We start from the raw sequence: 57,671 nt of genomic DNA on the forward strand, positions 1-57,671 counted from the left end.
GCTTTAGAATATCTGTATGCTCAAAAGAAAATTAGGGCAATAGGAGTAAGTAATTTTCTAAAACATCACTTAGAAGATCTGATGAGCGAATGTAAGGTGGTGCCTATGGTCAACCAAATGGAGTTTCATCCGTACTTGGTGCAGCAAGACCTTATCGATTTTTGTACTTCAAACGGAATTCAATACGAGTCTTGGTCTCCTTTTATGCAGGGTAAGGTGTTTGAATTAGATATTTGTGCGGACTTAGCTAAAAAATACAATAAGAGTGTGGCACAGATTATTTTGCGTTATAATCTGCAAAAAGGTATTGTTGCTATTCCAAAATCTGTACATGCCAAACGAATAGCATCTAATGCTGATATTTTTGATTTTGAGTTGTCTGTAGCTGATATTACTTTTCTAGATGGCTTGGAAACAGGAGAACGTTCAGGTCCAGATCCCGATAACTTCAATTTTTAGTAGCTAATTTTATCAATACTATTTTTCTATTATTTAAATAATATGATTTCTTTAATTCTATGTTATCATATTGATTTTCATAGTATTATGTAGGTGCGGGTTGATTAATTTTTCCGAATTTTACTGTATTAATTAGTAAAAAGGAACTATTATGAGCAACACGATCACTTTAAATCCAGAGTCTACTCAAAATCAATTAGAGAAGAATACTAAATCACCAAGTTTTAATTTGAACTGGTCGCTTAAACCAATAGTTGTTTATGTTGCTTTCTTAGCTACATGTTTGACTTTAGCCTACGGCGGACTAGTTGCTTTTTCAATCGCTTTTTTCATAATAGGTAGCATTGGTTTAGCTGTGCTTTATATCTGGAATAATGCAACAAAAATGGAAATGGACCTTTCTTTTAAGGTTGATTTAGAGCAGTCAGAATTGGAAAAGGATTTGTACCGAGAGGTGGTTTAACTGAATTACAAATTAGATTTGCTAAAATATAGACAGAGCTCTTGTCTAACATATTTTAGCAAAAAATAATAATGAGAAATCGATTGGTGTTTTGACAAACTTTTTTACTTCGTAAACAAAGCTTTAAGCTCGGTAGCATTATCAGGCTTCATTTTACCTGCCAAAACAAGACTTAGCTGTTTTCTACGTAATGCACCTTCAAAACGGGTAATTTCTAGAGGAGTTTCAGGCGTTAGTTCAGGAACTTCAGTTGGTGTACCTGTTTCATCAACGGCAACAAAGGTATAGATAGCTTCATTTGCCTTAGTGCTCTTGCCGCTGTAGCGGTCTTCTATCCAAACATCTATATATACCTCCATAGAGGTGTTGTATGCTCTAGAAACGGCTGCTTCGACAGTAACAACACTACCAAGCGGAATTGCTAAATTAAAGGCTACATGATTTACCGATGCGGTAACGGTAATTCTACGGCTATGTCTACCGGCTGCAATACTAGCTGCACGATCCATACGTGCCAATAGTTCGCCACCAAATAAATTTTGAAGTGCGTTGGTCTCACTAGGGAGAACCAAATCGGTCATTGTTGTACGTGATGCTGCAGGAGTCTTTGCTTCCATTAATTAGAAATTTTGCGCAAAGATACGGGCATCAAGGGTACTAATAAAATGTGCGTAGGTTTATTTTTCGGTTAATAACCAAGCATCTTTAGACTGCGTACGTTTAATTTCACGCAATGCTTTTAAAGCATCGTTTGCATTGGTATAACTATCAAAAGTTACCATGTGAAGTCCATAGGCATTCGTGCCATAATAACCGGCATTAAATCCGTTTGCCTTAAGCTGTTCAATTTTTCTATCGGCATTACCTCTAACCCTAAAAGCGCCGGCAACAATAAAGTGCGTTGCTTCATCTTTGTTAATGGCTGGCTTTGCTGTTGAAGTTGTAGTAGCTTCAACGGTAACGGTTGGTAATTCTAATGGCGATAAGTCGAAGAAGGTTGCTTCTTGTATTTGTTTGTTTACAAACTCTTCAGCATCCTGTCTAGCAACTTGCTCGTTGGTATTTTTTTGTTGGTATGCACGATAACCGGTTACGCCTGTAGAAAATGCTAGCATTAGAATAGCAGCATATTTTAAATAAGGTCTAAAGCCTCTAGTTTCTCTACGCTCAGGACTAATAACGAACGGTATTTTTTCTTCTATTTCTACAATCTCTTCTTTTAAAACTTCTCTAGTTACAGGTATAGAGTTAAAATTTGAAAGTCCGAATGAAGAGGTTAAATAGTTTGTTTCGTTTGCAGGTTGAAACAATATTTTATCTTCATGGTTTCTAGCTAAAGAACCAATATTTTTTAGGTGTAAAGAAGTTTCTTGAATTAAGACTTCTTGCCAAGTTTTCACTTGTTTTTCAATTTCAACCAATGCTGTTTCATAAGAAACCTTCTCTGCACTTGATACATAAGAAACCAAAAGCCCATCATTTGAGATCAGCTGTCTATTGAAAACAATAGATTTATTTGGTGCGCTAAACGTATTGGTAACCACGTTTATTTTGGCAGAATTTTTTTGGGTAAGGAATGCTCCAAATCCAGGAACAACAACACAGTTGTACCTATAAAGTAAATCGCTTATATAGTGTTCTAAAACCATCGGATCACAAATATGAAGAAAATAAAGAGGTATAAAAACACCTTCGGTAACTTTTTATTAACATATTTTTTTCGCTTATTTGTGAACAAGAAATGAAAACGACACAACATACTGCTGATGAACTTGTTGCAATACTCCGGTTACAACATGTGCCAAATATTGGAGATATCCTCGCGAAGAAATTAATTTCACATTGTGGGAGCCCATCCGCAATTTTCGAAGATAAAAAACAAAATCTGTTGAAAATTGATGGCATTGGTACGCATACCATCAAGCATTTATTCGACTTAGAACATTTGGAAGCTGCCGAGTCAGAATATAATTATGTACTTAAAAACGATATCAGTTGCACGTATTTTCTAGATAATGATTATCCTCAATATTTAAAACATTGTATTGATGGACCTATACTTTTATTTCAGAAAGGAAATATTGATTTGCAGAATCGTAAATTGATTAGTGTTGTTGGTACCCGTAATATTACAAGCTACGGAATGGCTTTTTGCGAGCAGTTTATTGAGGAAGTAGCTCCTTTAGATCCAGTTATAATTAGTGGTTTTGCTTACGGAGTAGATATTTGTATTCAGCGGGAAGCTATAAAACATGGTTTACAGACCATAGGATGCTTAGCGCACGGACTAAATCAAATCTACCCAAAGGTACATGCAAAGTATCAAGCTGATGTTTTAAAGAATGGCGGATTCTACACTGAATTTTGGAGTACAAGTAACCCAGAACGCGAAAACTTTTTAAAACGAAACCGAATTATTGCTGGTGTAAGTGAAGCTACGGTTGTTGTTGAATCTGCTGAGAAAGGTGGTAGTCTAGTAACAGCTGATATCGCCAATAGCTATAATAGAGATGTTTTTGCAGTGCCAGGTAGAACCACTGATAAATATAGCCTTGGCTGTAACAACCTAATCAAACAGCAAAAAGCACATGTTATGACTTCAGCGGCAGATTTAATTTATTTGCTAGATTGGGATATAGCTGAAAAACAGAATAAGAATATTCAGAGACAGCTTTTTATTGAATTAGATGAGGTTGAACAAAATATTTACACCTACCTGCAGAATAACGGTAAGCAAATTTTAGATAGCATAGCCTTAGATTGTAAACTACCTATTTATAGAACATCTTCTACGTTGTTAAATATGGAAATGAAGGGTGTTATTAGACCTTTACCAGGGAAATTGTTTGAGGCAATCTGAGATTTTACAAACCACACGGTTTGTTTCTAAAATATTCTAAGGCAAGAATGAAATAACTGATCTCTTTATCGATAAAATGCCATTCTAAATCGGGAAATTTGCGGCGGACTCGTTGATAATTAAAACAAAAAACCGACCAATAGGTCGGTTTTTAATATTTGAGGTTTTCTGAGGCTGATAATTAATATCCTAGCTTTTCACGAACTCTTCCTAGTACTCCGTCTGCTACTTTTCTTGCTTTTTCTGCTCCCAAAGCAAGTGCATCGTCAATTTCATTTAGATGGTTCATGTAGTATTCAAACTTCTCACGAGGCTCTTCAAATTTATTTACAATTACTTCATAAAGTGCTTGTTTTGCATGACCGTAGCCATAATTTCCGGCTAAATAGTTAGCGCTCATTTCTTCAATTTGAGGCTGGCTAGCTAGAATTTTATATAAAGCGAATACATTATCATTCGTAGGATCCTTTGGATCTTCCATAGCAGTGCTATCCGTTTGTATTCCCATTATTTGCTTGCGTAATTTTTTATCTGTCTGAAAAAGACTGATTAAATTACCCTTGCTTTTACTCATTTTTGCACCATCGGTACCTGGTATGTACATGGTTTCTTCTTGAACCTTACCGTCAGGTATTACAAAAGTTTCACCTAATTGCGCGTGAAAACGAGAGGCAACATCTCTAGTCATTTCTATATGTTGCATTTGATCTTTGCCTACAGGTACAATATTGGCATCATACATTAATATATCTGCCGCCATTAACATTGGGTAGGTAAAGAGTCCGGCATTTACATCTTCTAACCTGTCTGCCTTGTCTTTAAAAGAATGTGCAAGCGTTAAACGTTGGTACGGAAAAAAACAGCTTAAGTACCAAGCCAATTCTGTGGTTTGTGGTACATCGCTTTGTCTGTAAAAAACAGTATTGTCAATATCCAACCCAAAAGCTAGCCATGTTGCAGCAACAGCATACGTGTTATGACGTAATTCTGCCCCATTTTTAATTTGTGTTAACGAATGCATATCTGCAATAAATAGAAAAGATTCGTTAGAAGGATCATTTGCCATATCTATTGCTGGCTTGATCGCTCCAAGAATATTACCTAAATGCGGAGTTCCTGTACTTTGTATGCCTGTTAAAATTCTTGCCATTTTCTTTATTCTAAAAAAGCAAAGGTAAAACAAATACAAAAAAACTATCCTAAATAACTACTTTTGATTTATGCTTAAATTGGTTAAACAAACCGGTCAAACTATATATCGCATTTGGTTTTATATTCTAGTGGCCATTCCTATTCTACTCTTTTTTCCATTTCTTGTCCTTTTCGCCTCAAGAGAAGCCTGGTATCCACAATTTTTTTGGATGGCCAGAAACTTATGGGCTAGATTTATACTGTATGGTATGTTTTGTTTCCCTAAAGTAACCTATGAGCAACGTTTGGTTAAAAGAAAGAGTTATATGTTGGTTGCGAACCATACTAGTATGCTAGATATTATGTTGATGCTTGTAGTAAGTAGAAACCCTTTTGTTTTTGTTGGCAAGAAAGAATTGGTTAAAATTCCCTTATTCGGATTTTTCTATAAACGGGTATGTATAATGGTGGATAGAGACAATACTCAAAGTAGAACTGGTGTATATAGAAGAGCTCAAAGAAGGTTGCAACAGGGTTTGAGTATCTGTATTTTTCCTGAAGGTGGTGTACCCGAAGAGCATGTATTGTTAGATAAATTTAAAGATGGTGCTTTTAAAATGGCCATTGCCCATAAAATACCAGTCGTACCCATGACATTCTATGACAATAAAAAACGGTTCTCTTTTACATTTTTAAGTGGTGGACCTGGTAAATGCAGGGCTCGAGTTCATTCATTTGTAGAAACGCATTCAATACGACCAGAAGATACAGCAGAGCTCAGAACAAGTGTTAGGGAAACGATACTTAATGATTTAACCAGAAATAGTTAGAACCTGTAACCTAGATTTATTCCTCCTTTACCAATAATTGTAAAATCTCTATCGTTTTTAAATAGATTGCGACCAATACCTGCGTCTATTTCTACGATAAAACCTCGTTTAGTTAGTAGTTTAACTCCGGTACCAATACCTAAGGCAAAATCGACAATATTTTCTTCGTATCCAGAACTTGAATAATAAGAATCTGTTGGTTCATCATAATAAGAACCATAAGTATAATCATCAACAGAATTCAACATACCAAAAGCTTCTACGAAAAAACCAGAAGCATATTTTTTACCAAAATATTGACGGTAGTACGGCGATATATAATAGTTGACATCGAGATTCTCATCATCATAAGTATATAGAACATCAATACCTATGGCAGACTCTTCGTTTAGTAAATATTGATAATCGAGTTCAATTGCACCTAAGATTAAAAAGAGGCCGTTAATTTTTAATTCTTGATGTTCTTCTGAAGTTATATACTCATCGTCTAGGTCTTGAGCGTATATAGAAATGCTCATTAAGCAAAGGCAATACAAGATATAATTCTTCATATATATATATATTAAAATTGAAAAGTGATTCCGCTATAAACTCCAACTGAATACGGTCTAAACGTACCGTTTACATTAGAAAAAGTATTTAATTGATATTTGAAAATCGGTTCTACATTAAATCGCACCTTTTGTGAAAAGTTGTAATTAAGACCAAGCCCCATGTTGGCACTAAAATTTAGGTCGTTAATATTATTAGCCTCTCCTATTTCAGTAGTCAGTTCGCCAGAAGTCAAGGATACTGCATTGTCAATTAGAAATAAAGAGCTAACACCGCCAATAAGGTTAACACCAAATTTCTTATCTATCAACGCATAATTTAATTCAACAGGTAATTCAAGATAACCAAACTGTTGAGACATGTAACCCTCTCTTGATGGGCTTTTTGCTGTAACATCTAGCGCTGAACTCATGGTGCTAAATTTGTCTGAGGTAACTATTTTGCTCGAAATTGTAAGTGTGTTAGATGTTTCTGCATAGTCAATAGTGCTTAATTGGCCAGTATTAGAAGCAAGAATTGAGGAAGATGAAAAAGCAACATCTTCAGTGTTATATCCGTAATCTACTTTGTTGATTCCTGAGCGTATGGTCAACTTTTTGGTAACAGCATATGCTACAGAAACTCCGTAACTCATATTTACATTTCCTGATTTTGCATTAGGACTAAAAATAGAATTTACCGGAGAGCCTTCACCAATGGCATTAAAATATACAGGAGCAACATTTGGACCAGCAGACCATTTATTACTAGCTACTTTTTTCTCTTTTAGATTTTCTTGATTTTCAATTTCCTCAAAAATAGATTTCTTGTTAGATTCAGGTTCTTCAGTTACTTCTTCAATAATACTATTTTCAGCTAATGTGCCTTCTGATTCTGAAAGATTAAAATCTAAATGAGAATTAGAGCCCTTGTTTGTAGTAGTAATAGATTCGTCTGTGCTTGGAGTGTTATTTGATAAGTTTTCTGAATGACTAATTTCAACGGCTTTTGAAGAGTTATTTTGTGCAATTAAAGCCTCGTTAGTAGAATTGCTATTTTCTGAAACATTTTTATTGTTTTCAGCTATAGCATCATTCTTAAGTTCAATATTCTTGTTGTAACTGTTCTTAGTTTTTGGCGCAGCAATTCTATTAGACTCTTGCTGATTGTTCTGTGTGTTGTTTTCTAAACCGTATGCTTCGCTGTCACTTACCATGTTTTGTTCAACAACAGCATTGCTAGTAGGGACTATTGAATCAATAAAAATTTCATTTTCAGTATTCGGTTGAATATCTTTTATGGTTTCAGACTCATTCTCACTGTCCACTAGAATTTCGTTGGTAGTATGTTCTTCTGTAAACGGATTAAAAATTAATAGTCCTACCATTATGGCGGCAGCAATACCACCTAGTGACCACCAAATTGGAATCACTCTTTTCTTTTTCCTTTTGTCCAATGACGCATCAATCGCGCGCCAGACTTTATTATCTGGTGTTTGCTTGAAATCCGATAGCTTATCTCGGAAAAGTTCGTCTATATTCTTCTTCTGCATCTAGTACTGTTTCTGTCTATAATCACTAGGATTATAAAAAGTGTGTTGATATTATAATTAAGATACTGACAATTGATTGCGTGATCTTAGTTTCTATTTTTTCTTTTAATAATGCGCGTGCCCTAGCAAGATTAGATTTTGAGGTGCCTATAGTGGTACCTAAAAGTTCACTAATTTCTTTATGTGTGTAGCCATCCAATACATATAAATTGAACGTAGCGCGGTATTTATTAGGTAATTCTTGAATGTAGCCTAACAACGTTTGTAGGCTGATGTCATCATAAACATTATCTACGGTAACTTCTTCTTCGGTATTATCTGTAACTACATTTAAGTATTCTTGCTTTCTATATTTTTGTAGGGCTGTGTTTACGGTAATTCTTTTCATCCAACCTTCAAAAGAACCTTTGTTTTTAAACTGACCTATTTTATCATATATAGTCATAAAACTATCATGTAGGGTATCTTCTGCCTGCGATTTAGATTTGGAATATTTTAGGCATATACCATAGAGGGTTGTGGCATAGGCTCTATATAGTAGTTCCTGTGCTTTACGGTCTCCTTTTTTGCAATTATGTATGAGTTCTTCTAGACTCACAAATGGTTGGTTGTTTTAAGGGTTGTTTACTGGAACGACAATTTCCATATATTCTGCCTCTCCGTCACTATTATCGCCTTTGTAAAATTTAAATGTATAGGGTTCGGTATAAATTACCTGGAAGTTGAAAGACGCCGTTTCTTGAATTAATTCTTCCATACAATCATCAATATCAGTTCTTACTGCGCCAATGGCAACAACACTTCTAGTGGTCAGGGAATCTTTAACAACGTCAAAACCTTCATAGTATGTACAACTATTTGGTTTTAAATAATTTACAGAAATCTTATACGTCTCATTAAGAATAAAAGATTCTGGTACTTCTGCATCGACAATCTCCAATGCTGTAAAGTGGAAATTGGCGTCATCATCATCAATAGAACAACCATTGCATATAAATGCTATGACCAAGGTCAACAGCATCATCTTATTTCTCATCATATAACTGTTTTGTCTATAGGATGAAAATTAAATACAATGGTTGCGTTAATTCATTTATGTTTACTTAAATAAAACTGAATTTAAGCATTTAAAGCAGCAATGGCTTCTCTAATTTTGCAATCTAATTCCTCAAATAATTCAGGGTTATCTAAAAGTATATTTTTAACAGCATCACGGCCTTGGCCTAGCTTTGTATCGCCATAGCTAAACCATGAACCACTCTTTTTTATAATTTCGTATTCAACACCTAAGTCAATCACTTCGCCAACTTTAGAAATACCTTCACCATACATAATATCAAATTCAGTGGTACGGAAAGGTGGTGCTACTTTATTCTTAACAACTTTAACTCTGGTCTTGTTACCTTGAACATTACCATCGGTATCTTTTATTTGTGTAGATCTTCTAATATCTAAACGAACAGATGCGTAAAATTTAAGCGCATTACCACCAGTAGTAGTTTCTGGGTTACCGAACATTACACCAATTTTTTCACGTAATTGGTTAATGAATATAACCGTACAATTTGTTTTACTGATAGAACCGGTTAATTTTCTAAGTGCCTGAGACATTAAACGTGCGTGAAGTCCCATTTTGGAATCTCCCATTTCACCTTCAATTTCACTTTTAGGTGTCAATGCCGCAACTGAATCTATTACTACAATATCGATTGCTCCAGAACGAATTAAGTTATCTGCAATCTCTAGTCCTTGCTCACCGTTATCTGGTTGAGAAATAATTAGGTTATCTATATCTACACCTAGTTTTTGAGCGTAAAAACGATCAAAAGCATGCTCAGCATCAATAAATGCAGCAATACCTCCTTTTTTTTGTGCTTCCGCTATAGCGTGTAAAGTCAAGGTTGTTTTACCTGAAGATTCTGGACCATATATTTCAACCACACGCCCTCTTGGGTAGCCACCTACGCCTAAGGCAATATCTAAACCTAATGAGCCAGAAGGTATCACTTCAACATCTGCAACAACACTATCTCCCAATTTCATTACAGCGCCCTTACCATAGGTCTTATCCATTTTGTCAAGGGTCAACTTTAATGCTTTTAATTTTGCTTCTTTTTCAGAACTCATTTTCTATTTTTTTGGAAAGCTAAATTACCAAATCTTTTTTGATTTGAATAATATTGAATCGATTACGCAACCATTTTAAGCAATTACTATCTTTTATAAAATAGAAGTTACTTCATTGGTTATAAATCGCTGTTTTTAGTGTCGGCGATTATAGGTGGCTATATCCTTTTTTTATTCTTTTAAGAATGTTATGAAAAAGAAAAGAATGGAATAGTCGATAAAGAGCCTTGTTAGAAGCAAGGCTCTTTTTTATGTGATAAAGTGGTAAACGGTATTAAAATAGGTGCAATTTTCAATATTATAGTTATTTTTGTCCTTCAAAATTTTTCTATAAACCTTCTGCCAAATGGCAGACTTAAATTATTAGTATAGCATGCAACTGTACAATACGTTAAGTGCAATAGAAAGAGCGGCTTTAATTGAAGAAGCGGGTAAGGAACGCCTTACTATCTCTTTTTATACCTATGCACACATTGGTAACACCAACATTTTTAGAAACCACCTTTTTATCAACTGGAATGATATGGACGTTCTTGGGCGAATTTATGTTGCTCACGAGGGTATAAATGCCCAACTTTCCGTTCCGGCTGAAAACTTCAATGTTTTTAAAGAGCATTTAGATAGCATTTCTTTTCTAGAAAATGTGCGACTCAATATTGCCATTGAGCAAGACAACCTTTCCTTTTTAAAGTTAAAAGTGAAAGTCAGAAATAAGATTGTAGCTGACGGATTAGAAGATAATTCTTTTGATGTCACCAATAAAGGTATTCATGTGGGTGCAGAACAGTTCAATGAACTTATTGAGGATCCAGATACAGTTTTGGTAGATATGCGAAACCATTATGAAAGTGAAATAGGGCACTTTAAAAATGCCGTTACACCAGATGTTGATACTTTTAGAGATTCATTAGATATTATTGAACGCGATTTAGCAGATCATAAAAAGGATAAGAAACTGGTAATGTACTGTACTGGTGGAATTCGTTGTGAAAAAGCGAGTGCCTATTATAAACACAAAGGTTTTGAACAGGTATATCAACTAGAAGGCGGAATCATTGAATACACCCGACAAGTAGAGAAAAACAATCTTGAAAATAAATTCAAGGGCAAGAATTTTGTTTTTGATCATAGAAGAGGAGAGCGTATTAGTGATGACGTTATTGCCAATTGCCATCAATGTGGCGAGTCTTGCGATGAGCATGTTAACTGTGCTAATGAAGCTTGCCATTTATTATTTATTCAATGCCCATCTTGTGCAGAAAAAATGAATAATTGCTGTTCAGATGCTTGTAAAGAAGTTCATGAATTGCCTTTTGAAGAACAAAAAGCGCTTCGAAAAGGTAAGGTTGTAAGTAATAAGATATTTAAAAAAGGACGATCAGAAGTGCTGAAGTTTAAAAAGTAGCTTTCTGTTTTAATAAGGCTTAAGTCATTAAACAATACGATACACTATAAAAAGACAGCATTTTTTGCTGTCTTTTCGTGTTTTTGAAAAGGTCTTGAGTTATTGGTAAAGTCACTATTTAAAACCGGCACCGCTAATTTCACTTTTATTTCACATTAAAAAAACTGTATCTTTACCTATAAGTTTTTTATGAACCTTTTTTGGTGAATTTTATAAAATTCGACCAAACCAATATATATAATATGAGTTGTAGTAGTTGTTCTACCGGTAAGGATGGACAACCAAAGGGATGCAAGAATAACGGTACTTGCGGTACAGATGGTTGCAATAAACTGACAGTCTTTGACTGGCTTTCAAATATGTCGCTCCCTAATGGGGAACGACCATTCGATTTTGTTGAAGTTCGATTTAAAAATAGTAGAAAAGAATTTTTTCAGAACACAGAAAATCTTTCACTTTTCATTGGCGATATAGTTGCCACACAAGCACAATCAGGTCATGACATAGGTATGGTTACCTTAACAGGTGAACTTGTGCGTGTGCAAATGAAGCGAAAGAAGGTGTCTTTTACTGAAGAAGATGCTCCAAAAGTTTACAGAAAAGCTAGTCAGAAAGACATAGATATTTGGCAAAAATGTAGAGATCGAGAAGAAGAAATTAAGAAAAGAGCACGTGAAATCGCTATTATTTTAAAGCTTCAGATGAAGATTTCTGATGTAGAATTTCAAGGCGATGGGTCTAAAGCTACGTTTTACTATACAGCCGATGAACGTGTAGATTTTCGTCAGTTGATAAAAGATATGGCAAAGGCGTTCGGTATTCGTATTGAAATGCGTCAAATTGGGTATCGTCAAGAAGCACAAAGGCTTGGTGGTATTGGTTCTTGTGGTAGAGAGTTATGTTGCTCAACATGGTTAACAGATTTTAGGTCTGTAAGTACTTCTGCAGCACGTTACCAACAGCTATCATTAAATCCACAAAAGCTTGCGGGTCAATGTGGTAAGCTGAAGTGTTGTTTAAATTATGAGCTAGACGTCTATGTAGATGCTCTTAAAGATTTTCCTGCTCAAGACACAAAATTGTTTACTGAAAAAGGACTGGCTTTTTGTCAGAAAACCGATATTTTTAAAGAGATGTTATGGTTTTCTTATAGAGAAGATCCTGGTAGTTGGCACGTGCTTTCTAAAGATCAGGTAAACGAAATCTTAGAGAAAAACAAGAAGAAAGAGAAGGTTGCTAGTTTGGAGATGTACGCAATGGAAATTGCTGTTGAAGAAAAAGTTGTTTTCGAAAATGTAGTAGGGCAAGACAGTCTTACTCGTTTTGATAGACCAAAAGGTGGTGGAAACAATAATAAAAATAGAAATAAGAACAAAAATCGCAACCGAAATAAGAACAAGAACAGAAATCGTAATAGAAATCAGAAGAAGGATGCGTAGTATATCTTGTTGTTTTTTAGCACTAGTGCTATTTGCTTCTTGTGACAGCAATATTATTAAGACCGAATACCGAACCTTAGAAGATGGTGTTTGGAACAAAGATAATGTTCTTGAATTTTCACTTTCTAAAATGGATACAATTGCGGCGCATGACATTTTTATCAACGTTCGCAATGATAATACTTTCCCTTATAGCAATCTATTTATAATTGCATCATTGACTACACCTGAGGGAGAAGTAACCAAAGACACTTTAGAGTATGCGATGTCTTTGCCAGATGGCACTTGGCTAGGCAAGGGTAGTGGTAGCATCAAAGAAAATAAATTATGGTATAAAGAAAACATCGTTTTTTCATCTTCTGGCGTATATACTATAGAGGTATCCCAGGCGATGCGTAAAAATGGTAATGTTTCTGGTATAATTGGGCTAGAAGGTATTACCGATGTAGGAATAGAAGTAACAAAAAGCACCCCGTAAACAATGGCAAAAGAGGTAAAGAAAAAAACAACGAATAGTTTTTCAAAATTCATATTATGGTTTTGGATCTTGTTTGGGTCAGGTATTGCTATTGTGGCATTAATTTTCCTATCTGCTTCTTGGGGACTTTTCGGTGAATTGCCTCCTTATGAGTATTTGGAAAATCCGCAGACAAATTTAGCCTCACAAATCATCTCTTCTGATGGTAATTTGTTGGGTAAATTTTATTTAGATGATAACCGTACCGATGTAAACTTTGAAGAACTACCAGAAAATTTGGTAAATACTCTTATGGCGAGTGAGGATATACGTTTTATGGACCATTCTGGTATTGATTCTCGAGGTACACTGAGGGCATTTTTCTATTTAGGAAAAAGGGGTGGAGCCAGTACTATAACCCAGCAATTGGCTCGTCAACTTTTTGTTGGAAGGGCAGCAAGAGGGTGGAAGCGGTATACTCAAAAAATTAAAGAATGGGTTTTAGCTATTAGATTAGAGCGAAGTTATACTAAAGAAGAAATCATAAGTATGTATTTGAATATCTATGATTTTGGTAATAATGCCGATGGTATACGTTCTGCAGCTCGTATCTATTTTGGTAAAGAACCTAAAGACCTTAAAATTGAAGAATCTGCCATGTTGGTAGGTATGTTGCAAAACTCATCTCTTTTTAACCCATTAAGGCGGGAAGAAATTACTTTTAAGAAAAGAAACATTGTTCTCGGACAGTTAGCTAGATATGATTATATCTCTGAAGTCGAGAAAGATTCTTTGCAGGCTATGAAGATGGATATTAATTATAATCCAGAAACACATAGTGTAGGTTTAGCAACTTACTTTAGAATGTATTTGCAGCGTTTTATGAAAGATTGGATATCTAAAAATCCAAAGCCGGCAATAGGTGATGAGTCAGATAAGTATAATTTATATTTAGACGGACTTAAAATCTACACGACCATTGATTCCAAAATGCAGGCAAATGCAGAAGAAGCAGTGAATGAGCACATGACAAAATTACAAGCTGAATTCTTTCACCAAAATACTCCAGATAGAAATAAGACCGCTCCTTTCTTAGATATTACTCCAGAAGAGACAAAGAAAATCATGGAACGTGCCATAAAGAGTTCTGACCGATGGAAAATTATGAAGGCTGCAGGAAAAACTGAAAAGGAAATTCGCGCATCTTTTGATAAGAAAACCGAAATGACTGTTTTTGATTGGAAGAGTCCGACTAAAGAAAAAGATACTATTCTTACACCAAGAGATTCTATTCGTTATTATAAGGCTTTTTTAAGAACAGCAATGATGTCTATGGAACCACAAACAGGTCATGTTAAGGCATGGGTTGGAGGTATCAATTATAAGCATTTTCAGTACGACAATGTTATACAAGGTTCAAGACAAGCTGGTTCTACTTTTAAACCTTTTGTCTATGCTGCAGCAATAGATCAATTACGACTATCACCTTGTGAAACTCGCCCAGATACGCAATACTGTATCGAAGCTGGTAAACATGGTAATGTTGAGCCATGGTGTCCAAGAAATTCTAATCTTAAATATTCAGGTAATAGCTATACTTTAAAAAAGGCATTGGCAAATTCTGTCAATACCGTTACTGCACAATTAATAGATGAGGTAGGTCCAAAATCTGTGGTTAGTATGGTGCGTAACTTAGGCTTGAGCGGAGATATTCTAGAAGTACCCGCAATTGCTTTAGGTACCGTAGATGTTAATGTATATGAAATGGTTGGGGCATATGGAGCCTTTGCTAACCAAGGGGTATATGTAAAACCTGTAATGGTAACTCGTATAGAAAATAAAGATGGTACTGTTTTATATGAATACGTTCCAGAAACTAAAGATGTTTTAAGTAAAGATGTTTCATATGCTATTTTAGATTTAATGAAAGGTGTTACTCAAGGTGGTTCTGGTACGCGTTTACGTACTACAGGTTATAATAAATGGAGAAAAGAGTACGATGAAATTATAACTGGATATCCTTATAAATTAACGAATCCTATTGCGGGTAAAACCGGTACAACACAAAATAATAGTGATGGTTGGTTTATGGGTATGGTGCCTAATTTAGTTACCGGTGTTTGGGTAGGTGGAGAAGAAAGAGCTGTTCACTTTAAAAGCATTACATATGGTCAAGGGGCATCTATGGCACTACCAATTTGGGGCTTGTATATGACGAAGAATTATGCAGACGAAGAGCTGGGTATCTCTAAAGAGGATTTTGAGAGACCAAGTAATATGTCTATCGAAATAAATTGCGATGAGTTCGCAGCTGATATTAAAGAAGATAATGATATTGAAGATGATTTGGAAGATTTGGATTTCTAATCATATTCTGTAGTATAGAAGAAAAGGTCTTGGTGCAAACCAAGGCCTTTTTTTATTTAATCCATTTTAAATGGGTAATTTAGTGATTAGATAATTTAATAAAAATGATACGTAAAACAGTAGCAAACGTAACCGATGCATTAGCAGGAGTAAAAGACGGAATGACCTTTATGTTAGGAGGATTTGGACTTTGTGGTATACCTGAAAATACCATAAGTGAATTGGTCAAGTTAGGTGTAAAAGATATCACTTGTATTTCTAATAATGCAGGAGTTGATGATTTTGGCTTGGGATTATTGTTGCAGCAACATCAAATTAAAAAAATGATCTCTTCTTATGTTGGCGAGAATGATGAATTTGAGCGACAGATGTTAAGTGGAGAGTTAGATGTTGAATTAACACCACAAGGTACACTGGCTGAAAAATGTAGAGCTGCACAAGCCGGTTTTCCTGCTTTTTTTACTCCGGCTGGGTATGGAACCGAAGTGGCAGAAGGAAAAGAAGTTCGGGAATTCAATGGTAAAATGTATATACTAGAAGAAGCTTTTCAGGCAGATTTTGCATTTGTTAAAGCTTGGAAAGGAGATGCCGCCGGTAACTTAATATTTAAGGGAACAGCAAGAAATTTTAATCCGTGTATGTGTGGGGCTGCAACAATTACTGTAGCTGAGGTTGAGGAATTAGTACCTGAAGGAGAGCTAGATCCAAACGAAATACATATTCCGGGAATATTTGTGCAACGCATTTTTCAAGGAAAAGATTACGAAAAAAGAATAGAACAAAGAACGGTACGTCAAAAATAAGAGCATGTTAGATAAAAACGGAATTGCAAAGAGAATTGCACAAGAAGTGGAAGACGGTTATTATGTAAACTTAGGTATAGGTATTCCTACCCTAGTTGCTAATTATGTTCGTGAAGATATTAGTGTAGAGTTTCAAAGTGAGAACGGAATTCTAGGTATGGGTCCATTCCCTTTTGAAGGGGAAGAAGATGCAGATTTAATAAATGCAGGTAAGCAAACCATTACAGCGCTGCCTGGTGCATCTTATTTTGACTCTGCAACGAGTTTTGCTATGATTAGAGGTAAACATGTAGATCTTACTATACTTGGTGCTATGGAAGTTGCTGAGAACGGTGATATAGCCAACTGGAAAATTCCGGGTAAAATGGTTAAGGGTATGGGTGGCGCTATGGATCTTGTAGCATCTGCAGAGAATATCATTGTTGCTATGATGCATACCAATAGAGCAGGAGAGTCTAAACTATTAAAGAAGTGTAGTCTTCCTTTAACAGGGGTTGGTTGTGTAAAAAAGATTGTAACTAATTTGGCAGTACTTGAGGTTGTAGAAGAAGGTTTTTTGTTGTTAGAAAGAGCGCCCGGTGTATCTGTAGATGATATCAAAGCTGCGACTGAGGGCAACTTAATAATTAGAGGTGATGTTATAGAGATGAATGTTTAGTAGGGTTGGGTAAAACATCGATGAAATAAGCTTTTTATATTTTTCACAACAGGTTATATTCAGTACACAACATTTATTGTCATGTTTGAGATCAACAGATGTATCTTTAGACCTCAATGAAACCCATAACCTATTAATTGCTTAACCATCATGAATTCTCAAATTAATCACACTGCAAACGAACATAAAATTCAAGTTTATAGAAATGACTTCTTTAGTGGATTTCTAAGACTTACCAAAAAGTTATTTATGTTATAAATTACTTTAACAAAATTATAAAAGAGCGACTTATTTAGTCGCTCTTTTTTTTTGCCTTTTTTTAGGAAATGAGAGTGTTAATAACCTATAATCATATTTTAAATTTTATGGGTGATGAACTAACTTGTCTAGGTTCACCACAATTTTAAGAAGTTTTACCACAAATACTTTATTGTAAGAAAAAGACTACATATATTTGAAATGTAATAAAAAGTGAGTCCCAAATCGCTTTGAAAAACTTAACCTAAAATGAAGTATGTATTTAGTTGCCTAATCTTGTTGGTACTTGTTGCCTCGTGTTCAAAAATTGAAGAAAATAATGATCCTATTATTGGTATTTGGAACCATACGGTTAAAACCGCTACTAATACGAATAAGATGGTTGTTGATAATGAAGAATGGATTTTTAATGATGTTTATCTAGGTAGATTTCATGGATACAAAGATGGACAAGTGGTTTATCTAACAGATTTCAACTGGAGTGTTAATGGAGATGTTTATATCGTTAGTTATCCAGGAACAGATTTCCCCAATGATTTTGTGAAAATGCAAGAGACAGAAGAAGGAACAATACTTATGAGAACAGAAGGTAAATTATTTGCCGAAAAACAATAAAAGTTCGCAAATGAAAAATGCCTACGAACTATTGTATGTTATAAACATGCATTATTAGAAACAGAAAAGTTACCAAATCAACCATTTTATAAAATTTCCCCCGGTTAGGAGCAAAGTAATTTGCTCCTTTTTTTATTTTAGGGGTATGGTACTTACTTACACTTTATGTTCTCTTGAAGAACTAGATCAATTGAGGTTAATTTCAGAACAAACTTTTGTTACTGCATTTGCTAAAGACAACGACCCTAAAGATTTTGAAATCTACATCAAAAAAGCTTTCGCATTAGAAACTATTAAAGAAGAACTGCTTAATCCTAATAGTGATTTTTACTTCGTATACACTAATAATGAAGTTGTTGGTTACTTTAAGTTAAATGTAAATGATGCACAGTCAGAACTAAAGCAAGAAGATAGTATAGAGTTAGAGCGTATTTATGTATTACAAACACATCAAGGTTTGGGTTTAGGGGAACAATTTCTACATCATATTAAAACCATTGCTCAAGAAAGAATGAAGAAAATGTTATGGTTAGGTGTGTGGCAAGAAAATAAACGTGCGATAAAATTTTATGAAAGACACGGATTTCAAAAATTTGATACGCATCCTTATTTTATAGGTTCGGATGAGCAAACAGATTGGTTAATGCGTTTCAATTTAAGTACCTTGTAGTAACTTCAAACTAACTTTCATGAAATTTCATTTTATCACCTTCGTAGCGCTCCTTGGTTTTTTAAATCTACAGGGGCAAGAATATTACTTTCCAGAACGAAATGCAGACTGGAAAATAAAATCACCAAAAGACTTTAAAATAAAAGACGCTAAGCTAAATGAAGCGGTAGATTTTGCAGAGGCAAATGAGTATTCTGGCTCTAGAGATTTGCGTATTGCTATCGTAAAAGGTTTTGAAAAAGAACCGTTTCATAAGATATTAGGTCCTACCAAAAAACGTGGTGGTCCGGCAGGTATGATTCTTAAAAATGGATATGTAGTTGCTCAATGGGGAGATACCAAAAGGGTTGACATGACTTTCAGTGTCACAAAGAGTTTTTTGAGCACCATGGCTGGTCTTGCTGAAGATGAAAAGCTTATTGCCGATACTAAGAATTTGGTAGGTGATTACATTTGGGACGGTACTTTTGATGGTGCACATAATTCTAAAATTACTTGGGAACACTTACTACAACAAAACTCCGCTTGGACTGGCGAACTTTGGGGCGGTAAAGATTGGGCTGACAGACCACCTAGTGAAGGTGGTATTGATGATTGGAAGTTAGCAAAACCTAAAGAACCTGGTACTTTTATGGAATATAATGATGTTCGTGTAAATGTGCTTGCATATTCGCTTACACATGTATGGCGCAAACCAATGCCTTTAGTCTTAAAAGAGAAAATTATGGATAAAATTGATGCATCTTCTACATGGCGTTGGTTTGGTTATGATGATGCTTGGACAGAAATTGACGGACTTCAAATGAAGTCGGTTACTGGTGGCGGACATTCAGGTGCAGGAATATTCATTAGCGCAGAAGATATGGCGCGTTTTGGTATGTTGTTCTTGAATAATGGTAAATGGAAGAATGACCAATTGATTTCTGAAAATTGGATTCAAAAGGCAACTACGCCTTCAATACCTAATGCGAATTATGGCTACATGTGGTGGTTAAATAAAAAGGGAGATAGACATTGGGAAGGTCTATCAGAAAATATCTACTATGCTGCCGGTTTTGGCGGTAACTTTATTGTTATAGATAAAGAGAATGATGTGGTCGTTGTAACCCGTTGGTTAGAACCTAGTAAAATTGGTGAATTTATGTCTAAAGTAAATGCTGCTTTTTAGTAAGTAGTTTTTATAGCTTACATAGAATTTCTACTGCTTTTTCTAAAGTTTCCTGTTTTTTGGCAAAGCAGAATCTTAACATATGATCATTTCTGTTATCGACATTGAAAGAGGAAATCGGTATAGATGCTATGCCGTTTTCGATAATTAATCGTTCCCCTATTACTTCATCTTCTTCATTTGAAATAGGAGAATAATCTAATAATTGAAAATAAGTGCCTTGGGAAGGTTTAAACTTAAATTTGGATAATTTTATTCCTTCTAGAAAGAAATTACGTTTTTTCTGGTAAAAATTGTTCAAATCTAAGTAATGTGATGGGTTTTTCAAATATTCAGCAAGTGCCCGCTGTACAGGGTGGTCTACACAGAACACGGCAAATTGATGCACCTTTCTAAACTCTTTCATTAATTCTGCCGGTGCTACGCAGTAGCCAACCTTCCATCCCGTTACATGAAATGTTTTTCCGAAAGAAGCACAGACAAAACTTCTGTTGGCTAAATCTGGAAATCTAGAGGCACTTTCATGGACTTGTCCATCAAAAATGATATGCTCATAAACCTCGTCGCTTAAAAGAATAATATTAGTAGGTTTTAATATCTTCTCTAGCTGTTCCATATCCAATTTTGAAAATATGGTTCCACTAGGATTATGAGGGGTATTTAAAATGACCATTTTGGTCTTATCCGTAATTTTTTGTTGAAACACGGTCCAATCAATCTTATAATCTGGAGCGTCTAATTGAACATAAACTGGAATACCACCATTTAAGATTATTGCTGGCTCATAACAATCGTAAGCGGGTTTTATGACAATTACTTCGTCTCCTTTATTAATAAACGCTGTAATAGCCGTAAAAATGGCTTCAGTTGCACCAACGGTAACAGTTATTTCATTCTCGGGGTCATATGTTCGATTATGAAGTGTTTCTATCTTTTCTGATATAACCTCCCTAAGACCAAAATACCCTGGCATAGGTGCGTATTGATTATGACCATTATTCAAAGCATCAGTAACTAGTGATTTTAATTTATCATCGGCTTCAAAATTTGGAAATCCTTGCGAAAGATCAATAGCATTATGTCCTCTTGCAAGATTACCTACTGTTGTAAAAATGGTTGTTTTAACATCGGGTAATTTTGAGGCATTAATAAGTGGTCTATAATCCATAGTAGTAAATGTATGAATTTTGAGAATGATCATAAAAAAAGCCCAACCATTTGGTTGGGCTTTTCAATTCTATTAAAACGAATTATGCATGTTGCATTTCATGTTTTCCTTCTTTTATTTCCTCAATTAATTTGGAATTAAAAGCAGGTAAATCATCAGGGTTTCTACTTGTTACAAAACCTTCATCTACAACAACCTCTTGGTCTACCCAATTGGCGCCTGCATTCACTAAATCATCTTTAATAGAATTAAATGATGTCATTTTTCTTCCTTCTACTACTCCTGCACTAATTAATGTCCACGGTGCATGGCAAATCGCCGCTACTGGTTTCTTTAATTTAAAGAAATCACGAACAAAATTCAATGCAGTTTCTTCTCTTCTAAGTAAATCTGGATTAATTACTCCGCCTGGTAAAACAAGTGCATTATAATCTTCTGCCTTTACTTCACTTAATGTTTTATCTACTTTATAGCTGTTAGACCAATTTCCATCTGCCCAACCTTTTATTTCTCCTTTTTCTAAACTTACTATTTCAACATTGAAGCCTTCTTTTTCCATGGCTTCTTTTGGAGATTTTAATTCACTTTCTTCAAATCCATTTGTAGCTAAAATTGCTATCCTCTTCATATTATATACTTTTAAACGATTAATAATTTGTTTGATACTAAGTTACAAATCAGTTAAGGTGAAAGTCGTTAAGGCTATATTAAATATTGGTTCACAAGGGTTAAACATTTATTAAATGAACTTTATAAAACTCATTTTGTGCTCATTTGCACAGTATATAAATGTTCAATTGTTCTAGTAATACATTCTTCAAGATTTTTTTTAACTTCTGTTTCCCAGAATCTTATTACGGTGTAACCCAATCGAATTAGTTCTTTATTTACTTCAACATCTCGTTGAATGTTTCGCTCAATTTTTGCTATCCAAAATTCTCTATTGGTTTTAACCTTTGGTTTTCGTTCTGCCCAATTTTTGCCATGCCAGTATTCTCCATCAATAAATATGACAGTTTTGTATTTGGGTAAAGCGATGTCTGGTTTGCCTATTAATTTTTTGTAATCTATACGATATCGAAAACCTTTGGCATATAAAGCTTTTCTAAAAGCAAGTTCTGGTTTGGTATTCTTGCCCTTTATCTTACTCATTATTTTTGAGCGCTGTGGGGTAGTGTAGAAACCAGATTCTTCATTGAACCTAGGTACTTTAATTCTTTCTTTAGGATAGTCTTCTGACATATCTTAAAAATAAAAAATCCCGAACCTTTACGGTCGGGATTTTTTAAAACTTTATGATTGTTAAGTCTAACTTTTAACGTTAGCGCTTAAGAACTCGCGGTTCATTCTTGCAATGTTTTCTAAAGAAATTCCTTTCGGGCATTCTACTTCACATGCTCCAGTATTGGTACAGTTACCAAAACCTTCTAGATCCATTTGTGCTACCATGTTTTTAACACGATCTACAGCTTCTACTTGACCTTGTGGTAATAGTGCGTATTGAGATACTTTAGCACCTACAAACAACATTGCTGAAGCGTTTTTACAACTAGCAACACAAGCACCACAACCAATACATGTAGCTGCATCCATAGCCTCATCTGCAGCGTGCTTGGATATTGGAATACCATTAGCGTCTTGAGTGTTACCTGAAGTGTTTACAGAAATGTATCCACCTGCATGTTGTATACGGTCAAAAGAACTTCTGTCAACAACTAAATCTTTAATTACAGGAAACGCTTTTGCTCTAAATGGTTCAATAGTAATTGTGTCACCATCTTTGAACATACGCATGTGCAATTGACATGTTGTTACACCTCTATCTGGACCGTGTGCTTCACCATTAATGAACATTGAACACATACCGCAGATACCTTCTCTACAATCGTGATCAAAAGCTACAGGTTCTTCACCCTTATTAATTAGTTGTTCGTTAAGAACATCCATCATTTCTAAGAACGACATATGTTCAGAAATCTCTGTCACTTTATAATCGACCATTTTACCCTTAGCTTGGGCATTTGATTGTCTCCAAATTTTTAATGTCAGATTCATATTTTAAGTATTGAGTAGTGAGTATTATGTAATGAAGTCAATCATTTGTAATAGCTCAATACTATTTATTTATAACTTCTTTGTTTTAATTCGATTTCGTTGAACTCTAGCTCTTCTTTATGTAAAACGGCATCACCAGGTTCTCCTTTATATTCCCATGCAGAAACGAATGCGAAATCAACATCATTACGTTTAGCTTCACCTTCTTGCTCGCCACCTAATTCTACAGATTCTTCTCTAAAGTGACCTCCACAAGATTCTTCTCTTGCCAAAGCATCTTTAGCGAATAATTCTCCTAATTCTAAGAAATCTGCTACACGACCAGCTTTCTCTAATTCAGCATTAAGTTCGGTTGCAGTACCAGGTACACTAACGTTTTTGTAGAAATCTTCACGTAAAGCCTTAATTTCTGCCATTGCTTCTTTTAAGCCTTCAGCGTTACGAGACATTCCACATTTCTCCCACATAATATTACCTAATTTTTTATGGTAATAATCTACGGAATGAGATCCTTTGTTATTCACAAAGAAATTAATTTTATCAGTTACTTCCTTTTCAGCAGCCTCAAATTCTGGAGTATCGGTTGCTATCTTACCGGTACGAATTTCGTGAGATAGGTAATCGCCAATTGTGTATGGCAATACAAAGTAACCATCAGCCAAACCTTGCATTAAGGCAGAAGCTCCAAGTCTGTTTGCACCGTGATCAGAGAAGTTTGCTTCACCTATACAGTAAAGACCTTCTACAGTAGTCATTAAGTTATAATCTACCCAAACACCACCCATAGTATAATGTACCGCTGGGTAAATCATCATTGGAGTTTTGTATGGATCTTGATCAACGATCTTCTCATACATTTGAAACAGGTTACCGTACTTCGCTTTTACGATAGCGGCACCTAATTCATATATCTTATCTGCAGAAGCGTTGGTTATATTATGAATTTTAGCTTGTTCAATTCCGTAACGTTGAATTGCAGAAGCAAAATCTAAATACACTGCTTCACCAGTTGCATTAACACCATAACCAGCATCGCAACGTTCTTTTGCAGCTCTCGAAGCAACGTCACGTGGAACCAAGTTACCAAATGCAGGGTATCTTCTTTCTAAGTAATAATCTCTTTCATCTTCAGACAAATCGGTTGGCTTTTTCTTGCCTTCACGTATTGCCATTACATCATCCATATTCTTAGGAACCCAAATACGACCATCGTTACGTAAAGATTCAGACATCAATGTAAGTTTAGACTGATAATCTCCTGAACGAGGAATACAAGTTGGGTGAATTTGTGTATAACAAGGGTTTGCAAAAAATGCTCCCTTTTTGTGTATTTTCCAAGCTGCTGTAGCATTAGACCCCATTGCATTGGTTGAAAGGAAATATACGTTTCCGTATCCACCAGAAGCAATAACAACGGCATGTGCAGAGTGGCGTTCTATTTCACCAGTAACTAAGTTACGAGCAATAATACCACGAGCCTTGCCATCAACCTTTACTACATCTAACATTTCATGACGATTGAACGGGGTAATTTTACCACGTGCAATTTGTCTGTTCATTGCTGAGTAAGCTCCTAACAATAATTGTTGGCCTGTTTGTCCTTTTGCATAGAAAGTACGAGAAACTAATACACCACCGAAAGAACGGTTGTCTAAAAGTCCGCCATAATCACGTGCAAATGGTACACCTTGGGCAACACATTGGTCAATGATGTTTGCAGAAACTTCTGCTAATCTATATACGTTTGCTTCTCTTGAACGGTAATCGCCACCTTTTACGGTATCGTAAAATAAACGGTAAGTAGAATCACCATCACCTTGATAGTTTTTTGCAGCATTAATACCACCTTGTGCAGCAATAGAGTGAGCTCTTCTTGGAGAATCTTGGTAGCAAAATGTTTTTACATTATAGCCTAATTCTGCTAAAGTTGCAGCAGCAGAACCACCTGCCAATCCTGTTCCAACAACGATTACATCAATATTACGTTTGTTAGCAGGGTTAACTAAATCTATGTGGTTCTTATAATCGGTCCACTTCGTTTTCAATGGACCTTTAGGTACTTTTGAGTCTAATACAGACATAAGTAATAGGTATTAATGATGATTAAAATGATGAAAAAGTGCAATGAATATAAATCCTAACGGAATTGCAATGGAATACACTTTAGCAAACAATTGTAGTTTTTCTTTTCTCATACTCGATGCACCGGCAGACTGAAATGCAGAACTGAAACCATGCATAAGGTGTAGCGATAAGAAAATGAAGGCAATAACATAAGCACCTACGCGTAATGGGTTTTCAAATTTATGAGCAAGTTCCTCATAGTATCTGAATCCTTCACCATTTGGTAGTAAACCAGTCATGTCTCCATCAATAAACTTGGTGTTGATTTCTGGAATCCAGAAATCGATAAAGTGAAGTACTAAGAAAGCTAAAATAGCTAATCCGCTGTAAATCATATTACGGCTCATCCAAGATGAATTGGCTGCACCATTGTTCTTTGCATATGTTTTCACTCTTGCACTTCTGTTTTTAGCTTCTAAAATGAAACCCATCACAAAGTGATAAATAACACCGAAAATTAAAACAGGCTGCAAAACATATTGTACGGCCCAAAAAGTGCCCATAAAATGCGAAGCTTCATTAAACGCATCGGGACTTATAACCGATAAGATGTTTATTGCAAAATGCTGAAGTAGAAAAAACATTAAAAAGAAAGCAGAAAGCGCCATTGCGTACTTTCTACCAATCGAAGATTTAAAAAATCCGCTCATTAGTCGTTAATTTTATATGCGAATTTACATCACAAGCTAGTTATTAACAAGAATTAAGCAGTTTTAGTATGTCTATTTAGATTGATTTTAAAATGTATTTTTTGGATGTTTAAGAATTTCTTCGAATTATTAGGTTTAAAATGAGAATTCTTGAACAAAACTGATTTAGTAAGTAGCTGGCTTAATTTGCTTTTTTTGAGATTTGTAGCGCCCAAGCTACAGCTTGGTCTAAATCTGTAAAAGTTTTAATTCTTTTTGGAAAAATTAATTGCTTTAGCATTGTGCTAAATATGTTGTTTTTTAATGCACCAACTGAAGCTATATGTTGCATGTCAAAACGATTTTTGTGAAACTTAAACCATTCAAAAGGTGATACACGATATCTGTTCACCCTATTGGCAATATAAATTAATGGAATATCATTATCATAAATTTCTTGCGCTGCGTAGACTGCTTTTTTTGCATTGTTCCACTTGAATTTAGCGCCTTCATTCATTTCGGATATAACGATACCTCCTTTGAAGAAATAGAATACCCCAAATTCGAATTCTCTTATTTCCCTTATCTGGTTTATTAATTCGAGTTCTCGAACTCTTTTCATGCCTTCTTTTTAGCGGACGGCAAAGATATTGATTATTAACTAAATAGCTTATAAAAACATCGATGAACGGTATGCTTATTAGTTAGGATAACCTACATATCAAAAGAGAATTATTTTTCCATATCCTTCAACTGAATTTCTAATGCTTTAGTCGATAATTGAACTTCAATCAATGAAAGTATTAATGAGGTCATAAGTGCAAATAAGCTTATGCTAAATACTAAGTTTGCCCAAAAAGTAAATTCGGCATAAATTAAGGTCATAGTAATAACGGCTAAGAGGAAGCTAACAATAGCAGTTGCCTGCATATTTTTAATAATAGTTAGTCGCTTTCTTAATTTTTGTACTTGTAGCCCAACAGACTGCGATGCCGTTTCTTGATATTTTTGATGCAATTGCCGAATTAAAGCTGCAATGGCTAAATAACGTGCATTATAGGCTAGCATAGTCAATGAAATAGCTGGAAAAAGTAGTGCCGGTATTCCTAAGGTTAATTCCATAATTAATTCTTCTTAATCTGTGGCTATGCCAAAATAGGTCCAAGTAACATCTATTGAAAAAGGATTGCTCTGTCCGTGAATCTCACCTGGCTCTATAGTTATACAATTACCAGGGCCAACTTCATAATCTTTTCCTGAAATTGTAAAAATAGCTTTCCCTGTTTGAATGTGAAATACCTCATACATAGTGTCGTGTTGGTGTAATTCTACTTGCTGACCAGGTTTAAAAACGGCGGTACCGTACATCATTAATTGTGGTATTTCTCCACGATTTATCAATGTTCTTTTTTTAATCTCTGCGTTATGGCTAACTCCTAAATCGGGTAGTTCGTTCCAGTCAACTATTTTCATTAGTCTCTATTCTATTTCAAAAGTGATGTTTTCAGTGGTGCCGTTTCCCTTAATTTCAACAACGTATGATCCTTTAGGCAAATATGTACTTCCGTTATTTGCCTGCTTCAATTCTGTTTTATGTTTTTTAAGGTAATTCAGCTTTCCAATTTTTGAGAATGCTAAATCGTAAGATAAAATATTCAATCCCTTATTGGCTATTACTTCAGTCTCGCTAACTACAATATCATCAGAAGATTTAATTTTAGCTTGGTACACATCATCTCTATCAGAATAAAAAGTAACGTCTAAGCCTGGTGTGCTTGCTTTGGACCATGAGCTCCATGAATTTCCCCAACGACTAGAATGCTTTATGTTTTCTAGTGGATAGGTGTGTAATGCCTTTTTTAATACCTCAGGAGACATCGTTTGTAATGCTGAAATATCTGCTTTGTATATGCTTCTTCCGTGTGTGCCTACTAATAAATGCTTGGCTTCTTTTTGAATTACCAAATCATGTACCGCAACATTGGGCATTCCGTTTTGAAAAGAATTCCATGAAGCCCCACGATCTAAGCTTACGTATAGCCCATTATCGGTACCCACAAATAATACATTTTCATTTTCGGCATCTTCAATTATTACATTTACAGCTGATATAGGTATGTTGCTTGAAATATTTTTCCAAGTAGCACCTTTATCTTCACTAACATATACATAAGGTGTAAAATCATCTGAACGATACCCGTTTAAGGTTGCATAAACTCTATTCTTTTGATGTTTAGATGCGATTACTCTACTTACCCATAAATTCTGAGGTAAGTTTTTAGAAATAACCTCCCAGCTTCCGCCTCCGTTATCTGTTCGTTGTATGAGTCCGTCATCACTACCGGTATACATCAATCCAAACTTAAAAGAAGATTCAGATATAGTAGCTAAGGTTCCAAAGGCGACGTTACCTTTTTTTCCACCTTGGGTTAAATCGCCAGAAATAGTTTCCCAAGTATCACCTTGGTTCAATGAGCGATGCAACTTATTGCTACCCATATATAATATGTCTTGATTATGTGGTGATAGTAAAATTGGAGACTGCCAGTTAAAACGATACGGAGTCTCGCCTAATTCGTGTTTTGGTTGAATGTAATTGCGTTGATCATTTTCTAAATCAATTCTAAAATAATTCCCAAATTGATATCCCGTGTAAACGATATTAGCATTGCGGCTATCTACTTGTACTTGCATGCCATCTCCACCCATGATAGATTTCCAAGGGTATTGACCTGTTTGTTGCCATTTTGTATTCTCTTCGGCATTATTTGGACCCATCCAAACGCCGTTATCTTGTAAACCGCCATATACATTGTACGGTTTTTCATTATCCACTGCAATGGCATAAAATTGACCAACGGTTGGCGAGTTGTTTTTAAACCAATTTTTACCATCATCATAACTAGTATTTACTCCTCCATCATTTCCGTTTATTAAATGTCCCGGTAAATTAGGATTTACCCATACTGCATGGTGATCAGAATGTACATTATCGCCATTAATAGAAACATATGTTTTGCCGCCATCTTTAGAAGAAATAATGGGAACACCAGATAAATAAATAGCATCTATATTATTTGGGTCTACAGTAATTTGGGCAAAATAATACCCATAACTATAGAACAAATCGTCTATATAGTCTTCGTTTTGCTTTGTCCATGTTTTCCCGGCATCATTGCTTCTGTATACTTCAGCACCTATTACAGGTGTATCAAATAACATAGAATTTGCATCTTCTAAATACAGTGCTAAATCTGCAGGTTGTACAGAATTACTACGCACCATTTGCTTTACATTGGCAGCTCTATATTTTTCGTGAAAATTATTGGTCTTTAAAAACTCATTTAGGTCTTTGTCGTTTAGGTCCAAGAATTGTTCTTTTGAGAGCGATTTAAAATCATCTTTGGTCAAGCCAACTTGCTTCTCTTTCTTTTCTTTGGATGTATTTCTTCTAAATTGACTATCATGTACTGCATAAAGTGTATTGTCATCAAAAACAGCTAGACCAATTCTACCTACGCCTTCTCCCGTAGGAAAGCCGCTTGTTGGGGTAGAAATTTTAACCCAAGTGTTGCCTGCATCTATACTTTTATAGATGCCAGACCCTTCGCCGTTTCCAATAAAGTCCCAAGCTTTTCTATCTTTTTGCCAAGCTGCAGCATATTGAATGTTGAAATTATTAGGTGAAACCGCTACGTCTATTATACCCGTTTCTTCATTAATGAACAAAGTGTTTTTCCAAGTTTTACCACCATCTGTGGTTTTATAAATTCCACGTTCCTTATTTGGTGAATACAAATGCCCAGTTACACCAATTGTTACTTCGTTTGGATTGTTGGGGTTAATGACAATTCGCCCAATATGGTGCGAATCGCTCAAGCCCATATGTTGCCAGGTTTTACCTTTGTCGGTAGATTTCAAAATACCGATTCCTGCATATGAAGAACGGGAAGAATTGTTCTCGCCAGTACCTACCCAAATTGTTCCACTTTGCCAATGTACCGCTATGTCTCCAAGATTTTGGGTTTGGGTTTCATCCATTACTGGGGTAAAAGTATTACCGTTGTTATTGGTGTACCACAATCCGCCAGAGGCATATGCGACATAATATTCTGTAGGGTTATTTTTATTGACTGCCAAGTCAACAACACGACCGCTCATAACAGACGGACCAATATTTTTTAGTGGAATATTTTTAACCAGAGAATTGGTTTCCATTACTTTTTTTGCGACTAAAGATTCATCAACTTTTTGCGAAGAAGTGGGTTGAATTTGTGCCGATGCAATAGTAATACTGGCTAGAAATAACAGGAAAGATTGTCTCATTTTTATTTGTTTGGTCATACTGATGGTAAGTTACTGATTACTTATACCCTTGGCAAATTGTACTATGTTGCTAAATGGATTTTTATTTAAGCGCTTCTTTTAACTCATTCGATTTTTGCTGTATTTCATTTTGGGCATTTGAAATAGCGGCTTTAACGGCTAAATTTTTATTGGTATGTATATCATGTATAGAACCAATAGATTTAATATACCAATCTTCCCATGCAGAAATAATTTGCTTTTCTTCGTTGATGGTACTTCCATTTTTAAGTGCTAGTGGACTTAGTTTGGCTTCATCTTCTAATCGTAGAAAGGCTTGTTCTTTTAGATTTTTAACCTGTGCAAGCATAAATACATCTGATGCATTTACCAATTGCAACCCACTCACCAATGCTGCTGTGCCCACATTTTTTAAGGTTTCTTGAGATACCTTGTCAATACGGTCATTATCTGTATGGTAAAATTGATCTGTAAAATGCCACAATAATAATCCGGGAATATCGGCTTCTAAAAACGGAGTATGATCACTGCCGCCTTCAAAAGGATTGGTTTTGACTACCCAATTAGCGTATTCGCCTTGTTCTTTGAATGTAGAAATTATAAAATCGTTCAAGTAGTGCGGTTTCATATCTTCTAATTTCAAAACCTCACCCCCCCATTCGCTGTGTTTATCTTTACCCCGAGTCCAAATGGCACTTGGGTCTGGCATTTTTTCGATTAAAAAAGTACCCCCTGTAACTGCAGTGTTTTCACCCACCATGTCCAAACTAATTCCCCACTTAATGCCTTTAGTCCGTTTAGAGTCTTCTTCAATATACCTACGGGTAGATATAATTTCATCGCCCCATAAAAAGGTCATGGTTCTTTTAAAACTGATTTTATCTTCAGCGAATAATTTTGCAGCTGTTTTAGCCATTTCTAATTGTGTACCAACACCTGTAGCATTGTCATTTGCACCTGGTTCTTGAATATGGGCACTATACACCAAACGCTCATCAGGTAGTTCGCTGCCTTTTATGTTCGCAACTATTGTAAGTTCTTCTGATGGGTATCTTTTGGTCTGAATATTTACCAAAACTTCTGTTTTACCTTTTTGAAGCTGTGTTTTTAGTTTCTCTTTTGCTTCGTAGGATAATGCAATGCCCCAGAAATTACCATTATCTTGAGAAGGAAGACTTCTAAACTGAATTGAGGTTTTGTTTTTCTCTGGTTGTAAATAGTTAGGGTTGTCATAAGTTAAAATGCCTAAGGCACCATTCTTAACTGCTGTTTTGTAAAACTTACGGGCACTCATTTCTGCAAATACCACTTTACCTTTTATAGATTTGGATTGTAAATCATCTACGGATTTTATTTGAACAACTTCTGCCTTTACGCCTTTTTGGGGTGTGGATGCCGAATTTAAATAGGTCATGTTACGGTTGGTTGCAGAAAGTAACAAAGGTGTGTCTTTGCCAGCAATTTGCAATGACGCAGATATGGGTTCCCAAGTTTGGTTGTTCATTGCCCGTTTTTCTATACGATAAGTAAGTCGGTCTTCAGCCTTGGCATTTTCATCCAAAATATAACCGGCAGCCTGTAAACTATCTGCAATTAGGTGGACGGTTTTATTAAAGCCTGTGTTGCCAACAACACGCCAATAATCTTCTACAAAATCTGTGGTCTCGTATGCAAGCTGACCCGTAAATTCTGGACGAACAATTTCAAAATAATCCAGTGGTTTTTCATCAGTATGCTGAGAGCATCCTGTTAAAAAAGAAAGACAGAGTAGTGTGGGTACAATACCCTGCCTTATGATAATCCTTTTAACTGCGGTTATTCCTCCCATTTCCATTCGTTACCAATAATCAATTTCTCCTTTAGGTCATTTTTAATCATGAACTCTTTGGTAGTTTCGCTATCCATTTTTGTTGCTGGTAATTTATCGGCATTTGCAACCGCATATAACATCATAGTACCAAAGCGAGCTGTGTTTTTCATATGGTCTTCGTTTACCAGATTAAAATCATCACAATCAGAATGATAACAACCATAAATAGAGCGGTCTAAATTACTGCTTACAGATAAAATTGGAACACCTTCTAACATAAAAGGTTGGTGATCACTATGTAAACCAGATTTGTTAGAAAAGGTATTTTGGTATATAGTATCCTGTTGCTGAATTGCAGCACCTAAATCGGTAAAAAATTGTTCGTCATCTAGCTTTCCGCCAGCATTCATACCAATTGGGTTACCAGACATATCTAAGTTCATCATGTATTTAATGTTCTCAATAGTCTTGTTCTCAATAGCTTGTTCTACTAAATATTTAGAACCAAGTAATCCTTGTTCTTCTCCCATGAACATTACAAACTTTACCGTACGTTTTGGGTGTAAGTTGTTTGCCTTAAAAGCTCTTGCAATATCTAAAACAGCAAAAGAACCAATACCGTTATCTATGGCGCCAGTTGCTAAATCCCAAGAATCTAAATGACCTCCAAGTACAATTTCTTCTTGCGGTATTTCAGTTCCAGGTAGCGTTGCAACAACATTTCTTGCTTTAATGACATCACTGGTATTAGTCATATCAATTTTGGCAGTGGCTTTTTTAGATTTTAAAGTTTCTTTTAATGCAATACCATCTTCTTTGCCAATACATACAGCAGGAATAGGAATTAACTCTCCTGTTACAGAAGCCGTACCGGTTAGTAAAACACCGTTATCTACTTGATTGATAATAATGATGCCAATTGCACCATATTTAATAGCTAAAGCTGTTTTTTCACTTCGGTGTAAATTGGTAAGTCCCTCTTCACTTTCTGGAAGAATATTAATGTATACCAATGAAATTTTTCCTTTTACTGCATCTGGTTTAGCTGCGTAATCTGCATCTAGGCCATTACCCATATCTACAATTTCGCCGGTAATGTGTGCTTCTACGGGTGCGTGACCTAAAGTCACTACTTTAATATCTTCGTCATTAATCTGTAATGAAACTTCGCCTCTTGCCCATGCTTCTACTTCAAAAGTTTGGTAGGCAACATCTTCAAAACCATATTCCTTGAATTTATTGAACGTGTATTCTTCTGCCTTGGCTCCGTTTGTAGATCCAGTTAATCTATGACCAATGGTTTCTGTAGCCTCTTTTAAGGTGCTATAACCTTTTGAGTTTGCTTTGATTTCTGTATCAATACGCGCAAAAAGTTCAGATTGAGTTTCTTCTTTTTTTGTTTCTGAACATGCCTGTAGACATAGAGCGCCTATTAATAGGTAAGCGATTTTTTTCATGAGTTGTTTGTGTTTGGTTTAGGTATACAAGTTAGCTAATTTGTAGCTAAGAATAAGAAAAGGTGTTCTTGCAAATCTGATAATTCGATGCCGTATTTTCTGAGGAAACAACACATTATGCTTAATTTTATATCAAAATAAGAATTCATGAAATACGATCAAATACCTAACTCCTTATTTATAAAGAACCGTAAGAAGTTTATGGACCGCATGCAGCCTAAAAGTATTGCTGTATTTAACTCTAATGATATTTACCCTATAGGAGCCGATAGTGTTTTGCCTTTTGAGCAACATAGAGATATTTTCTATCTGTCTGGAGCTGATCAAGAGGAAACCATTTTAATACTTTTTCCTGATGCTATTAATAAAAAGCATCGCGAGGTTCTTTTTGTTCGTGAAACCAATGAACATATTGCTATTTGGGAAGGCGAAAAATTAACGAAAGAGAAGGCTACAGAGGTTTCAGGTATTGAAACTGTTTGTTGGTTACAAGATTTCGATAAAATTTTCTTCGACCTAATGACCGAAGCTGAAACTATTTACTTCAATACAAACGAGCATTATAGACAAGCGGTAGAAACACAGACACGCGAAGATAGATTCATAGAGAAATGCAAGCGTGAATATCCTGCACATAAAGTTGCTAAAAGTAATCCTATACTTCAAGAGATTAGAGGAATCAAAGAACCCGAAGAAATTGATATTATGCAAACTGCCTGTAATATCACGGAAAAGGGATTTCGTAGACTTCTTAGTTTTGTGAAACCAGGGGTGATGGAATATGAGATTGAAGCAGAATTATTGCATGAATTTGTGCGAAACAGATCTAAAGGTTTTGCATATCAACCAATTATTGCTTCCGGTAACAATGCAAACGTACTACACTATTTAGAGAATAATAAGCTATGTAATGATGGCGATTTAATTTTGATGGATGTTGCAGCAGAGTATGCTAATTATTCTAGTGACTTAACAAGAACTATTCCTGTGAACGGTAAATTTACGAAGCGCCAGAAAGAGGTGTATTATGCCGTTTTACGCGTTAAAGATGATGCCACTAAAATGTTGGTGCCTGGTACACTTTGGGCAGAGTACCATAAAGAATGTGGTAAACTAATGACTTCTGAACTTTTAGGGTTAGGTTTATTGGATAAATCCGATGTGCAAAATGAAAATCCTGAATGGCCTGCTTATAAAAAATACTTTATGCATGGTACAAGTCATCATATTGGATTAAATACGCATGATTATGGTGCGTTAAAAACTCCTATGAAAGCAAATATGGTATTTACTGTGGAGCCAGGAATTTACATTCCGGCAGAAAATATGGGTATTCGTTTAGAAGATGATGTGGTAATTCAAGAAAAAGGAGAACCTTTTAACCTTATGGCCAATATTCCGATCAAAGCTGAGGAGATTGAAGATTTAATGAACAAATAAGAGTAGATGATGAAATTAGTATCGTGGAACGTTAATGGCATTAGGGCTTCAGTTAAAAAAGGATTTGAGGATATCGTAAAAGATTTTGATGCAGATGTATTTTGTGTTCAAGAAACAAAGGCGCAAGATGATCAGGTTGCCGAAGCATTGAAAGATATTACCGATTACGAGCTTTTTAGTAATAGTGCAGAACGAAAAGGATATTCTGGTACCGGAATTTTATCTAAACAAGCACCTGTGAAGTTTGATAAGGACATGGGTATTGAAGAACATGATTTAGAAGGAAGGATTACACATTCAGAATTTGAACATTTTCATTTAATCAATGTATATATACCTAATAGTGGTAGTGGATTAAAACGTTTGGATTACCGTGCCGGATGGGATAAAGATTTTACTAACTACCTTAAAGAATTGTCAAAAACCAAGCCTTTAATTATTACGGGCGACTTTAATGTAGCGCATACTGCTAACGATTTGGCGAACCCAAAAAGTAATTACAACAAAACATCAGGATTTACACAAGTTGAGATTGATGGATTTGACCATATGCTAAAGGAATTGAACTTGGTAGATAGTTTTAGAAAATTACACCCTACTACGTTCGATAAATATACCTTTTGGAGTGCGAGAGGTGGTGCAAGAGGTAGAAATGTAGGTTGGCGTTTAGATTATTTTTTGGTAAGTGAATCTATTTGGGATAAAGTAACATCGGCTGAGATACACGATCAAATAATGGGTAGTGATCATTGCCCAATTAGTTTAGAAATAGAATTTTAGAATATGGGGTTGTTTTTATTAATACAAGATGCTTCTGAGATTGAAGAGAAAATTCAGGAAGCACCCAATAGTGCTTATGAGATAGGTGTCGTTATTGGCACCTATCTACCTTTTGTGGTTATGGTCTTAATAGCCTATGCTTTCTATTATTACTCTAAGAAGAGAAAAAACAAAGACTAATTTTTTACTCTGAAGTACCAAGTTTTATTAGGTTCGTGACTACAAACACAATCAAAGCAGGCAATACCCAGCCCAAACTATATTGCTGAAGTGGAATCCATGAAAATGTATCTGCAGCAGGTGACAATGCACTTATGCTTCCTAAGAAATCTGGAATACTAAAAAGTATAGTGGTAATCGTTACCGCTTTAAAAACTATAGATGATGCATATTTATTTGGTACTACATTCAATAGTATTAGAATAATGGTTATTGGGTAAATAAACATTAATGAGGGTATAGCTACTGCAATAATATAAGCTACATTGAATTGCCCTACTAAAACACCAAGTATACTTCCTAGAATTGCTGTTATCGTATAAATAGATTTGGAGTCATTAAATCTAGATGCTACAAAATCTGCGGTCCCCGTCACAATACCTACGGCAGTTGTAAAGCAAGCCAAACCCACTAGAATGCTCAAAAATAAATTACCAATATTACCTAAACTTTGTATGGCCAAGCCAGATAAAATTTCAGTTCTACTGGTATCTGCATCAAAGACAGAATGTACCAATGCCCCAGAGAGAATTAGTCCCATATAAATTAAAAACAGCGATAAACCTGCAAACCATGCGGCGTTGCGTATCAGTAGTTTTTTATCATCATATGAAGCATGTGTATATTTTAAATTGATCGATATAATAATTACCCCACCAACAACAACGGCACCAATGGCATCGAATGTTTGGTAGCCTTCTAGTATTCCGTTAGTAAAAGGACTAGCTATAGAAGTACTGCCGAAGTCGAATGGGAATGAAAAAATGGTTATTCCAATTATTAAAATCAGGATGACAATGATTGCAGGCGTTAAAATTTTGCCCAATATGTTCAATATTTTAGATCGGTTTAAAGCGAATAGTAAAACCAAGGCAAAATAAATACTGCTAGTAAGCCAAGAAGAGATCTCCCAATACGGCTGTATGGCCATTTCGTGCGTTACAGATGCTGTCCTTGGGCTTGGTAAGGCAATAGCTATAGCGTAAATGAAAAAGGCATAGATTAAACTGAAGGTAGGCGATACTTTATTGCCAAAATCTATTAGTGTTCCCTGTAGTTTTGCATGTGCCAAAATACCAAATACGGGTATTGCCACTGCAGATAGTCCAAAACCTATGGTAACTATGAGCCATTGGTCGCCAGAATTAAAGCCTAATAATGGAGGTAAAATTAGATTGCCGGCTCCAAAAAAAAGAGAGAACAATGCAAAAGCTGTAACGAGGGTTTCCTTCTTTTTAAACATGAATACAAATTAAGTGAAAGATTATTAAATAACAGGTAAGGCAAGGTTTTTCATTTTCTGAAACACCAAAAAAAAGGGCGTTGACAACAGGTTATGTAAAACTCACAACAATTACTGGTACAGGCCTTTAATATGCTGTACTTTAACCAAAGGAAACAAAACGTATGTTAATTTCCTTGAAATTCAATCTAATATATAATCGCATTTTCTCGATTACCCAAATCGAAATTTTTGCATAAAATCCTACAGCATGAAAAAAATATTCTGCAGCATCTTCGGTCATCACTATTCAATATCTAAAAAAGTGACGTCTCACATTAAAGAGTACAAGTGTATTCACTGTCAAAAAGAAGTAACTACCGATGTAAGTGGTAATCTTTCTGCTTTAACACCTGAGTTACAAGATATCAATAGAACTTTAGAGCATATTTATCAAAGAAGACATACAGCTTCGCATGCACAAACACCTGCACAACAGGTAGCATAATTTGTACTGTTTTTAGTTAAATGAATTCCAACCCTGTGCGGTCAATGGAATCTTTGTATTATTCCTTGAAATTAAGAATGCACCTTCGTCTTTTCCTGTGGTATGTCCTATAACGGTCAAGTTTGGATTACCCTTAATTTTCGGGAATTCTTTTTGGTCTATCGTAAACAATAATTCATAGTCCTCACCGCCACTCAATGCAACAAGAGTGCTATCCATTTTAAACTCTTCGCAAGCTGAAATAACGGTAGGGTCTAAAGGAATTTTGTCTTCATACAAGTCAATTCCTAATCCGCTACTCTTGCTTAAATGTAAAATCTCAGATGAAAGTCCGTCACTAATATCGATCATCGATGTTGGGTGAACATCTAATTTTTTCAATAGTTCAGAAATGTCTTTACGAGCCTCTGGCTTTAATTGTCTTTCCACGATATAAGAATACGGCTCTAGATCTGGCTGACTATTAGGGTTTACTTTAAATACTTCGTTTTCACGCTCCAACACTTGAAGTCCCATATATGCAGCACCTAAATCTCCGCTAATTACTAAAAGATCATTTGGTTGAGCACCTGAGCGATAAGCGATATCCTCTTCATTTGCGATACCAATTGCGGTAACACTAATCATTAACCCTGTTTTTGATGAGGTGGTGTCACCACCAACTAAATCAACATTATATGCTTTGCATGCCGTTGACACACCTGCGTAAAACTCTTCAAGGGCTTCTAACGGAAATCTATTAGAAACCGCAATAGAAACTGTTACTTGAGTCGCCGTAGCATTCATGGCGTAAATATCAGAAAGGTTAACCATAATAGATTTGTAACCTAAATGCTTTAGTGGCATGTAGGCAAGGTCAAAATGTACCCCTTCTATTAAAAGATCTGTACTAATAACCGTTTTTTTGTTTTCAAAATTTAAAACGGCAGCATCATCACCAATACCTTTTACAGTAGACTTTTGTTCGATTTTAAAATCTTTAGTCAGGTGTTCTATGAGTCCGAATTCACCTAATTTCTCTAACGATGTTCTTTCTTGTTCTTTATCTTCTAGCATGTTGCAAAAATAAGAAGTAAAACAAGATGAATGGTATAAAAAAATCCGAAGCTTTTCAGCTTCGGATTTACTATTGAAATTGTAAATATATTTTGGTCTTATCCTACAGAATACCCATTTCTGTAGGTACGTTTTATGTATTTGTTTGCAGGTTCAAAATTGGTAACTTTCATATTTGCTGCATCCCACTGTAAACGTTTTCTTCCGTGGTATTGTTTTCCGCCACCCCAGAAACTTTGATTTTCAACAGTTGAATCTACTTCGAAATATGATTTCAATGCCAAGTTTCCGATAAGGATACTTTCTGTGAACGGTCCAGCATAATCAAAAGAAGAACTTGTTTCTGCATTGCCATAACCAGCCATACATGCATTTACCCATTGTAAATAGTGACCTTCTGGTACACGTGCAATAGTTTGTTCTACTTCAAATTGTTCGTTAAGGGTTAATGGTAATAACCTTGGGTTTGCACCGTAGCAATCTGCCATTAATTTTCCTTTTGTACCAATGAATAGTACACCACCATCCCAGTTTCCTAATGCTTCATCATCGCCTAATTCTTCTGGTCTTTCAGGTAGCAATCCGCCATCCATCCAAGTAACTTTTATTTTTCCTTTACCATCTGTTCTTGGGTAGCTTAAGTGTATTTTACTAGAGTTCGGGAAACTTTTTGGGTAGTCTTTGTACTGAAAATTACCGCTGAAAGAATCAGAAACACTACATTCTACCGTGTCAGGATATAGAATTGGTAATATTCTATAAACTGGATCCATGATATGACAAGCCATATCGCCAAGTGCACCTGTTCCAAAATCTGACCAACCTCTCCAGTCAAAAGGTAAATATGCATTATTGTAATCTCGCATCGCTGCAGTGCCTAACCAAAGATCCCAATTTAGTCCTTTTGGTACGCGGTCCTTTTTAGTAGGTGTTTGTAATGCTTGTGGCCAAATAGCTCTATTCGTCCAGCATTTTACAGTGTGTACTTCGCCAATGATGCCTGTATCATAAATTTCTTTCATGGTACGAACCCCGTCACCAGAGCCACCTTGGTTACCCATTTGTGTAACTACTTTGAATTTTTTCGCTGCTTCGGTCAGCATTCTTGCCTCCCAAATATCATGTGTCAATGGTTTTTGAACATATACATGTTTGCCCATAGACATTGCCTGGTAAGCTGCAACGGCATGGTTGTGATCGGGTGTAGATACAGAAACGGCATCAATATTTTTGCCTTCTTTATCTAGCATTTCCCTAAAGTCATTAAAATAACTAGCTTTTGGGAATGCTTCTCTAGATCCAATTGCTTGCCTGTTATCTACATCGGCAAGTGATACGATATTTACATTCGGACTCTCGGCAAAAGAAGCAATATCGCTTTGGCCTTTACCACCGACGCCAATACCGGCAATATTTAATTTATCGCTTGGTGCGACAAACCCTGTTCCCCCTAAAACGTGTCTAGGTACAATCATAAAACCGGCTGCCGCCATACCGGTATTCTTCATAAATTTTCGGCGGGTGTTGTTTTTGTCGTTTGATTTGTTGTGTGACATAATAAGTTGTTGTTTGATTTGGTATTGAAGGTAACTCAATTCTGTTAGATTGAACCCTGTTTAGAGCTGTCTTGAGTTTTAATTCATCTTATATTTTAAGTTTAGTTATTGATAATTAGTTGATTACGGAGTTGATGAGATTTAATTTTTAACACTTTGTTTGCTTTTTATAGCAATGAAATAATGTCGTTTCTGCTTAGATTAATTAAATTTTGTAATCTTCAATTACTATGTATAGGCAGGCGCAAGTATAGTATTGTACAAATAGAAAGATTTTAATTTTACTCGATGCTGAACCCTTATAAAAACCAAGTAATTGTTCTTCCTTAATTTTAACTGTGATGTTCTTTTTAAGTATAGTATTTCTCTATTAATATATACGTTATAATAATGTTAGGTTCTATGGAAAAAACCTACTTATGACGTATATTTGTAAACTATTTAGATTAAATCTAGTTAATTATGATTCAAGTATCAGAAACGGCTAAACAGAAAGTAATCAACCTAATGACAGAAGAGGGTTTTGATGCTACGACGGATTATGTACGTGTTGGGGTAAAGAGTGGTGGATGTAGTGGATTATCATATGAGTTAAACTTTGATGATAAGAAAGACGACGCTGATAAAGTATTCGAAGACAATAATGTACGTATTATCGTAGACAAAAAAAGCTTTTTATATTTAGTAGGAACGGTGTTGGAGTACTCTGGCGGATTAAACGGAAAAGGTTTTGTTTTTAACAATCCTAACGCTCAAAGAACGTGTGGTTGTGGTGAGAGTTTTTCATTGTAAAAAATAAGTTTTGAATACGTAAAATGATATTTGAGTAAGTTTTTAACTCATTTATTTTTTACTTATTACATAAAATATATGGCATATACAGAAGAAGAATTAAAGAAAGAATTGGAAACCAAAGAGTATGAGTATGGTTTCTACACAGATATAGAATCTGATACATTTCCTATTGGGTTAAGCGAAGAAATTGTTATTGCGATTTCAAAGAAAAAAGAAGAGCCTGAGTGGATGACACTTTGGCGTTTAGAAGCTTTTCGTATTTGGGAAAGTATGGAAGAACCTACGTGGGCAAATGTGCATTATGAAAAACCAGATTTTCAGAAAATCAGTTATTATTCCGCACCAAAATCTGCTGATCCAAACAAAACATTAGATGATGTAGATCCAGATTTGTTAGAAATGTATCGTAAGCTTGGTATTTCTGTTGACGAGCAAAAGAAATTACAAAATGTAGCTGTCGATATTGTTGTAGATTCTGTTTCTGTGGCAACGACTTTTAAAAAGACATTGGCAGAAAAGGGAATTATTTTTATGCCTATTTCAGAGGCTATAAAAGAACACCCGGAGTTGGTGAAGAAGTATATGGGTACTGTTGTGCCACAAAAAGATAATTTTTATGCTGCTCTAAATTCTGCGGTATTTACAGATGGTTCTTTTTGTTATATACCAAAAGGGGTAAGATGCCCAATGGAGCTATCTACGTATTTTAGAATTAATCAAGCAGGTACAGGTCAATTTGAGCGTACGTTGCTTATTGCAGATGAAGATAGTTATGTAAGTTATTTAGAAGGTTGTACCGCTCCTTCTAGAGATGAAAATCAATTACACGCAGCTGTAGTAGAGCTAATTGCTCTAGATGGTGCTGAAATAAAATATTCTACCGTTCAAAACTGGTATCCTGGTAATAGCGAGGGTAAAGGTGGTGTATTTAACTTTGTTACGAAAAGAGCTATTTGCGAGAAAAACGCTAAAGTTTCTTGGACACAAGTTGAAACAGGTTCTGCAGTAACATGGAAATATCCTTCTTGTATTTTAAAAGGAGATAACTCTATTGGTGAATTCTATTCTATAGCCGTAACGAACAATTACCAACAAGCAGATACAGGTACCAAAATGATTCATCTTGGTAAAAACACTAAGAGTACCATTATATCAAAAGGTATTTCTGCAGGTAAATCTCAAAATAGTTACCGTGGTTTGGTACAGATCAATAGCCGTGCCGATGGTGCGCGTAACTTCTCTCAATGCGATTCTTTGTTAATGGGTAACGAATGTGGTGCACATACCTTCCCGTATATCGAAGCAAAGAATAAGACGGCAATGATAGAACACGAGGCTACAACTAGTAAAATTGGTGAAGATCAAATTTTCTACTGTAACCAAAGAGGTATACCAACAGAGAAAGCGATTGCATTAATTGTAAATGGCTTTAGTAAAGAAGTATTAAATAAACTACCAATGGAATTTGCTGTTGAGGCACAAAAATTATTGGAAATTAGTTTAGAAGGTTCTGTAGGATAATAAGTAATTAAGATTTTAGTAAAACGCCATAGGCGCCACAATATTTAAAGTAACATATTATGTTGAAAATTAAAGATCTACATGCTAGCGTAGATGATAAGGAGATATTAAGAGGAATAAACCTAGAGATTAAAGCAGGTGAAGTACATGCTATAATGGGACCTAACGGTTCTGGTAAAAGTACATTAGCTTCTGTAATTGCCGGAAACGAGCGTTTTGAGGTTACTCAAGGTTCAATTGAATTAAGTGGTGAAGATTTAGAAGAAGTTTCTCCAGAAGAAAGAGCACACAAGGGTGTTTTTCTTTCTTTTCAATATCCAGTTGAGATCCCGGGTGTTTCTGTAACCAACTTTATGAAAACTGCAATTAACGAAACTCGTAAGGCTAAAGGTCTTGAAGATATGCCTGCCAAGGATATGTTGAAGCTGATTCGTGAAAAATCTGAGTTATTAGAAATTGACCGTAAGTTCTTATCTAGATCATTGAACGAAGGTTTTTCTGGTGGTGAGAAAAAGAGAAACGAGATTTTTCAAATGGCTATGTTAGAGCCAAAGGTTGCAATTTTAGATGAAACCGATTCTGGATTGGATATCGATGCTTTACGTATTGTTGCTAGCGGAGTTAACAAACTAAAAAGTAAGGATAACGCTGTAATATTAATTACGCACTACCAACGTTTATTGGAGTATATCGTACCTGATTTTGTTCACGTTTTACATAATGGTAAAATTGTAAAATCTGGTGGTAAAGAACTTGCTCTAGAGCTTGAAGAAAAAGGATACGACTGGTTAAAGCAAGAAACAGCGGTGTAATTAAGTATACAGTATTCAGTGGCAGTAATTAGAGATTACGAACTGCCAACTGCTACTGCAAACTGGCAACTGAAAAAATATGGATTTAAAAGATAAATTGATTTCCTCTTTTATGGCGTTTGAGAACAACGTGGATGTTGAACATCCGGTACACGACGTTCGTATGGCAGCTATAAAAAACTTTGAGGAAAAAGGGTTTCCCTCTAAAAAGGAAGAAGCTTGGAAATATACTTCATTAAATAGTTTACAAAAAATAGATTTCAGCATCTTCCCAAAAGAAGAAAATGCGCTGGAGTATAAAGATGTAAAGCGTTATTTCATTCACGAAATCGATACCTATAAAATTGTTTTCGTTGATGGTATTTACAGTTCTTACTTATCTGAAACTACACATGATGGTGTAGATATCTGCTTAATGAGTGCAGCGCTTACAAAGCCAATGTACAAGCAGGTTATTGATGTATATTTTAACAAAATTGCATCTAAAGATGAGTCGTTAACCACTTTAAACACTGCGTTTAGTAGAGAAGGGGCTTACATTTACATTCCGAAGAATAAAATGCCTAAAAAACCAATTGAGATATTACACTTCTCTACCGGTAATGAGGCTTCTCTTTTATTACAACCAAGAAATTTAATTGTAGTAGAAGAAAATGCTGAGGTTCAAATTATTGAGCGTCACCAGAGTTTAACATCAAACGACACACTTACTAACGCAGTAACCGAAATATTCGCTGCAAAAAGTGCTATTGTTGACTTTTATAAAATTCAGAACGATGCAGCTACGGCTTCATTGATCGATAACACGTATGTTGACCAAAAAGACAAAAGTGTTGTTAACGTTCATACCTTCTCTTTTGGTGGTAAATTGACGCGTAACAATCTTAACTTTTATCAAAACGGTGAGTATATAGATTCTACTATGAATGGTGTTACTATTCTTGGAGAAAAACAACACGTTGACCATTACACATTAGTGCATCATATGCAACCTAATTGTGAAAGTCATCAAGATTATAAGGGAATTTATGGCGACAGCTCTACAGGTGTTTTTAATGGTAAAATCATCGTAGATAAAATTGCTCAAAAGACAAATGCTTTTCAAAAGAATAATAATATTCTTATTAGTGATAAAGCAAGCATCAATTCAAAACCTCAGTTAGAGATTTTTGCCGATGATGTAAAATGTTCTCACGGTTGTACTATTGGTCAGTTAGATGAGGATGCCTTATTCTATTTACAGTCTAGAGGTATACCAAAGAAAGAAGCAAGAGCATTATTGATGTATGCATTTGCTAATAATGTATTATCTACAGTTCGTATTCCTGAACTAAAAGCTAGAATAAATAAATTGATTGCTAAGAAACTAGGGGTAAACCTTGGGTTTGATTTGTAAGATATTTTAAGTGAAAAGTATATAATAAGGATAGTTAATTATTTAGCTATCCTTTTTTATTTTAAACTGACCTAGAACTAAATCAGTATTCAATAATATATATGTTTTCATTATCGGGTATCTTTGTATATAAGAAGATTGACTATGTTAGATATTAAAAAAATAAGAGAAGATTTTCCAATTCTTAAGCGTCAGGTAAACGGTAAGCCATTGGTCTATTTAGACAATGCCGCTACTTCGCAAACTCCGCAGCAGGTTATAGATGTCATTGTAGATTATTATCAAAACTACAATGCAAATATTCACCGTGGGGTTCATACGCTTTCTCAAGAAGCGACTGATAAATACGAGCAAGCAAGAATAAAGATTCAAAAGCATTTTAATGCTGCGAAGTCTTATGAAATTATATTCACTTCGGGAACTACCCACAGTATAAATCTAGTTGCTAACGGATTCTCTGCCTTGATTAAAAAAGGAGATGAGGTTTTAGTTTCTGCAATGGAGCATCATTCTAACATTGTGCCTTGGCAAATGTTATGTGAGCGTACTGGAGCAATCTTAAAAGTGATTCCAATGAACCAAGAAGGGGAATTGCGAATGGATGTGTATGATGAATTACTTTCAGATAAAACTAAACTGGTTTTCTGTAACCATATTTCTAATGCGTTAGGTACTATTAATCCTATTGAAGAAATTATAGAAAAAGCACATAAAGTAGGTGCTGCGGTTTTAATCGACGGTGCGCAGGCTGCTCCGCATTTGGTAACAGATGTTCAAGCTTTAGATGTTGATTTTTATACCTGTTCTGCACATAAAATATGTGGTCCAACAGGTGAAGGTATGTTATATGGTAAAGAAGAGTGGTTAAATAAATTACCACCGTATCAAGGTGGTGGCGAAATGATTGCCGAGGTTACCTTTGAGAAAACTACTTATGCCGATCTACCGCATAAATTTGAAGCTGGCACGCCTAATATCTGTGGTGGTATCGCTTTTGGTGCTGCACTAGATTATATGAATGCTATTGGCTTTGATGAAATTGCCAAGTATGAGCACGAATTGCTAGACTATGCCACGCAAGAATTGCTGAAGATAGACGGACTCAAAATTTACGGTACGGCTAAAAACAAGACTTCTGTTATTTCATTCAATATAGAAGGTATTCACCCATATGATATAGGTAGTATTTTAGATAAGTTGGGTATTGCAGTACGTACAGGACACCATTGTGCACAACCTATTATGGATTTCTTTAAAATACCTGGCACCGTACGGGCTAGTTTTGCTTTTTATAATACCAAAGAAGAAGTAGATATACTTGTTGCTGGTGTTTTAAAAGCGAAAAGTATGCTCCTTTAGCAGTATTTTCATAACATTTCTTTAAGATACTGTTAATATTTTATATATTAGGGAAACACTAATTATATAACATTAACTATTTATGAAAAAAGTAATTTTGAGCGTAGCTATAATGGGAGCATTCCTTTTATCCTGCGAAAATGATTCCTCCACTGAATTCAATACAGAAATAGAGGCACAAGAAGTTCAAGTCGACATGAGTGATTTTACGCTATATGTTGATTCAGATGATTTAGCGGGTAAATCTGCCAATAGCTTTGAGAAATGTGTTTCTATGAAAAATTTAGAATACAGGCTAGCTAAGAACAAAGGTTTAGAAAAGAAGATGTATGATATTGAGTATAATACTCGTAAAGCCATTGCGTTAAAAAATCAAGGAAAAGGTAAACCAGGTGGAGGTTCTGGTGGTGGTGGAACTACTCCTTCTATTTATGAAGGAACAATTACAATTCCTGTAGTAATCAATATCATTGAGCAATTTGCAGGGCAGGTTACTCAAAATCAAATTAATTCTCAAATTAGAATTCTAAATGAGGATTTTCAGAATAATAATACAAATACATCTAGTGTACCTTCAGAGTTTTCTGGTTTGGTTGCCGATGTTGATGTAACATTTGTTTTAGGTTCTGTAAACAGAATTACAAATACAAAAGCATCATGGGGAACTAATGATGCTATGAAAATACCATCTCAAGGTGGGATTGCACCAACTGACGCTACCAGAAATTTAAATCTATGGGTTTGCGAAATTGGAGGTGGAATTTTAGGTTATGCACAATTTCCGGGAGGATCTAATGCAACAGATGGTGTTGTAATTGGTACAGATTTCTTTGGTGAAACTAATAATGGCGGTGTGTACGGAAAAGGGCGTACTGCAACCCATGAAGTAGGTCACTGGTTAAATTTACGTCATATTTGGGGTGATGGAAGATGTAATAGAGATGATTTTGTTGCGGATACTCCAACTTCTGATGCTCCTAATTATAACTGTCCTTCTTACCCAACAGTTAATTGTAGATCTACCGACATGACTATGAACTATATGGATTATGTACAAGATGATTGTATGTATATGTTTACTTCTGGTCAAAATGATCGTATGAGAGCACTATTTGTTGCTGGAGGATCAAAAGAAGGATTTGTAAACTAACATTAATCCTAAGCTTATTATAAAAGGACACCTATTGGGTGTCCTTTTTGTATTATTAACTCTAAATGTATGTTTAATGAAAACAGTAACATTACTTATCGCACTGTTATTTATAAATAACTGTGTAGAAAATAAAAATAAAGAAGATGTAGTCGTTCAATATAAATATGAAGCTATAACTAGAGGTTCTAGCTTTATATGTATAGTCAGCGAAAACAAGGTTATTGTCTCTACTACAGGTACTGTTGGCAATCAAAATTTAAAAGAAGTTTCTAATGAAGATTGGGGAATATTAGTTAAGTATATAGAATTAGTTGATTTAGTCGCTTTGGAAAATTTAGTTCCACCGAGTGACGATAATAAAAGTGATAAAGTAAGAATAGCAACATTAACCGTAACGACTATCAATCATTCTTATAAATCAGAACCATTTGATGAAGGTAACCCTCCTAAAGAATTGGTTCCTATAATTGATAAAATTATAGCTATTGCCAAAACTGTTGATTAGCACAGTTACTTGTTGTAATTTTGTGTAAAATATAGCAATGGAAATTAAAGAGATACAGGAAGAGATTATAGATGAATTTTCTATGTTCGATGATTGGATGCAGCGCTATGAGTACATGATCGATCTTGGCAAGTCACTTCCATTAATTAACGAAGAGTTTAAGACTGACGATAACATTATTAAAGGTTGTCAAAGTAAGGTTTGGGTACATGCCGAGTTAGAAGATAATAAATTGGTCTTCACTGCAGATAGTGATGCTATTATTACAAAAGGGATTATTGCCATTTTAATACGTGCATTTAGTAACCAAAAACCACAAGATATTTTAGATGCCGATACGGATTTTATTGATGAAATTGGGTTAAAAGAGCATTTGTCGCCTACAAGGGCAAACGGTTTGGTTAGTATGATCAAACAATTAAAGTTATACGCAGTAGCGTATCAAACACAAATTGAAGACTAGAAGATTATGAGTGATGAAAATATAGCTGAAGACAGCGCAGAGTTAGGGGAGAAAATTGTTAAGATTTTAAAGACCATATATGATCCAGAAATTCCTGTAGATATCTATGAATTAGGATTAATCTATGATGTTCTGGTGAATGAAGATAATGAGGTTAAGATTTTAATGACACTTACATCACCTAACTGTCCGGTTGCTGAAAGTTTACCTGCAGAAGTTGAGGAGAAAGTGAAATCTTTAAATGCTATTAAAGATGCTGAGGTAGAAATTACATTTGATCCACCTTGGACACAAGATTTAATGAGCGAAGAAGCAAAATTAGAATTAGGACTTCTTTAATCGTTTTGGCTTAATGCTGATTCTAAACATGCTGGTATGCAAGATGAAATCGTAAATAAAGTTGCCCAGAGCAAACTGATTACTTTTAACTTAGAAGATTACTACCCTAAAGGTAATAGGGTAGTGCTAGATATTAAAGACTGGCTTTTTGAAGGTTTTATACTAAAGGAAAAGGAATTTAGGGCTTTTGCTGATGCACATGATTGGTCTCAGTATGAGGGTGCTTATGTAGCTATGCAATGTTCTACCGATGCTATCGTACCTGGTTGGGCATATTTATTATTAAGTGTAAAGCTTAGTGGTATAGCAAAAAAGGCAATTCAAGGTACTTTAGTAGATTTAGAAACCAGTATTTATCAGTCTATTATTGACAATATTGATGTTTCTGAGTATCAAGATAAGTTAATTATTATAAAAGGATGCAGTAAAAAACCTGTGCCTGCTAACGCATATCTGTTTCTCGCAGAGCGTTTAAAACCTGTTGCAAAGTCTATTATGTATGGCGAAGCTTGTTCTTCTGTGCCATTATATAAAAGAAAATAACATAATCGTGCTTAAAGAAGTTCTCAAGTATTATTACCTTTGCGCCACTATAAATTATAAACATTAATTATTATGAAGAAAATTGTATTAACTCTAGCTCTTGCATTTGTTGCAACTGTAGGTTTTTCTCAGACAGAAGAGGAACTAAAAGGTCAATTAGGTGCAGCGAAAGATTCTATCGCAGCTATTCAAGGAAGAGCTGACGCTATTCAAGGTGAAATAGATGCATTACCAGGTTGGAAAAAAGGTGCATTTGGTACTATTGGTGCTAACTTAAGTAGCTTTAACAACTGGTACGGACAAGGTACTCCAGATTTATCTTCTGGTAGCATTGGTGTAACCGTAAATGCTTTTGCAAATTTAAACGAAGAGAAATTCTTTTGGAGAAACTCTGGTAACTTAAACTTAGCATGGGTAAAGTTCGACGATAAGAACGATGATACTGATGATGACAGTTTCAAACAAGGAACAGATGTATTTAATATTACGTCTCTTTACGGTAGAAAACTGAACGAAAAGTGGGCTATTTCTGGTTTAGCAGAATACAGAACTACAATTCTAGATAACTTTAACGATCCAGGATACCTTGATTTAGGTGTTGGTGCTACTTGGACTCCTATTGCAGATTTAGTTGTTGTAATTCACCCATTAAACTACAACTTTGTATTTAGTAAAGATGATTCTATATTTGAATCTTCTTTAGGTGCTAAAATCGTTGCTGATTATACGAAGCAAATTGGTGCAGTTAATTTTAAATCTAACCTTTCTATGTTTCAAAGCTATAAGAGCGGTAATTATTCTAATACTACTTGGATCAACTCTTTTGGTTACACATTATGGAATGGTATTGGTTTAGGGTTTGAATTCGGTTTACGTGATAACAAGCAAGAAGCAGTAAATTATGCAGTTGGTACATTAGGCGAAACTGCTACTGATTTTGATACGGTTGATAACAAGTTACAGACGTACTTCTTATTCGGTCTTAACTACTCTTTGTAGTCTTAGATAGAATTTTAGAAAATAGTATATAATAAAAAAGCCCTCTATCTAGAGGGCTTTTTTCGGTTAAGTAATTATCGTAAAATTTGGGGTTTTACTTTTTAGTTTTCATAAGTTAAATATCGATTTGGGGTCAAGACTTATCTTAAGTACACTGTAAAATTAACTCATATGGTCTTGTTGCAAACAATTTATGTTGTGAACTGATCTCATAATGTGGTGAGATTTACCAACGGTTTAATTTCTTCGATGAACTACCTAAATTTTATTATAATTGGGTTCTAATACTCGTCTAAATGTTCTGGATATAAAAAATTATTATACGGAAAACGAGTAATATGAATGTCTCTTACCTCGTCATAAACACGTTTTCTAAACTCATCTAGATTTTCTTTGTTTAATGCAGATATAAAAATAGCACGGTCGCCCACTTTTTCCATCCAAGTTTGTTTCCAGTCATTAATGGTAAAATGTCTTCCGGTACGTTCTGTAATTAAATCATCATCATCAATGGTTTCATGCTCGTATTGATCAATCTTATTGAATATCATAATTGTTTTCTTATCCGAACTTTTGATTTCAGATAATATCTTATTAACAGATTCTATATGCTCATCAAACTGCGGGTGAGAGATATCTACTACATGTAATAATAAATCTGCCTCGCGAACCTCGTCTAACGTACTTTTAAAGCTTTCTACTAGCTGTGTAGGCAGTTTTCTAATAAATCCTACCGTATCACTTAAAAGAAAAGGTAAATTTCCTATAACAACCTTTCTTACTGTGGTATCTAATGTAGCAAATAGCTTGTTTTCGGCAAATACATCACTCTTACTAATAACATTCATTAAGGTAGACTTACCAACATTGGTATACCCTACCAGTGCCACACGTACCAAAGCACCACGGTTACCTCTTTGGGTTTCCATTTGGCGATCAATTTTTTTAAGCTTCTTTTTTAGTAAAGTAATTCGGTCACGAACTATACGTCTATCTGTTTCAATTTCGGTTTCTCCAGGTCCACGCATTCCAATACCCCCTTTTTGGCGCTCAAGGTGCGTCCATAAGCCGGTTAGTCTTGGTAGCAAGTATTCATATTGTGCAAGTTCTACCTGTGTTCTAGCATAACTTGTCTGTGCACGCTGGGCAAATATGTCTAAGATTAAACTAGTACGATCAATAATCTTGCAGCGTAATTGTTTTTCAATATTACGTTGTTGACCAGGTGTAAGTTCATCATCGAAAATTACCGAGCCAATTTCATGCTCATCAACGTATTTTTCAATTTCTTCCATTTTCCCAGTACCAATTAAGGTCTTAGGGTTTGGAATATCCATACGTTGGGTAAAACGTTTTAAAACTTCACCACCAGCAGTATAGGTAAGAAACTCTAGTTCATCTAGGTATTCCTTGACCTTTTCTTCATTTTGGTCTTTATTGATGATACCAATAAGAACCGCTTTTTCATAATCTATACTCTTCTTTTCTATCATAAATTCCGTAAAGTGTAAAATTAAGCATTTACCGATAAGCTATTTCGTATTTTTATTGACTCGATAATCGAGATTATGTGCTCTGGAGCTTTCTAAGGGAATATTAAATTAATTTTCCCCAAATGTCTCTTTGCTTCTCTAGAGTTAGTTTCTCCTTAAAATAATACATGCGATTTCCATTCTTTAAGAAAAAGACAAAAAAACAGCGTTATACGATTGCATTCTACAATTTAGAGAATCTATTTGATCCAGAGCGCAATACCAAAATTTTAGACAAAGATTATACGCCTAATGGTGCAAAAAAATGGACCGTAGAGCGATATCAGCGTAAATTAGATAAACTCTCTAAGACTATAGTTAAGATAGGTGAAGAAGATCACCCATACCCGCCTGTATTAATAGGTGTTGCCGAAGCTGAGAATAATAGTGTATTTAAAGCATTGTTAGATACCAAAGCTATGGACGATTTAGATTATGGATTTATACATTATGATTCACCAGATGAACGTGGTATAGATACCGGTCTTATTTACCGAAAGCGCTTTTTTAAAGTTTTACATTCAGAACCATTGTTATTATTGGTTGATAATGCCGGCGGAGTTAGGGATACAACCAGAGATATACTATATGTAAAGGGAGAATTGAATAAAGAATTGGTACATGTCTTTGTAAACCATTGGCCATCTAGAAGGGATGGTGGTGTAGAGACAGAATACAAGCGGGTTATTGCTGCCAAAGAAATAGTTCAGAAAATTGAAATGATTAAGGAAACCGAATTGGACCCCAATATTATTGTTATGGGCGATTTTAATGATGATCCGTCGTCAACAAGTCTTCAAACTATGGCAGAAGGGGCTGGTCTATTTAATCCTTTTGAGAAAATACATATACCTAATAGTAAAGGCTCTTCTGTATATGGTAATAAATGGAATATGTTTGATCAGATATTGTTATCTAGTTCTTTTTTCAATTATGAAAAGAGCACACATAGTTTTGATAGTGCAGCAATCTTTGATCATAAGTCTTTAAAAGAGAAAAAAGGTAAGTATAAAGGTACGCCGTATAGAACATTTGTATCTGATCGTTACATGGGTGGTTATAGCGATCATTTTCCGGTTTATGCGATGTTTACCTTTAATTCTTAAAGTACCGTATATCGAGAGAAAAATCCTACACATCATAAAATGATGTTTTCACAACAGGTTGAACATTATGTTTAAGTATTTCGTCGAATAAAAGTGGTCATTCACCGAAAGCTTCAACAAGGTTAATATGTTTGTAGTCCAAATCCTACAATTTTTAAACCTATGTTGACTACCTACAACTTAATCTACCGTAAAAGTAGTGTCTTAATACTACTCCTTTTTGTGTTCTTGGCAACAAATGTTGTTACTGCGCAAACTTCGCAAGAACGTTTAAAAATTGCAGCTAATAATAAGAAGACTGAATTGGCAAATTTCAAATCGAATTTGGTTTCTGATTATGCTCTTGAAAGAACTCACCTTAAAGAGGTAGCAAAACTGAATAATTGGAAAATCAAAGAAACTTTAGCGAACGGTAAAAAAATTGAATTACAGGGTATAGGGGTAGATGGTAGTCCTCTATATTATGAAACTTATTCTGATCAGGCTGGTTTGGTTTCTAGAGCAAGTACATTAAATACAGATGGTTTAATGGGACTTCACTTAGATGGAGATGGAATGAAAGTTGGTGTTTGGGATGCTGGTGTAGCATTAGAAAATCATATTGAATATACATCTAGGGTTACTATTGGTGATGATAATGCTGAGGTTGATACACATGCTACCCATGTTACAGGAAGTATAATTTCTACAGGACTTAAAAGGGATGCTAAAGGTGTAGCAAATATGGCTAATGTAGTATCGCATGATTGGACAAGAGATAAGATTGAAGTAACAGAAGCTGCTGCTGACGGACTTCTACTTTCTAACCACTCTTACGGTATTAAGGCTGATCGTGTTCCAGACTGGTATTTTGGTGCTTATACGAAAGTGGCTCAAGATTGGGACAAGATTATGTACAACGCTCCTTACTACTTAATGGTAACTGCTGCAGGTAATGCACAAAAGAGTAGAGATAACTTAGAACCTACATACGGTAAAACAGCTGATGGTTTTGATGTATTGTTAGGTTTTACCATTTCAAAAAATAATATAACTGTTGCTGGTGCCAATTCTAAGATTGATGGAAACGGAAATTTAAAAACTGCTGATGTTTGTACCTACAGTAGTTTTGGTCCGGTTGATGATGGTAGAATAAAGCCAGACATTGCTGGTAACGGTGGTGCTGTTCTTTCTACAGATGCGGCTAGTAATACTAGTTATGAAACTTCTTCTGGTACTTCTATGGCTACACCAGGTGTTACTGGGTCATTATTGTTGTTACAACAGTACAATAAAGAATTATATGGTGCGTATATGAAAGCAGCCACTTTAAAAGGTTTGGCTTTACATACTGCAGATGATATTGACGATTTAGGTCCAGATTATAAAATGGGATGGGGAATCATGAATTCGAAAACCGCTGCTGAGGTTTTAAATAACAAAGATTTCTCTAGCCACATTGCCGAAGAGACATTAGAAAACGGAAATTCATTTTCTTTTGATGTAACTGCAGAAGGTAACGAAACATTGATCGCTTCAATTTCTTGGACAGATGTTCAATCTAGTTTTATTAATTCTGGTACGTTGAATAATACAACTGCGGCTTTGGTAAATGATCTTGATATTAGAATTACTAAAGACGGACAAACTTTTTTACCTTGGAAATTGAATCCTGCTCAGGCAGCTAGCGCAGCCACAAAAGGCGATAATAAAGTAGATCCTTTTGAAAGAGTTGAAATACCTAATGCAAATGGTACGTATACTATTACTGTTACCCATAAAGGTGAACTTGTAAACGCTATGCAAGATTTTTCATTGATTGTTTCGGGTGTTGCTATGACAACCTGTTCTATAAATGCGCCAGAAGTTGGTCTTGATGAAACTGAAATGACCACTGTAAAATTAGCTTGGAATGCTTCAGAAGATGCACTTTATGAAATTCAGTATAAAGAAGTTCACCAACAAGAATGGTCTACAGAATACATTTCTGTAAATAACTTCAGCTGGAAGGGATTGTTAATCGATACTACCTATTCTTTTAGATTAAGAACGTTCTGCTCACAAAACATCGCTTCTGAATTTAGCGAAGTTGCTACGTTTACTTTTAATGGTGAAAATACGGAGTTAGAAACCTTACATGCTTTAAATGAAGATTCTAATATTCCGTTTAGTGTTTATCCAAACCCTGCGGTAGATGAAATACAGTTGAATGTAAAAACGTCTGATACTACTACCTATAGAATAATGAGTACAGGTGGTGTGGCATTGAAAATGGATAAAGCATCAGATGCTAGAATCAACGTTTCAGACTTACCTTCAGGTTTGTATATTTTACAAATTCAAGATGCTGACGTAAGCAAAAGCACGAAATTCTATAAGTACTAGAACCCTATTTTATTCTTCTAGATTGTGTAGTAAATGAAAGTCCTTGTTGACCAACGGTAGAATTCATAATACCTTCAAATAATGGCTCTGGGCAATCTTTAGGTGCTTGCCATTCAAAAATAAAGTTAGAACCGGTACCTCCTTCAACGTCCATTTCGTCGATAATAATTTCAGCCGTTTCTAAAGGAGCCAAATAAATAGGATGGCTAAAGTAATTTCTTAGCGAAACACCATGGGTATCAAAATATTCGGCCTTAGAGAGATAAATAGTATCGACATCGCTTGTATTTCGTAAACTTACCATAGCGGTTAAATTATGAGTTTTATGTTCAGAGCTACTATAAATTTGAGAATAGATAGATAAATAAGACTTACCATACTCTAAAGAATCTTGAACCTTCATGGTAATTTTTCTCTTCGCCCAGTTTTCAGGGTGTATAGAACTTATTTCCTTTTCTTGTAAACAGCTTGCCAGTACTAAAACTACAGAGAATAATAAGATGATTTTTTTCATAGGTATGGCTCGTTTTTGAACAAATGTTGTTACTAACAAAATTACATCATTAGTGCTATTTTTATATGGGTGGATTCAATTTTAACGTGTTTCTATTCATTAGCTACTTTCTTTACTTCATTATCCGTTAAAAGATCTTGATTTCGCAGTCTTAAATACACTTGCGCAGTGGTTAGTACATCTAGTTCGCAATAGGTAACAATACGGTTTAAATCGTTTTCTTCATAATACACAACCCTAACCATGCTACCGTCAATATCTTCTTTAGGGGATGGTATGCCCAACACATGTGCCATAAGTTTTAGTGAAGTATAATGTTTGTAGTCACCAAATTTCCAAAGTTCCATGGTGTCTATATGCGGAATCTCCCATGGTTTTTTGCCAAATAGATCTAACTTTTGAGGTAGCGATATACCATGAATAATCATTCTTCTAGCAATGTACGGAAAATCGAATTCCTTGCCATTATGCGCACAAAGCACATTTTTAACATGATTAAAATGCTCATTTAATAGGTCTTTAAAATCTTGTAGAAGTTTCGCTTCTCCCCCATAAAACGTGGTGATTCTAAAACTACGCTCCTCTTTTTTAAATGTAAAGTAGCCTACAGATATGCAAATGATTTTACCAAATTCAGCCCATATTCCAGCTCTTTCGTAAAACTCTTCTGCAGTTACATCGTTCTTTCGTTGGTATTGAGATTTGTGTGCCCACAGTTCTTGTGTGGTTTCATCTAACTGGTCAAATGAGCTCTTTTCAGGTACGGTTTCTATATCTAAAAACAAGATATTTTCAAGATGTATTTTATCAGGCATAGAAAGGTAAGATACTAATAAGTAGGAAATTAACACAATTTTGCTTTTGACTTACTGCGTAGTATTTTTGATTTTAATTGCTTTTGGGAGAGTATTTATTGTTTTAAATAATTTCAATAGACCTCGTAAACATTATAAATTCTTAATATTTAATCTTTATATAAAACACTAATTTTTTGATCAGATAATTCTTTGAAATAGCCTAAACAGTATTCATTTTCAGTTATACATTCTTCCTGAATTAATTCATGCCATTCAGATTTAGATAGCAATAGTTTACTGTAATAGTCTATAGATTCTATTGATTTTTCTGAAATAGGATTATCAGAATTTGGTATTGATTTTAGTTCATTAATAGCCCAACTTAATAAAGTGTTTACCTGTACTTTCGTTAATTGATTTCTATGCTTTGCAGTATATTTAAAAATAACCCGACCTAATTCATATCTAACTCTTAATGAATTCGGGTTGCTACCTAGGTATTCTTTACAAGTAATAATTGATTCTTTATAATCACCATCTCTAGAATTTATTGATAATATTTTGCTTATAATTTTTTCCTTGACGATAGTACTTAAGGTATCATTGTGTTTTAACTTGTTGTATAGGATTTTTTTAATTCGATCAGAATGTTTAAGAAGTAAATCGCTATTAACATTGACTTCTAAAGGTTTGGAATAAATGGTTAATGAGTCTTTAATCCTAAATGAAAATCTTATTTCTGTATTTAATTTCCCAGTATATTTTCTCTTATGATAAATTTCATAAGTGTATGAGTCCTTAAATAAATTGATAGTTCTTAACCCCGTTCCACAGATATATGTACGTTCTGATAATTGATCAAATGGTTTCCAAATACCATCAATATTTTTAATTTCTTTATTGAATAATATTTCAGCATTGTATCCACCAAAAATGTTTAAAGTATCTGTTGTTCTATTAATAAGATAAATATTTATGTTTTTGGTTGAATCTATAATTTTTGCAATAATTGAAATTTCATCATTCTTAAATTTAGTAGATTCTTTTAATTTTTTAACTCTACGATTTTCCTCCATTCCATTTTGACCAATACAAATGAAGCTTAGCATGGTCATAATGATGAAAGTAAGAATTTATTTGTATCTCATTTTAATTATAATGGCTAACTATTCACTAAACGCACTCAAGCACGTTTATACCTTTTCACAAGTAATTTAATAAAACTAAAGCTAAGTCAACAGTTCACTTCTGTTCAGCGGAACTAATTTAGATGTTTTATGCATCTGCAATTATGATATAATTAGTAATCATAAGTACTGAGAGGAGAAAT

General features: G+C 35.0%; 57 protein-coding genes (1 of these 57 running past the window's edge). 30 read left to right on the forward strand and 27 right to left on the reverse strand.

The genetic code is table 11. The features are described from left to right. Window positions 1-459, forward strand: the 3' portion of a protein-coding gene (locus BUC31_RS04215) for an aldo/keto reductase (protein WP_073241543.1). 387 nt of this gene lie to the left of the window's left edge; only the last 459 of its 846 coding nucleotides appear in the window; the start codon falls outside the window, past its left edge; the stop codon is at window positions 457-459. A 151-nt stretch (window positions 460-610) separates the two neighbouring features. Continuing rightward, window positions 611-922, forward strand: coding sequence for a hypothetical protein (locus BUC31_RS04220; protein WP_073241545.1), 312 nt, complete (start codon window positions 611-613; stop codon window positions 920-922). Between the two features lie 104 nt (window positions 923-1,026). Here BUC31_RS04220 and BUC31_RS04225 read toward each other — a convergent pair whose 3' ends face one another. Both BUC31_RS04225 and BUC31_RS04230 read right to left on the reverse strand, forming a co-directional pair. Continuing rightward, a complete protein-coding gene (locus BUC31_RS04225) occupies window positions 1,027-1,539 on the reverse strand; it encodes an acyl-CoA thioesterase (protein WP_036151042.1) in 513 nt (170 codons plus the stop codon). A 60-nt stretch (window positions 1,540-1,599) separates the two neighbouring features. Continuing rightward, complete coding sequence (locus BUC31_RS04230) at window positions 1,600-2,571, reverse strand: HU domain-containing protein (RefSeq protein WP_073241547.1); 972 nt, start codon at window positions 2,569-2,571, stop codon at window positions 1,600-1,602. 92 nt (window positions 2,572-2,663) lie between these two features. On the opposite strand from BUC31_RS04230, the gene dprA reads away from it, so the two are divergent. Continuing rightward, on the forward strand, window positions 2,664-3,782 hold the full coding sequence (dprA, locus tag BUC31_RS04235; RefSeq protein ID WP_073241549.1) for a DNA-processing protein DprA: 1,119 nt from the start codon (window positions 2,664-2,666) through the stop codon (window positions 3,780-3,782). A 181-nt stretch (window positions 3,783-3,963) separates the two neighbouring features. Here dprA and trpS read toward each other — a convergent pair whose 3' ends face one another. Further along, a complete protein-coding gene (trpS, locus tag BUC31_RS04240) occupies window positions 3,964-4,932 on the reverse strand; it encodes a tryptophan--tRNA ligase (protein WP_073241551.1) in 969 nt (322 codons plus the stop codon). A gap of 70 nt (window positions 4,933-5,002) precedes the next feature. Between trpS and BUC31_RS04245 the strand changes: the two genes are divergently transcribed. After that, window positions 5,003-5,743 carry a lysophospholipid acyltransferase family protein gene (locus BUC31_RS04245; RefSeq protein ID WP_073241553.1) on the forward strand — a complete coding sequence of 247 codons (741 nt, stop codon included), beginning with the start codon at window positions 5,003-5,005 and terminating at the stop codon, window positions 5,741-5,743. On the opposite strand, the gene BUC31_RS04250 is transcribed toward BUC31_RS04245, so the two are convergent. The 5 genes from BUC31_RS04250 to recA all read right to left on the reverse strand — a co-directional run bounded on the left by BUC31_RS04250 (window position 5,740) and on the right by recA (window position 9,953). Beyond that, window positions 5,740-6,294 (reverse strand): DUF3575 domain-containing protein, encoded by a 555-nt coding sequence (locus BUC31_RS04250; protein ID WP_073241555.1) that lies wholly within the window; start codon window positions 6,292-6,294, stop codon window positions 5,740-5,742. The genes BUC31_RS04245 and BUC31_RS04250 overlap by 4 nt on opposite strands. An 11-nt stretch (window positions 6,295-6,305) precedes the next feature. Further along, on the reverse strand, window positions 6,306-7,826 hold the full coding sequence (locus BUC31_RS04255) for a porin family protein (RefSeq protein ID WP_073241557.1): 1,521 nt from the start codon (window positions 7,824-7,826) through the stop codon (window positions 6,306-6,308). Window positions 7,827-7,857: 31 nt separating this feature from the next. Then, complete coding sequence (locus BUC31_RS04260) at window positions 7,858-8,424, reverse strand: RNA polymerase sigma factor (protein ID WP_073241559.1); 567 nt, start codon at window positions 8,422-8,424, stop codon at window positions 7,858-7,860. A gap of 15 nt (window positions 8,425-8,439) precedes the next feature. Continuing rightward, window positions 8,440-8,865 (reverse strand): hypothetical protein, encoded by a 426-nt coding sequence (locus BUC31_RS04265; protein WP_073241561.1) that lies wholly within the window; start codon window positions 8,863-8,865, stop codon window positions 8,440-8,442. 80 nt (window positions 8,866-8,945) lie between these two features. Continuing rightward, entirely contained in the window at window positions 8,946-9,953 is a 1,008-nt protein-coding gene (gene recA / locus BUC31_RS04270; RefSeq protein WP_073241563.1) for a recombinase RecA, read from the reverse strand. A gap of 373 nt (window positions 9,954-10,326) precedes the next feature. Here recA and trhO point away from each other — a divergent pair, with 373 nt between their 5' ends. The 9 genes from trhO to BUC31_RS04315 all read left to right on the forward strand — a co-directional run bounded on the left by trhO (window position 10,327) and on the right by BUC31_RS04315 (window position 19,793). Then, the gene (gene trhO, locus BUC31_RS04275) at window positions 10,327-11,358 is read left to right on the forward strand and encodes an oxygen-dependent tRNA uridine(34) hydroxylase TrhO (protein ID WP_073241565.1); all 1,032 of its coding nucleotides are present in this window, start codon (window positions 10,327-10,329) and stop codon (window positions 11,356-11,358) included. A gap of 242 nt (window positions 11,359-11,600) precedes the next feature. After that, window positions 11,601-12,797 carry a PSP1 domain-containing protein gene (locus BUC31_RS04280; RefSeq protein ID WP_073241566.1) on the forward strand — a complete coding sequence of 399 codons (1,197 nt, stop codon included), beginning with the start codon at window positions 11,601-11,603 and terminating at the stop codon, window positions 12,795-12,797. Beyond that, a complete protein-coding gene (locus BUC31_RS04285) occupies window positions 12,790-13,275 on the forward strand; it encodes a gliding motility lipoprotein GldH (protein ID WP_073241568.1) in 486 nt (161 codons plus the stop codon). Before BUC31_RS04280 ends, BUC31_RS04285 begins: the two co-directional genes overlap by 8 nt. A 3-nt stretch (window positions 13,276-13,278) precedes the next feature. Then, a complete protein-coding gene (locus BUC31_RS04290; RefSeq protein WP_073241569.1) occupies window positions 13,279-15,621 on the forward strand; it encodes a penicillin-binding protein 1A in 2,343 nt (780 codons plus the stop codon). Between the two features lie 104 nt (window positions 15,622-15,725). Beyond that, window positions 15,726-16,424, forward strand: coding sequence for a CoA transferase subunit A (locus tag BUC31_RS04295; protein ID WP_073241571.1), 699 nt, complete (start codon window positions 15,726-15,728; stop codon window positions 16,422-16,424). A 4-nt stretch (window positions 16,425-16,428) separates the two neighbouring features. Next, window positions 16,429-17,082: a CoA transferase subunit B gene (locus BUC31_RS04300; RefSeq protein WP_073241573.1), complete on the forward strand. Its 654-nt coding sequence runs from the start codon at window positions 16,429-16,431 to the stop codon at window positions 17,080-17,082. 507 nt (window positions 17,083-17,589) lie between these two features. Next, complete coding sequence (locus tag BUC31_RS04305) at window positions 17,590-17,955, forward strand: hypothetical protein (protein WP_073241575.1); 366 nt, start codon at window positions 17,590-17,592, stop codon at window positions 17,953-17,955. Window positions 17,956-18,100: 145 nt separating this feature from the next. Next, window positions 18,101-18,625, forward strand: coding sequence for a GNAT family N-acetyltransferase (locus BUC31_RS04310; RefSeq protein WP_073241577.1), 525 nt, complete (start codon window positions 18,101-18,103; stop codon window positions 18,623-18,625). 19 nt (window positions 18,626-18,644) lie between these two features. Beyond that, entirely contained in the window at window positions 18,645-19,793 is a 1,149-nt protein-coding gene (locus BUC31_RS04315) for a serine hydrolase domain-containing protein (RefSeq protein ID WP_073241579.1), read from the forward strand. A 10-nt stretch (window positions 19,794-19,803) separates the two neighbouring features. On the opposite strand, the gene BUC31_RS04320 is transcribed toward BUC31_RS04315, so the two are convergent. The 12 genes from BUC31_RS04320 to BUC31_RS04375 all read right to left on the reverse strand — a co-directional run bounded on the left by BUC31_RS04320 (window position 19,804) and on the right by BUC31_RS04375 (window position 33,362). Then, the gene (locus tag BUC31_RS04320; protein ID WP_073241581.1) at window positions 19,804-20,961 is read right to left on the reverse strand and encodes a methionine aminotransferase; all 1,158 of its coding nucleotides are present in this window, start codon (window positions 20,959-20,961) and stop codon (window positions 19,804-19,806) included. A gap of 82 nt (window positions 20,962-21,043) precedes the next feature. Further along, window positions 21,044-21,589 carry a type 1 glutamine amidotransferase domain-containing protein gene (locus BUC31_RS04325; RefSeq protein WP_073241583.1) on the reverse strand — a complete coding sequence of 182 codons (546 nt, stop codon included), beginning with the start codon at window positions 21,587-21,589 and terminating at the stop codon, window positions 21,044-21,046. Window positions 21,590-21,720: 131 nt separating this feature from the next. Then, window positions 21,721-22,203 carry a very short patch repair endonuclease gene (locus tag BUC31_RS04330; RefSeq protein ID WP_073241585.1) on the reverse strand — a complete coding sequence of 161 codons (483 nt, stop codon included), beginning with the start codon at window positions 22,201-22,203 and terminating at the stop codon, window positions 21,721-21,723. 66 nt (window positions 22,204-22,269) lie between these two features. After that, complete coding sequence (locus BUC31_RS04335; protein ID WP_073241586.1) at window positions 22,270-23,016, reverse strand: succinate dehydrogenase/fumarate reductase iron-sulfur subunit; 747 nt, start codon at window positions 23,014-23,016, stop codon at window positions 22,270-22,272. A 65-nt stretch (window positions 23,017-23,081) separates the two neighbouring features. After that, the gene (locus BUC31_RS04340; protein ID WP_073241588.1) at window positions 23,082-25,097 is read right to left on the reverse strand and encodes a fumarate reductase/succinate dehydrogenase flavoprotein subunit; all 2,016 of its coding nucleotides are present in this window, start codon (window positions 25,095-25,097) and stop codon (window positions 23,082-23,084) included. 12 nt (window positions 25,098-25,109) lie between these two features. After that, complete coding sequence (locus tag BUC31_RS04345) at window positions 25,110-25,790, reverse strand: succinate dehydrogenase cytochrome b subunit (RefSeq protein WP_073241590.1); 681 nt, start codon at window positions 25,788-25,790, stop codon at window positions 25,110-25,112. 181 nt (window positions 25,791-25,971) lie between these two features. Beyond that, window positions 25,972-26,391, reverse strand: a complete 420-nt coding sequence (locus BUC31_RS04350) for a hypothetical protein (RefSeq protein WP_073241592.1) — start codon at window positions 26,389-26,391, stop codon at window positions 25,972-25,974. Window positions 26,392-26,501: 110 nt separating this feature from the next. Beyond that, window positions 26,502-26,891 (reverse strand): DUF2721 domain-containing protein, encoded by a 390-nt coding sequence (locus BUC31_RS04355; protein WP_073241594.1) that lies wholly within the window; start codon window positions 26,889-26,891, stop codon window positions 26,502-26,504. A gap of 12 nt (window positions 26,892-26,903) precedes the next feature. Next, a complete protein-coding gene (locus tag BUC31_RS04360) occupies window positions 26,904-27,242 on the reverse strand; it encodes a cupin domain-containing protein (protein ID WP_073241596.1) in 339 nt (112 codons plus the stop codon). A 6-nt stretch (window positions 27,243-27,248) separates the two neighbouring features. Then, window positions 27,249-30,095: a VPS10 domain-containing protein gene (locus BUC31_RS04365; RefSeq protein ID WP_073243754.1), complete on the reverse strand. Its 2,847-nt coding sequence runs from the start codon at window positions 30,093-30,095 to the stop codon at window positions 27,249-27,251. Between the two features lie 82 nt (window positions 30,096-30,177). Continuing rightward, window positions 30,178-31,923, reverse strand: coding sequence for a M28 family peptidase (locus BUC31_RS04370; protein ID WP_084134997.1), 1,746 nt, complete (start codon window positions 31,921-31,923; stop codon window positions 30,178-30,180). After that, window positions 31,911-33,362, reverse strand: coding sequence for a M20/M25/M40 family metallo-hydrolase (locus BUC31_RS04375; protein ID WP_073241598.1), 1,452 nt, complete (start codon window positions 33,360-33,362; stop codon window positions 31,911-31,913). The genes BUC31_RS04370 and BUC31_RS04375 overlap by 13 nt, the downstream gene beginning before the upstream one ends. Before the next feature lie 147 nt (window positions 33,363-33,509). Here BUC31_RS04375 and BUC31_RS04380 point away from each other — a divergent pair, with 147 nt between their 5' ends. The 3 genes from BUC31_RS04380 to BUC31_RS20260 are packed head-to-tail and all read left to right on the forward strand — an operon-like array spanning window position 33,510 to window position 35,762. Next, entirely contained in the window at window positions 33,510-34,802 is a 1,293-nt protein-coding gene (locus BUC31_RS04380) for an aminopeptidase P family protein (protein WP_073241600.1), read from the forward strand. Window positions 34,803-34,808: 6 nt separating this feature from the next. Continuing rightward, window positions 34,809-35,582: an exodeoxyribonuclease III gene (locus BUC31_RS04385; protein WP_317614939.1), complete on the forward strand. Its 774-nt coding sequence runs from the start codon at window positions 34,809-34,811 to the stop codon at window positions 35,580-35,582. Between the two features lie 3 nt (window positions 35,583-35,585). Beyond that, complete coding sequence (locus BUC31_RS20260; RefSeq protein WP_170861924.1) at window positions 35,586-35,762, forward strand: hypothetical protein; 177 nt, start codon at window positions 35,586-35,588, stop codon at window positions 35,760-35,762. Window positions 35,763-35,766: 4 nt separating this feature from the next. On the opposite strand, the gene BUC31_RS04390 is transcribed toward BUC31_RS20260, so the two are convergent. Beyond that, on the reverse strand, window positions 35,767-37,044 hold the full coding sequence (locus tag BUC31_RS04390; protein WP_073241602.1) for a branched-chain amino acid transport system II carrier protein: 1,278 nt from the start codon (window positions 37,042-37,044) through the stop codon (window positions 35,767-35,769). Between the two features lie 250 nt (window positions 37,045-37,294). Here BUC31_RS04390 and BUC31_RS04395 point away from each other — a divergent pair, with 250 nt between their 5' ends. Then, window positions 37,295-37,531, forward strand: a complete 237-nt coding sequence (locus BUC31_RS04395; RefSeq protein WP_073241603.1) for a hypothetical protein — start codon at window positions 37,295-37,297, stop codon at window positions 37,529-37,531. A 12-nt stretch (window positions 37,532-37,543) separates the two neighbouring features. Here the strand turns inward: BUC31_RS04395 and thiL are convergent, their stop codons facing one another. Both thiL and BUC31_RS04405 read right to left on the reverse strand, forming a co-directional pair. Then, window positions 37,544-38,587 carry a thiamine-phosphate kinase gene (gene thiL / locus BUC31_RS04400; protein ID WP_073241605.1) on the reverse strand — a complete coding sequence of 348 codons (1,044 nt, stop codon included), beginning with the start codon at window positions 38,585-38,587 and terminating at the stop codon, window positions 37,544-37,546. Window positions 38,588-38,685: 98 nt separating this feature from the next. Then, window positions 38,686-40,143 (reverse strand): Gfo/Idh/MocA family protein, encoded by a 1,458-nt coding sequence (locus BUC31_RS04405; protein WP_073241607.1) that lies wholly within the window; start codon window positions 40,141-40,143, stop codon window positions 38,686-38,688. Between the two features lie 462 nt (window positions 40,144-40,605). On the opposite strand from BUC31_RS04405, the gene BUC31_RS04410 reads away from it, so the two are divergent. The 11 genes from BUC31_RS04410 to BUC31_RS04460 all read left to right on the forward strand — a co-directional run bounded on the left by BUC31_RS04410 (window position 40,606) and on the right by BUC31_RS04460 (window position 50,028). After that, complete coding sequence (locus BUC31_RS04410) at window positions 40,606-40,935, forward strand: HesB/IscA family protein (protein WP_073241609.1); 330 nt, start codon at window positions 40,606-40,608, stop codon at window positions 40,933-40,935. 78 nt (window positions 40,936-41,013) lie between these two features. Next, complete coding sequence (gene sufB / locus BUC31_RS04415) at window positions 41,014-42,459, forward strand: Fe-S cluster assembly protein SufB (protein WP_073241611.1); 1,446 nt, start codon at window positions 41,014-41,016, stop codon at window positions 42,457-42,459. 59 nt (window positions 42,460-42,518) lie between these two features. After that, window positions 42,519-43,271 carry a Fe-S cluster assembly ATPase SufC gene (gene sufC / locus BUC31_RS04420; protein WP_073241613.1) on the forward strand — a complete coding sequence of 251 codons (753 nt, stop codon included), beginning with the start codon at window positions 42,519-42,521 and terminating at the stop codon, window positions 43,269-43,271. A 79-nt stretch (window positions 43,272-43,350) separates the two neighbouring features. Beyond that, complete coding sequence (sufD, locus tag BUC31_RS04425; RefSeq protein WP_073241615.1) at window positions 43,351-44,667, forward strand: Fe-S cluster assembly protein SufD; 1,317 nt, start codon at window positions 43,351-43,353, stop codon at window positions 44,665-44,667. Between the two features lie 144 nt (window positions 44,668-44,811). Continuing rightward, window positions 44,812-46,026, forward strand: a complete 1,215-nt coding sequence (locus BUC31_RS04430) for an aminotransferase class V-fold PLP-dependent enzyme (RefSeq protein ID WP_073241617.1) — start codon at window positions 44,812-44,814, stop codon at window positions 46,024-46,026. Window positions 46,027-46,108: 82 nt separating this feature from the next. After that, window positions 46,109-47,176 carry a zinc metalloprotease gene (locus BUC31_RS04435; protein ID WP_073241619.1) on the forward strand — a complete coding sequence of 356 codons (1,068 nt, stop codon included), beginning with the start codon at window positions 46,109-46,111 and terminating at the stop codon, window positions 47,174-47,176. A 76-nt stretch (window positions 47,177-47,252) separates the two neighbouring features. Further along, a complete protein-coding gene (locus tag BUC31_RS04440) occupies window positions 47,253-47,684 on the forward strand; it encodes a hypothetical protein (RefSeq protein WP_073241620.1) in 432 nt (143 codons plus the stop codon). Window positions 47,685-47,721: 37 nt separating this feature from the next. Next, window positions 47,722-48,147, forward strand: coding sequence for a SufE family protein (locus BUC31_RS04445; protein ID WP_073241622.1), 426 nt, complete (start codon window positions 47,722-47,724; stop codon window positions 48,145-48,147). Window positions 48,148-48,153: 6 nt separating this feature from the next. Further along, window positions 48,154-48,486: an SUF system Fe-S cluster assembly protein gene (locus BUC31_RS04450; protein WP_073241624.1), complete on the forward strand. Its 333-nt coding sequence runs from the start codon at window positions 48,154-48,156 to the stop codon at window positions 48,484-48,486. 36 nt (window positions 48,487-48,522) lie between these two features. Beyond that, on the forward strand, window positions 48,523-49,029 hold the full coding sequence (locus BUC31_RS04455; protein WP_073241627.1) for a DUF2480 family protein: 507 nt from the start codon (window positions 48,523-48,525) through the stop codon (window positions 49,027-49,029). A gap of 72 nt (window positions 49,030-49,101) precedes the next feature. Next, window positions 49,102-50,028, forward strand: coding sequence for a DUF3078 domain-containing protein (locus BUC31_RS04460; protein WP_073241629.1), 927 nt, complete (start codon window positions 49,102-49,104; stop codon window positions 50,026-50,028). A gap of 281 nt (window positions 50,029-50,309) precedes the next feature. Here the strand turns inward: BUC31_RS04460 and hflX are convergent, their stop codons facing one another. Then, window positions 50,310-51,521 carry a GTPase HflX gene (gene hflX / locus BUC31_RS04465; RefSeq protein WP_073241631.1) on the reverse strand — a complete coding sequence of 404 codons (1,212 nt, stop codon included), beginning with the start codon at window positions 51,519-51,521 and terminating at the stop codon, window positions 50,310-50,312. 167 nt (window positions 51,522-51,688) lie between these two features. Here hflX and BUC31_RS04470 point away from each other — a divergent pair, with 167 nt between their 5' ends. Together BUC31_RS04470 and BUC31_RS04475 are read left to right on the forward strand one after the other, a co-directional pair. Next, window positions 51,689-52,666: an endonuclease/exonuclease/phosphatase family protein gene (locus BUC31_RS04470; protein WP_073241632.1), complete on the forward strand. Its 978-nt coding sequence runs from the start codon at window positions 51,689-51,691 to the stop codon at window positions 52,664-52,666. Between the two features lie 162 nt (window positions 52,667-52,828). Further along, a complete protein-coding gene (locus tag BUC31_RS04475; RefSeq protein WP_073241634.1) occupies window positions 52,829-55,030 on the forward strand; it encodes a S8 family serine peptidase in 2,202 nt (733 codons plus the stop codon). Window positions 55,031-55,034: 4 nt separating this feature from the next. Here the strand turns inward: BUC31_RS04475 and BUC31_RS04480 are convergent, their stop codons facing one another. The 3 genes from BUC31_RS04480 to BUC31_RS04490 form a co-directional block, all read right to left on the reverse strand. After that, the gene (locus BUC31_RS04480) at window positions 55,035-55,544 is read right to left on the reverse strand and encodes a DUF3124 domain-containing protein (protein WP_073241636.1); all 510 of its coding nucleotides are present in this window, start codon (window positions 55,542-55,544) and stop codon (window positions 55,035-55,037) included. Window positions 55,545-55,636: 92 nt separating this feature from the next. Then, window positions 55,637-56,359 (reverse strand): 3'-5' exonuclease, encoded by a 723-nt coding sequence (locus tag BUC31_RS04485; RefSeq protein WP_073241638.1) that lies wholly within the window; start codon window positions 56,357-56,359, stop codon window positions 55,637-55,639. A gap of 149 nt (window positions 56,360-56,508) precedes the next feature. Beyond that, a complete protein-coding gene (locus tag BUC31_RS04490; protein ID WP_139251891.1) occupies window positions 56,509-57,456 on the reverse strand; it encodes a hypothetical protein in 948 nt (315 codons plus the stop codon). Window positions 57,457-57,671 lie beyond the last annotated feature (215 nt).

This window comes from Maribacter aquivivus (genome assembly GCF_900142175.1).
GTDB lineage: Bacteria > Bacteroidota > Bacteroidia > Flavobacteriales > Flavobacteriaceae > Maribacter > Maribacter aquivivus.

Bases quoted from the DNA above. Each gene is read 5' to 3' on its own strand.
- BUC31_RS04220 (WP_073241545.1), top strand. From the start codon at position 611: ATGAGCAACACGATCACTTTAAATCCAGAGTCTACTCAAAATCAATTA.
- BUC31_RS04225 (WP_036151042.1), bottom strand. From the start codon at position 1,539: ATGGAAGCAAAGACTCCTGCAGCATCACGTACAACAATGACCGATTTG.
- BUC31_RS04230 (WP_073241547.1), bottom strand. From the start codon at position 2,571: ATGGTTTTAGAACACTATATAAGCGATTTACTTTATAGGTACAACTGT.
- dprA (WP_073241549.1), top strand. From the start codon at position 2,664: ATGAAAACGACACAACATACTGCTGATGAACTTGTTGCAATACTCCGG.
- trpS (WP_073241551.1), bottom strand. From the start codon at position 4,932: ATGGCAAGAATTTTAACAGGCATACAAAGTACAGGAACTCCGCATTTA.
- BUC31_RS04245 (WP_073241553.1), top strand. From the start codon at position 5,003: ATGCTTAAATTGGTTAAACAAACCGGTCAAACTATATATCGCATTTGG.
- BUC31_RS04250 (WP_073241555.1), bottom strand. From the start codon at position 6,294: ATGAAGAATTATATCTTGTATTGCCTTTGCTTAATGAGCATTTCTATA.
- BUC31_RS04255 (WP_073241557.1), bottom strand. From the start codon at position 7,826: ATGCAGAAGAAGAATATAGACGAACTTTTCCGAGATAAGCTATCGGAT.
- BUC31_RS04265 (WP_073241561.1), bottom strand. From the start codon at position 8,865: ATGATGAGAAATAAGATGATGCTGTTGACCTTGGTCATAGCATTTATA.
- recA (WP_073241563.1), bottom strand. From the start codon at position 9,953: ATGAGTTCTGAAAAAGAAGCAAAATTAAAAGCATTAAAGTTGACCCTT.
- trhO (WP_073241565.1), top strand. From the start codon at position 10,327: ATGCAACTGTACAATACGTTAAGTGCAATAGAAAGAGCGGCTTTAATT.
- BUC31_RS04280 (WP_073241566.1), top strand. From the start codon at position 11,601: ATGAGTTGTAGTAGTTGTTCTACCGGTAAGGATGGACAACCAAAGGGA.
- BUC31_RS04285 (WP_073241568.1), top strand. From the start codon at position 12,790: ATGCGTAGTATATCTTGTTGTTTTTTAGCACTAGTGCTATTTGCTTCT.
- BUC31_RS04290 (WP_073241569.1), top strand. From the start codon at position 13,279: ATGGCAAAAGAGGTAAAGAAAAAAACAACGAATAGTTTTTCAAAATTC.
- BUC31_RS04295 (WP_073241571.1), top strand. From the start codon at position 15,726: ATGATACGTAAAACAGTAGCAAACGTAACCGATGCATTAGCAGGAGTA.
- BUC31_RS04300 (WP_073241573.1), top strand. From the start codon at position 16,429: ATGTTAGATAAAAACGGAATTGCAAAGAGAATTGCACAAGAAGTGGAA.
- BUC31_RS04305 (WP_073241575.1), top strand. From the start codon at position 17,590: ATGAAGTATGTATTTAGTTGCCTAATCTTGTTGGTACTTGTTGCCTCG.
- BUC31_RS04310 (WP_073241577.1), top strand. From the start codon at position 18,101: ATGGTACTTACTTACACTTTATGTTCTCTTGAAGAACTAGATCAATTG.
- BUC31_RS04315 (WP_073241579.1), top strand. From the start codon at position 18,645: ATGAAATTTCATTTTATCACCTTCGTAGCGCTCCTTGGTTTTTTAAAT.
- BUC31_RS04320 (WP_073241581.1), bottom strand. From the start codon at position 20,961: ATGGATTATAGACCACTTATTAATGCCTCAAAATTACCCGATGTTAAA.
- BUC31_RS04325 (WP_073241583.1), bottom strand. From the start codon at position 21,589: ATGAAGAGGATAGCAATTTTAGCTACAAATGGATTTGAAGAAAGTGAA.
- BUC31_RS04330 (WP_073241585.1), bottom strand. From the start codon at position 22,203: ATGTCAGAAGACTATCCTAAAGAAAGAATTAAAGTACCTAGGTTCAAT.
- BUC31_RS04335 (WP_073241586.1), bottom strand. From the start codon at position 23,016: ATGAATCTGACATTAAAAATTTGGAGACAATCAAATGCCCAAGCTAAG.
- BUC31_RS04340 (WP_073241588.1), bottom strand. From the start codon at position 25,097: ATGTCTGTATTAGACTCAAAAGTACCTAAAGGTCCATTGAAAACGAAG.
- BUC31_RS04345 (WP_073241590.1), bottom strand. From the start codon at position 25,790: ATGAGCGGATTTTTTAAATCTTCGATTGGTAGAAAGTACGCAATGGCG.
- BUC31_RS04350 (WP_073241592.1), bottom strand. From the start codon at position 26,391: ATGAAAAGAGTTCGAGAACTCGAATTAATAAACCAGATAAGGGAAATA.
- BUC31_RS04355 (WP_073241594.1), bottom strand. From the start codon at position 26,891: ATGGAATTAACCTTAGGAATACCGGCACTACTTTTTCCAGCTATTTCA.
- BUC31_RS04360 (WP_073241596.1), bottom strand. From the start codon at position 27,242: ATGAAAATAGTTGACTGGAACGAACTACCCGATTTAGGAGTTAGCCAT.
- BUC31_RS04365 (WP_073243754.1), bottom strand. From the start codon at position 30,095: ATGAGACAATCTTTCCTGTTATTTCTAGCCAGTATTACTATTGCATCG.
- BUC31_RS04370 (WP_084134997.1), bottom strand. From the start codon at position 31,923: ATGGGAGGAATAACCGCAGTTAAAAGGATTATCATAAGGCAGGGTATT.
- BUC31_RS04375 (WP_073241598.1), bottom strand. From the start codon at position 33,362: ATGAAAAAAATCGCTTACCTATTAATAGGCGCTCTATGTCTACAGGCA.
- BUC31_RS04380 (WP_073241600.1), top strand. From the start codon at position 33,510: ATGAAATACGATCAAATACCTAACTCCTTATTTATAAAGAACCGTAAG.
- BUC31_RS04385 (WP_317614939.1), top strand. From the start codon at position 34,809: ATGATGAAATTAGTATCGTGGAACGTTAATGGCATTAGGGCTTCAGTT.
- BUC31_RS20260 (WP_170861924.1), top strand. From the start codon at position 35,586: ATGGGGTTGTTTTTATTAATACAAGATGCTTCTGAGATTGAAGAGAAA.
- BUC31_RS04390 (WP_073241602.1), bottom strand. From the start codon at position 37,044: ATGTTTAAAAAGAAGGAAACCCTCGTTACAGCTTTTGCATTGTTCTCT.
- BUC31_RS04395 (WP_073241603.1), top strand. From the start codon at position 37,295: ATGAAAAAAATATTCTGCAGCATCTTCGGTCATCACTATTCAATATCT.
- thiL (WP_073241605.1), bottom strand. From the start codon at position 38,587: ATGCTAGAAGATAAAGAACAAGAAAGAACATCGTTAGAGAAATTAGGT.
- BUC31_RS04405 (WP_073241607.1), bottom strand. From the start codon at position 40,143: ATGTCACACAACAAATCAAACGACAAAAACAACACCCGCCGAAAATTT.
- BUC31_RS04410 (WP_073241609.1), top strand. From the start codon at position 40,606: ATGATTCAAGTATCAGAAACGGCTAAACAGAAAGTAATCAACCTAATG.
- sufB (WP_073241611.1), top strand. From the start codon at position 41,014: ATGGCATATACAGAAGAAGAATTAAAGAAAGAATTGGAAACCAAAGAG.
- sufC (WP_073241613.1), top strand. From the start codon at position 42,519: ATGTTGAAAATTAAAGATCTACATGCTAGCGTAGATGATAAGGAGATA.
- sufD (WP_073241615.1), top strand. From the start codon at position 43,351: ATGGATTTAAAAGATAAATTGATTTCCTCTTTTATGGCGTTTGAGAAC.
- BUC31_RS04430 (WP_073241617.1), top strand. From the start codon at position 44,812: ATGTTAGATATTAAAAAAATAAGAGAAGATTTTCCAATTCTTAAGCGT.
- BUC31_RS04435 (WP_073241619.1), top strand. From the start codon at position 46,109: ATGAAAAAAGTAATTTTGAGCGTAGCTATAATGGGAGCATTCCTTTTA.
- BUC31_RS04440 (WP_073241620.1), top strand. From the start codon at position 47,253: ATGAAAACAGTAACATTACTTATCGCACTGTTATTTATAAATAACTGT.
- BUC31_RS04445 (WP_073241622.1), top strand. From the start codon at position 47,722: ATGGAAATTAAAGAGATACAGGAAGAGATTATAGATGAATTTTCTATG.
- BUC31_RS04450 (WP_073241624.1), top strand. From the start codon at position 48,154: ATGAGTGATGAAAATATAGCTGAAGACAGCGCAGAGTTAGGGGAGAAA.
- BUC31_RS04455 (WP_073241627.1), top strand. From the start codon at position 48,523: ATGCAAGATGAAATCGTAAATAAAGTTGCCCAGAGCAAACTGATTACT.
- BUC31_RS04460 (WP_073241629.1), top strand. From the start codon at position 49,102: ATGAAGAAAATTGTATTAACTCTAGCTCTTGCATTTGTTGCAACTGTA.
- hflX (WP_073241631.1), bottom strand. From the start codon at position 51,521: ATGATAGAAAAGAAGAGTATAGATTATGAAAAAGCGGTTCTTATTGGT.
- BUC31_RS04470 (WP_073241632.1), top strand. From the start codon at position 51,689: ATGCGATTTCCATTCTTTAAGAAAAAGACAAAAAAACAGCGTTATACG.
- BUC31_RS04475 (WP_073241634.1), top strand. From the start codon at position 52,829: ATGTTGACTACCTACAACTTAATCTACCGTAAAAGTAGTGTCTTAATA.
- BUC31_RS04480 (WP_073241636.1), bottom strand. From the start codon at position 55,544: ATGAAAAAAATCATCTTATTATTCTCTGTAGTTTTAGTACTGGCAAGC.
- BUC31_RS04485 (WP_073241638.1), bottom strand. From the start codon at position 56,359: ATGCCTGATAAAATACATCTTGAAAATATCTTGTTTTTAGATATAGAA.
- BUC31_RS04490 (WP_139251891.1), bottom strand. From the start codon at position 57,456: ATGACCATGCTAAGCTTCATTTGTATTGGTCAAAATGGAATGGAGGAA.